The organism is Frigidibacter sp. RF13 (assembly GCF_026626305.1).
Classification (GTDB): Bacteria; Pseudomonadota; Alphaproteobacteria; order Rhodobacterales; family Rhodobacteraceae; genus TMP-24.
Genome location: NZ_JAPNUE010000014.1, coordinates 1 through 56008 on the forward strand (window position 1 = coordinate 1; position 56008 = coordinate 56008).

At 64.8% G+C, this 56008-nt stretch carries 55 protein-coding genes and 3 tRNA genes (1 of these 58 cut by a window edge); 32 read left to right on the forward strand and 26 right to left on the reverse strand.

The features are described 5' to 3' along the window. Positions 1-105: 105 nt before the first annotated feature. Genes cobT through cobS form a run of 3 tightly spaced genes read right to left on the reverse strand, consistent with a single transcriptional unit; the run spans position 106 to position 3651 of the window. A complete protein-coding gene (gene cobT, locus OU426_RS16905) occupies positions 106-1971 on the reverse strand; it encodes a cobaltochelatase subunit CobT (RefSeq protein WP_267635302.1) in 1866 nt (621 codons plus the stop codon). Continuing rightward, positions 1968-2672 carry an aspartate/glutamate racemase family protein gene (locus OU426_RS16910; RefSeq protein ID WP_267635303.1) on the reverse strand — a complete coding sequence of 235 codons (705 nt, stop codon included), beginning with the start codon at positions 2670-2672 and terminating at the stop codon, positions 1968-1970. The genes cobT and OU426_RS16910 overlap by 4 nt, the downstream gene beginning before the upstream one ends. Before the next feature lie 4 nt (positions 2673-2676). Then, entirely contained in the window at positions 2677-3651 is a 975-nt protein-coding gene (gene cobS / locus OU426_RS16915; protein ID WP_267635304.1) for a cobaltochelatase subunit CobS, read from the reverse strand. 228 nt (positions 3652-3879) lie between these two features. Here cobS and msrB point away from each other — a divergent pair, with 228 nt between their 5' ends. The 3 genes from msrB (at position 3880) to OU426_RS16930 (ending at position 6504) form a co-directional block, all read left to right on the forward strand. Next, positions 3880-4347 carry a peptide-methionine (R)-S-oxide reductase MsrB gene (gene msrB / locus OU426_RS16920; RefSeq protein ID WP_267635306.1) on the forward strand — a complete coding sequence of 156 codons (468 nt, stop codon included), beginning with the start codon at positions 3880-3882 and terminating at the stop codon, positions 4345-4347. Between the two features lie 65 nt (positions 4348-4412). Beyond that, positions 4413-4841 (forward strand): thiol-disulfide oxidoreductase DCC family protein, encoded by a 429-nt coding sequence (locus OU426_RS16925; protein ID WP_267635307.1) that lies wholly within the window; start codon positions 4413-4415, stop codon positions 4839-4841. Beyond that, positions 4834-6504, forward strand: a complete 1671-nt coding sequence (locus OU426_RS16930) for a saccharopine dehydrogenase family protein (RefSeq protein ID WP_267635308.1) — start codon at positions 4834-4836, stop codon at positions 6502-6504. The genes OU426_RS16925 and OU426_RS16930 overlap by 8 nt, the downstream gene beginning before the upstream one ends. Here the strand turns inward: OU426_RS16930 and OU426_RS16935 are convergent. Then, positions 6494-7120, reverse strand: coding sequence for a DnaJ domain-containing protein (locus OU426_RS16935; RefSeq protein WP_267635309.1), 627 nt, complete (start codon positions 7118-7120; stop codon positions 6494-6496). The two genes, OU426_RS16930 and OU426_RS16935, sit on opposite strands and share 11 nt — an antisense overlap. A gap of 82 nt (positions 7121-7202) precedes the next feature. On the opposite strand from OU426_RS16935, the gene OU426_RS16940 reads away from it, so the two are divergent. Next, positions 7203-7472, forward strand: a complete 270-nt coding sequence (locus tag OU426_RS16940; protein WP_267635310.1) for a BolA family protein — start codon at positions 7203-7205, stop codon at positions 7470-7472. On the opposite strand, the gene OU426_RS16945 is transcribed toward OU426_RS16940, so the two are convergent. Together OU426_RS16945 and OU426_RS16950 are read right to left on the reverse strand one after the other, a co-directional pair. Beyond that, complete coding sequence (locus OU426_RS16945; protein WP_267635312.1) at positions 7461-7817, reverse strand: hypothetical protein; 357 nt, start codon at positions 7815-7817, stop codon at positions 7461-7463. The two genes, OU426_RS16940 and OU426_RS16945, sit on opposite strands and share 12 nt — an antisense overlap. 249 nt (positions 7818-8066) lie before the next feature. Continuing rightward, the gene (locus OU426_RS16950) at positions 8067-8510 is read right to left on the reverse strand and encodes a DUF4177 domain-containing protein (protein ID WP_267635313.1); all 444 of its coding nucleotides are present in this window, start codon (positions 8508-8510) and stop codon (positions 8067-8069) included. A 242-nt stretch (positions 8511-8752) separates the two neighbouring features. Here OU426_RS16950 and OU426_RS16955 point away from each other — a divergent pair, with 242 nt between their 5' ends. Next, positions 8753-9448, forward strand: a complete 696-nt coding sequence (locus tag OU426_RS16955; RefSeq protein ID WP_267635315.1) for a carbohydrate binding domain-containing protein — start codon at positions 8753-8755, stop codon at positions 9446-9448. Positions 9449-9464: 16 nt separating this feature from the next. Here the strand turns inward: OU426_RS16955 and gatB are convergent, their stop codons facing one another. From gatB to OU426_RS16995, 8 genes are all read right to left on the reverse strand, one after another. Beyond that, positions 9465-10988: an Asp-tRNA(Asn)/Glu-tRNA(Gln) amidotransferase subunit GatB gene (gene gatB, locus OU426_RS16960; RefSeq protein ID WP_267635317.1), complete on the reverse strand. Its 1524-nt coding sequence runs from the start codon at positions 10986-10988 to the stop codon at positions 9465-9467. An 85-nt stretch (positions 10989-11073) separates the two neighbouring features. Next, positions 11074-11604 (reverse strand): hypothetical protein, encoded by a 531-nt coding sequence (locus OU426_RS16965; RefSeq protein ID WP_267635318.1) that lies wholly within the window; start codon positions 11602-11604, stop codon positions 11074-11076. Between the two features lie 59 nt (positions 11605-11663). Next, positions 11664-12110, reverse strand: coding sequence for a hypothetical protein (locus tag OU426_RS16970; RefSeq protein ID WP_267635319.1), 447 nt, complete (start codon positions 12108-12110; stop codon positions 11664-11666). 146 nt (positions 12111-12256) lie between these two features. Further along, positions 12257-14839 carry an aminopeptidase N gene (gene pepN, locus OU426_RS16975; protein ID WP_267635320.1) on the reverse strand — a complete coding sequence of 861 codons (2583 nt, stop codon included), beginning with the start codon at positions 14837-14839 and terminating at the stop codon, positions 12257-12259. Positions 14840-14926: 87 nt separating this feature from the next. Further along, on the reverse strand, positions 14927-15373 hold the full coding sequence (locus OU426_RS16980) for an SRPBCC domain-containing protein (protein ID WP_267635321.1): 447 nt from the start codon (positions 15371-15373) through the stop codon (positions 14927-14929). Then, positions 15370-15852: an SRPBCC family protein gene (locus OU426_RS16985; RefSeq protein WP_267635322.1), complete on the reverse strand. Its 483-nt coding sequence runs from the start codon at positions 15850-15852 to the stop codon at positions 15370-15372. Before OU426_RS16985 ends, OU426_RS16980 begins: the two co-directional genes overlap by 4 nt. 30 nt (positions 15853-15882) lie before the next feature. Beyond that, positions 15883-16353 carry an SRPBCC family protein gene (locus tag OU426_RS16990; RefSeq protein ID WP_267635323.1) on the reverse strand — a complete coding sequence of 157 codons (471 nt, stop codon included), beginning with the start codon at positions 16351-16353 and terminating at the stop codon, positions 15883-15885. Next, positions 16331-16690 (reverse strand): ArsR/SmtB family transcription factor, encoded by a 360-nt coding sequence (locus tag OU426_RS16995; RefSeq protein WP_267635324.1) that lies wholly within the window; start codon positions 16688-16690, stop codon positions 16331-16333. Before OU426_RS16995 ends, OU426_RS16990 begins: the two co-directional genes overlap by 23 nt. Before the next feature lie 209 nt (positions 16691-16899). Between OU426_RS16995 and OU426_RS17000 the strand changes: the two genes are divergently transcribed. Continuing rightward, positions 16900-19047, forward strand: coding sequence for a malate synthase G (locus tag OU426_RS17000; protein ID WP_267635325.1), 2148 nt, complete (start codon positions 16900-16902; stop codon positions 19045-19047). Positions 19048-19198: 151 nt separating this feature from the next. Continuing rightward, positions 19199-21286, forward strand: a complete 2088-nt coding sequence (locus OU426_RS17005) for an oxidoreductase (RefSeq protein ID WP_267635326.1) — start codon at positions 19199-19201, stop codon at positions 21284-21286. Positions 21287-21376: 90 nt separating this feature from the next. Here OU426_RS17005 and mepK read toward each other — a convergent pair whose 3' ends face one another. Beyond that, positions 21377-21940, reverse strand: coding sequence for a peptidoglycan L,D-endopeptidase MepK (mepK, locus tag OU426_RS17010; protein ID WP_267635328.1), 564 nt, complete (start codon positions 21938-21940; stop codon positions 21377-21379). 301 nt (positions 21941-22241) lie between these two features. Here mepK and OU426_RS17015 point away from each other — a divergent pair, with 301 nt between their 5' ends. Genes OU426_RS17015 through OU426_RS17030 form a run of 4 tightly spaced genes read left to right on the forward strand, consistent with a single transcriptional unit; the run spans position 22242 to position 26463 of the window. Then, positions 22242-23876, forward strand: a complete 1635-nt coding sequence (locus tag OU426_RS17015; protein WP_267635329.1) for a L,D-transpeptidase family protein — start codon at positions 22242-22244, stop codon at positions 23874-23876. Between the two features lie 30 nt (positions 23877-23906). Further along, entirely contained in the window at positions 23907-25013 is a 1107-nt protein-coding gene (gene lpxD / locus OU426_RS17020; protein ID WP_267635331.1) for a UDP-3-O-(3-hydroxymyristoyl)glucosamine N-acyltransferase, read from the forward strand. Continuing rightward, positions 25003-25266: an acyl carrier protein gene (locus tag OU426_RS17025; RefSeq protein ID WP_420712614.1), complete on the forward strand. Its 264-nt coding sequence runs from the start codon at positions 25003-25005 to the stop codon at positions 25264-25266. The genes lpxD and OU426_RS17025 overlap by 11 nt, the downstream gene beginning before the upstream one ends. Before the next feature lie 6 nt (positions 25267-25272). Further along, positions 25273-26463, forward strand: a complete 1191-nt coding sequence (locus OU426_RS17030; RefSeq protein ID WP_267635334.1) for a beta-ketoacyl-[acyl-carrier-protein] synthase family protein — start codon at positions 25273-25275, stop codon at positions 26461-26463. A gap of 54 nt (positions 26464-26517) precedes the next feature. Here the strand turns inward: OU426_RS17030 and OU426_RS17035 are convergent, their stop codons facing one another. Beyond that, positions 26518-27147: an invasion associated locus B family protein gene (locus OU426_RS17035; RefSeq protein ID WP_267635336.1), complete on the reverse strand. Its 630-nt coding sequence runs from the start codon at positions 27145-27147 to the stop codon at positions 26518-26520. A 474-nt stretch (positions 27148-27621) separates the two neighbouring features. Between OU426_RS17035 and OU426_RS17040 the strand changes: the two genes are divergently transcribed. From OU426_RS17040 to OU426_RS17050, 3 genes are all read left to right on the forward strand, one after another. Further along, positions 27622-29190, forward strand: a complete 1569-nt coding sequence (locus tag OU426_RS17040; protein WP_267635338.1) for a helicase HerA-like domain-containing protein — start codon at positions 27622-27624, stop codon at positions 29188-29190. A gap of 109 nt (positions 29191-29299) precedes the next feature. Continuing rightward, entirely contained in the window at positions 29300-30700 is a 1401-nt protein-coding gene (locus OU426_RS17045) for an aminotransferase (protein WP_267635339.1), read from the forward strand. A 638-nt stretch (positions 30701-31338) separates the two neighbouring features. After that, positions 31339-32769, forward strand: a complete 1431-nt coding sequence (locus tag OU426_RS17050) for an amidase (protein ID WP_267635340.1) — start codon at positions 31339-31341, stop codon at positions 32767-32769. Between the two features lie 269 nt (positions 32770-33038). On the opposite strand, the gene OU426_RS17055 is transcribed toward OU426_RS17050, so the two are convergent. From OU426_RS17055 to ugpB, 4 genes are read right to left on the reverse strand one after another with little or no spacing between them, the layout of a single operon-like run. Then, on the reverse strand, positions 33039-34112 hold the full coding sequence (locus OU426_RS17055; protein ID WP_267635341.1) for a sn-glycerol-3-phosphate import ATP-binding protein UgpC: 1074 nt from the start codon (positions 34110-34112) through the stop codon (positions 33039-33041). Then, on the reverse strand, positions 34112-34972 hold the full coding sequence (gene ugpE, locus OU426_RS17060) for a sn-glycerol-3-phosphate ABC transporter permease UgpE (RefSeq protein ID WP_267635342.1): 861 nt from the start codon (positions 34970-34972) through the stop codon (positions 34112-34114). Before ugpE ends, OU426_RS17055 begins: the two co-directional genes overlap by 1 nt. Beyond that, the gene (gene ugpA, locus OU426_RS17065; RefSeq protein ID WP_267635343.1) at positions 34965-35846 is read right to left on the reverse strand and encodes a sn-glycerol-3-phosphate ABC transporter permease UgpA; all 882 of its coding nucleotides are present in this window, start codon (positions 35844-35846) and stop codon (positions 34965-34967) included. The genes ugpE and ugpA overlap by 8 nt, the downstream gene beginning before the upstream one ends. A gap of 48 nt (positions 35847-35894) precedes the next feature. Then, positions 35895-37202: a sn-glycerol-3-phosphate ABC transporter substrate-binding protein UgpB gene (gene ugpB, locus OU426_RS17070; RefSeq protein ID WP_267635344.1), complete on the reverse strand. Its 1308-nt coding sequence runs from the start codon at positions 37200-37202 to the stop codon at positions 35895-35897. 419 nt (positions 37203-37621) lie between these two features. Here ugpB and OU426_RS17075 point away from each other — a divergent pair, with 419 nt between their 5' ends. After that, positions 37622-39715: a hypothetical protein gene (locus OU426_RS17075; RefSeq protein WP_267635345.1), complete on the forward strand. Its 2094-nt coding sequence runs from the start codon at positions 37622-37624 to the stop codon at positions 39713-39715. A gap of 453 nt (positions 39716-40168) precedes the next feature. On the opposite strand, the gene OU426_RS17080 is transcribed toward OU426_RS17075, so the two are convergent. Beyond that, positions 40169-40243, reverse strand: a tRNA-Thr gene (locus OU426_RS17080). 90 nt (positions 40244-40333) lie between these two features. On the opposite strand from OU426_RS17080, the gene OU426_RS17085 reads away from it, so the two are divergent. From OU426_RS17085 to OU426_RS17160, 16 genes are all read left to right on the forward strand, one after another. Continuing rightward, positions 40334-40489, forward strand: a complete 156-nt coding sequence (locus tag OU426_RS17085) for a hypothetical protein (RefSeq protein WP_267635346.1) — start codon at positions 40334-40336, stop codon at positions 40487-40489. A 9-nt stretch (positions 40490-40498) separates the two neighbouring features. Then, the gene (gene murA / locus OU426_RS17090) at positions 40499-41767 is read left to right on the forward strand and encodes a UDP-N-acetylglucosamine 1-carboxyvinyltransferase (protein WP_267635347.1); all 1269 of its coding nucleotides are present in this window, start codon (positions 40499-40501) and stop codon (positions 41765-41767) included. Further along, a complete protein-coding gene (locus OU426_RS17095; protein ID WP_267635349.1) occupies positions 41767-42243 on the forward strand; it encodes a DUF2948 family protein in 477 nt (158 codons plus the stop codon). Before murA ends, OU426_RS17095 begins: the two co-directional genes overlap by 1 nt. Positions 42244-42302: 59 nt before the next feature. Beyond that, entirely contained in the window at positions 42303-42773 is a 471-nt protein-coding gene (locus tag OU426_RS17100; protein WP_267635350.1) for a GNAT family N-acetyltransferase, read from the forward strand. Positions 42774-42829: 56 nt separating this feature from the next. Further along, complete coding sequence (gene hisD / locus OU426_RS17105; RefSeq protein WP_267635352.1) at positions 42830-44131, forward strand: histidinol dehydrogenase; 1302 nt, start codon at positions 42830-42832, stop codon at positions 44129-44131. Positions 44132-44209: 78 nt separating this feature from the next. After that, the gene (locus OU426_RS17110; RefSeq protein ID WP_267635376.1) at positions 44210-44686 is read left to right on the forward strand and encodes a UPF0262 family protein; all 477 of its coding nucleotides are present in this window, start codon (positions 44210-44212) and stop codon (positions 44684-44686) included. A 1-nt stretch (position 44687) separates the two neighbouring features. Beyond that, positions 44688-45146, forward strand: a complete 459-nt coding sequence (locus OU426_RS17115; RefSeq protein WP_267635353.1) for an arsenate-mycothiol transferase ArsC — start codon at positions 44688-44690, stop codon at positions 45144-45146. A gap of 99 nt (positions 45147-45245) precedes the next feature. Further along, entirely contained in the window at positions 45246-45911 is a 666-nt protein-coding gene (locus OU426_RS17120) for a hypothetical protein (protein ID WP_267635354.1), read from the forward strand. 165 nt (positions 45912-46076) lie between these two features. Then, on the forward strand, positions 46077-46472 hold the full coding sequence (locus OU426_RS17125; RefSeq protein WP_267635355.1) for a ketosteroid isomerase-related protein: 396 nt from the start codon (positions 46077-46079) through the stop codon (positions 46470-46472). Further along, entirely contained in the window at positions 46469-47056 is a 588-nt protein-coding gene (locus OU426_RS17130) for a GNAT family N-acetyltransferase (protein ID WP_267635356.1), read from the forward strand. The genes OU426_RS17125 and OU426_RS17130 overlap by 4 nt, the downstream gene beginning before the upstream one ends. A 75-nt stretch (positions 47057-47131) precedes the next feature. After that, positions 47132-48037 (forward strand): carbon-nitrogen hydrolase family protein, encoded by a 906-nt coding sequence (locus OU426_RS17135; RefSeq protein WP_267635357.1) that lies wholly within the window; start codon positions 47132-47134, stop codon positions 48035-48037. Positions 48038-48109: 72 nt separating this feature from the next. Continuing rightward, entirely contained in the window at positions 48110-48328 is a 219-nt protein-coding gene (gene infA, locus OU426_RS17140; protein ID WP_267635359.1) for a translation initiation factor IF-1, read from the forward strand. Position 48329: 1 nt separating this feature from the next. Continuing rightward, positions 48330-48914, forward strand: a complete 585-nt coding sequence (locus tag OU426_RS17145) for a Maf family protein (protein ID WP_267635360.1) — start codon at positions 48330-48332, stop codon at positions 48912-48914. Then, positions 48911-49957, forward strand: coding sequence for a ribonuclease E/G (locus OU426_RS17150; protein WP_267635361.1), 1047 nt, complete (start codon positions 48911-48913; stop codon positions 49955-49957). Before OU426_RS17145 ends, OU426_RS17150 begins: the two co-directional genes overlap by 4 nt. Continuing rightward, entirely contained in the window at positions 49954-50130 is a 177-nt protein-coding gene (locus tag OU426_RS17155; protein ID WP_267635362.1) for a DNA gyrase inhibitor YacG, read from the forward strand. Before OU426_RS17150 ends, OU426_RS17155 begins: the two co-directional genes overlap by 4 nt. 81 nt (positions 50131-50211) lie before the next feature. Continuing rightward, positions 50212-50287 (forward strand) — tRNA-Phe (locus OU426_RS17160). Here the strand turns inward: OU426_RS17160 and OU426_RS17165 are convergent. The 3 genes from OU426_RS17165 to OU426_RS17175 form a co-directional block, all read right to left on the reverse strand. Further along, complete coding sequence (locus OU426_RS17165; protein ID WP_267635363.1) at positions 50288-50572, reverse strand: hypothetical protein; 285 nt, start codon at positions 50570-50572, stop codon at positions 50288-50290. A gap of 114 nt (positions 50573-50686) precedes the next feature. Next, positions 50687-50761, reverse strand: a tRNA-Asn gene (locus OU426_RS17170). Positions 50762-50842: 81 nt separating this feature from the next. Further along, complete coding sequence (locus OU426_RS17175) at positions 50843-51757, reverse strand: MBL fold metallo-hydrolase (RefSeq protein WP_420712615.1); 915 nt, start codon at positions 51755-51757, stop codon at positions 50843-50845. Positions 51758-51803: 46 nt separating this feature from the next. On the opposite strand from OU426_RS17175, the gene OU426_RS17180 reads away from it, so the two are divergent. After that, the gene (locus OU426_RS17180; RefSeq protein WP_267635365.1) at positions 51804-53120 is read left to right on the forward strand and encodes an ATP-binding protein; all 1317 of its coding nucleotides are present in this window, start codon (positions 51804-51806) and stop codon (positions 53118-53120) included. A 113-nt stretch (positions 53121-53233) separates the two neighbouring features. Here OU426_RS17180 and katG read toward each other — a convergent pair whose 3' ends face one another. Next, a complete protein-coding gene (katG, locus tag OU426_RS17185) occupies positions 53234-55456 on the reverse strand; it encodes a catalase/peroxidase HPI (protein ID WP_267635367.1) in 2223 nt (740 codons plus the stop codon). A 178-nt stretch (positions 55457-55634) separates the two neighbouring features. After that, a protein-coding gene (locus OU426_RS17190) for an aquaporin (protein WP_267635368.1) crosses the window boundary here: on the reverse strand, positions 55635-56008 show its 3' portion. 310 nt of this gene lie beyond the right edge of the window; only the last 374 of its 684 coding nucleotides appear in the window; its start codon lies off the right edge, out of view; its stop codon occupies positions 55635-55637.

Genomic DNA, 56008 nt, shown 5'->3' on the forward strand with positions numbered 1-56008 from the left:
CCCCCCCCCCCCCCCCCCCCCCCCCCCCCCCCCCCCCCCCCCCCCCCCCCCCCCCCCCCCCCCCCCCCCCCCCCCGGATCGGCTCGCGCTATGCGCGAGCCGATATCACGCCACCTTCCGCATCCCCAGAATCCGCGCCCGCATGCGCGGGTCGGCGTCGAAAAGGCTGGCAAGCTGTTCGGTCATCGCGCCCGCCAGCTGCTCGACATCGGTGATTGTGACCGCGCGCTGGTAATAGCGGGTCACGTCATGGCCGATGCCGATGGCGATCAGCTCCACGGCCTTGCGCCGCTCGACCATGGCGATCACGTCGCGCAGGTGCTTTTCCAGATAGTTCGCCGGGTTGACCGACAGGGTGGAATCATCAACCGGCGCGCCGTCCGAGATCACCATCAGGATCTTCCGCTGCTCGGGCCGGTGCACCATCCGGCGATGCGCCCATTCCAGGGCCTCGCCGTCGATGTTTTCCTTGAGCAAGCCCTCTTTCATCATCAGCCCTAGGTTCGAGCGGACCCGGCGCCATGGGGCATCGGCGCTCTTGTAGATGATATGGCGCAGGTCGTTCAGGCGGCCCGGGTGGGCGGCACGTCCTGCCGCCAGCCATTTCTCGCGGGCCTGCCCGCCCTTCCAGGCGCGGGTGGTGAAGCCCAGAATCTCGACCTTCACCTGACAACGCTCGAGCGTGCGCGCGAGCACATCCGCGCAGATTGCCGCGATCGAGATGGGCCTCCCGCGCATGGAGCCGGAATTGTCCAGAAGCAACGTCACGCAGGTATCGCGGAACTCGGTATCCTTCTCGACCTTGAAGCTGAGGGGCGTCGTCGGGTTCGCCACCACGCGGGCAAGGCGCCCGGCATCCAGAATGCCTTCCTCGAGGTCGAACTCCCAAGTGCGGTTCTGCTGGGCCTGAAGCCGGCGCTGCAGCTTATTGGCCAGCCGCGACACCGCACCTTTCAGGGGTTCAAGCTGCTGGTCGAGATAGGCGCGCAGACGTTCGAGTTCCGCAGGTTCGGCCAGATCCTCGGCCTTGATCTCTTCGTCGAACTCGGTCGAATAGACTGAATAATTCGGATCGGCGTCGGAATGGGGCGGGGGCGGCGGCGGCTCCAGCGGCGCGTCCGAGTCCGGCAGCTCGGCTTCCTCGCCCTGCTCCATGTCGGCCATATCGTCCATGGAGACCTTGCTTTCGGCCGCGTCCTGCTGATCTTCCTGGGATTGCTCGGGCGAGGCGTCCTCCTCCTCGCTTTCGCTTTGCTCCTCCCCTTCGGAGTCGGGCTGATCCTCGGGCTCGGCCTCGTCGCCCTGATCCTCCTCGCCCTCGTCCGGGTCATCGCCCAGCTGGTCGCCATAGCCCAGATCCCTGATGATCTGGCGCGCAAGGCGGGCAAAGGCGGCCTGATCGGCGAGCGCCTCTTCCAGCGTTTCCAGGCTGCCACCGGCCTGCTGTTCGATGAAGGGCCGCCAAAGCTCCATCACATGGCCCGCGCCGCCGGGCATCGGGCGCCCGGTCGCCAGATGGCGGACAAGGTAACCGGCCGCCTGCGCAAGCGGCGCTTCCTGCGCCGTCCTGATCTGGGCATAGCCACGCCGTTCGGCCTCGTTCGCGATCTTCGCGTCGATATTGCCGAGCGTGCCGGGCATGTCGCGTGCGCCCACCGCCTCGCACCGTGCGGTTTCCATCGCATCGTAGAGGTCGCGCGCCATCTGGCCCTGCGGCATGTATTTCTGCGCGACCTTCGCATCATGATGCCGGTGGCGCAGCGCGAATGCATCCGCCGTGCCGCGCGCGATCAGAACCTCGTCCCGCGTCAGCCGCCGCGACACCTGCGGCAGGCGCATCGTATCGCCGGTCATGCCGGGGGGATCGACCGAATAGGTGACGGTCAGTTCCGGCTCGTCGGCCAAGGTCTTCGTCGCCTCGGCAAGGGCCTTCTTGAACGGATCGGCGGGGTTGTCGGAGCGTTGGGTCATGGGAAATCCGCCACTTCTTCAAGCTCGCGTCGACCTGTCGCCAGATCGGCAAGCACATTCACATGAACATCGAGCGCATCGATGACCGGATAGCCGGGGGTCTGGCCGTCGAACGCCAGATTGAGATCGGTTCCCGCCAACACAATGGCCTCGGCACCCTGTTCTTTGATCATTCGGCGTCCCGCTTCAACAAAGAGGTCGCGGGCGCCGGGGCTACACGATCCGGCGACCGCCATCTCCTGATAGGCCTGGCCGATATCTTCGATCTCGTCGTCTAGCGCCACGGCTTCGGTCTTCTGCAACTGGCTGTAAAGCCGCGACCGCATCACGATACGGGTGCCGAGAAGGCCGATCCGGCGGATGCCCTGTTGATGGAAGAAATCATCGAGCGGTGTGACCGCAGAGACGAGCGGCAGCGAGGACCGCGCCAGCGTCTCGGCATAGCAGAAATGACCGCCGAGCGAGGTGATCGCCACGCAGTTCGCCCCAGCCGCCTTCAGCCGGTCGATCTGGGGCGCATATTCGGCTGCCTGTTCCGCCCGCCGGTCGGCGAGGTTGTTGCGGATCAGGACCTGGATGTCGGGCGTATGGGCAATGATCAGATCGACCGTCCCGCCCCGCCGCGCGACCTCGGCCGTCAGGCGTTGGTAATAGACAACCGTCGCCGCAACCCCGATGCCGCCGATGAGGCCGATGTGCATCTGCCTACCGGATCGACTGCGAGGCCGCGCTTTCCGGCAGTTCCTCGTCGAAGCAGCGCTGGTAGAATTCGGCGACCGTCTGCCGTTCCAGCTCATCGCATTTGTTCAGGAAGGTCAGACGGAAAGCATAACCCAGATTGCGGAAAATCTCGGCGTTCTGGGCCCAGTTGATCACGGTCCGGGGCGACATGACGGTCGAGAGATCGCCGTTCATGAAGGCCGTGCGCGTCAGGTCGGCGACCGTCACCATCTGGCTGATCTGCTTGCGGCCCTTTTCCGTATTGTAATGCGGGTTCTTGGCCAGAACGATCGCCGCCTCGGCGTCGTGGGAAAGGTAGTTCAGCGTCGAGACAAGACTCCAGCGGTCCATCTGCGCCTGGTTGATCTGCTGGACGCCGTGATAAAGGCCCGTCGTGTCGCCCAGGCCCACGGTGTTCGAGGTGGCAAACAGGCGGAAGGACGGGTGCGGCGTGATGATCTCGTTCTGATCAAGCAGCGTCAGCTTGCCGTCATGTTCCAAGACGCGCTGGATCACGAACATCACGTCGGCGCGGCCGGCATCGTATTCGTCGAAGACGATGGCAACGGGATTGCGCAGCGCCCAGGGCAGGATGCCCTCGTGGAATTCCGTCACCTGCTTGCCGTCGCGCAGCTTGATCGCATCCTTGCCGATCAGATCGATCCGGCTGATGTGGCTGTCGAGGTTCACCCGCACGCACGGCCAATTCAGCCGCGCGGCCACCTGTTCGATATGGGTCGATTTGCCGGTGCCGTGATAGCCCTGGATCATGACGCGGCGGTTGTAGGCAAAGCCCGCGAGGATGGCCAAGGTCGTGTCGGGATCGAACTTGTAGGTATGGTCGACCTCGGGCACGCGGTCGGTACGGTCGGCAAAGCCCTTGACCTTCATTTCGGTGTCGATGCCGAAGACATCGTGAACCGAGATTTCTTCCGTGGGTTTTGCCTGATGATCCAACATACCGTCCGCCGTTCTGAAGGGCCGGCAGGGCCGGCCGGAGCCTGACGATTGATGGACGATTATCGGGGGGGGTGCAAGGTCGGGGGGCGGCATTTGGCGGGCATTTCCGCCCTTTGCGCGCGGCAGAATTGTACCCCTGACAAATTGATGGCAGCCCACGCAACTTTTACCGCATGTGATCCGTAACTCTGGCATCAAGGGAAGAAGGAGAGAAAGGAAACCGCGATGATGACCCGCCGAACCCTTCTGAGCCTCGGGAGCGCGCTTGCGGCGCTCGGGGCCGCGCGGCCCGCATTGGCCGAGGAAACTTTCGAGGTGACGAAGAGCGAGGCCGAGTGGCGCAAGCTCTTGACGCCCGCGCAATATGCCGTCCTGCGCGAGGAGGATACCGAGCGTGCCGGATCGAGCCCCTTGAACGACGAACATCGCAAGGGCACGTTCTTCTGCGCGGGCTGCGATCTGCCGCTTTATTCGTCGGAGGCGAAATACGACAGCGGCACCGGCTGGCCGTCGTTCTATGAGCCCCTGCCGAACGCGGTTGGGACCAAGGCCGACTGGGGCCTCCTCGGCAAGCGGACCGAGGTGCACTGCCGCCGCTGCGGCGGCCATCTGGGCCATGTGTTTGGCGACGGGCCTGCGCCCACCGGCAAGCGCTATTGCATGAACGGCCTGGCGCTGGTCTTCCGGGCGGCCTGAGAGAAAGGCCCCTGGGCGACGCCGGCCGCATGGACAGGGGCTGCGATTTCGGCAAGGCTCGGGCCATGACGCGCGCGACTTCTTCGGACATGCCCGATGCCGACGGGACCGATCTGATCCTCTTCGACGGCACCTGTGTCTTTTGCTCGGGCTTTGCCCGCCTTGTCGCGCGCCATGACCGAGCCGGCCGCTTCCGCTTCGTCACGGCCCATTCGCCGACTGGTCAGGCGCTTTACCGCCGCTACGGGCTCGACCCCGAAGCGATGGAAACCAATATCGTCCTGACTGGCGGGCGGGCCCACCTGCGGATGCGGGCCTTCACTGCCGCCATGCGCCGCCTTGGCTGGCCATGGAAGGCGGCGGCGGTGCTCGACCTTCTGCCACTGGGGCTCGCCGACCGGATCTACGGCGTGATCGCGCGGAACCGCTATGTCTTCGGGCGCCGGGACTGCCCTTTGCCCTCTGCCGACCTCAGGGCGCGCCTGATTGAGTGAGCGGGTTCTCGTCCTTGGCGGTTACGGGGTATTTGGCGGGCTTCTCTGCCGGGCACTGGCGCGGGTGGCGGGGCTCGACCTGATCGTCGCCGGGCGCAGCCTTGAACGGGCCCGGGCCTTCTGCGCTACGCATGGCGGACGGCCGGCCGCGCTTGACCGCGACGCCGATGGGTTTGCGGATGCACTGGCGGCCCTGAAGCCGAAGGTGGTGATCGATGCCGCCGGGCCGTTCCAGTCCTACGGCACGGACCCTTACGGGCTGGTGCGGCTTTGCCTGAAGACCGGCGCGCATTACCTCGACCTGTCCGACGATGGCGCCTTCACCGCCGGGATCGGGCGGTTCGATGCAGAGGCCAGGGCGGCGGGTCTGGTGTTTCTGTCGGGGGTTTCCAGCGTTCCGGCGCTTTCGTCGGCTGCGGTCGAGAGCCTGCGTGCGGGCCTGAGCGAAATCCATCTGATCGAGACGGCGATCTTGCCGGGCAACCGGGCGCCACGGGGGCGGTCAGTCGTCGCGGCGATCCTCGCGCAGGCGGGCCGCCCGGTCGCGGACTGGCGCGGCGGGCGGGCTCTGACCGTGCCGGGCTGGGGCTGGCCCCGGCGGTTACGCCCGTTCGCGAATGAGGCGCCGCGTTGGGCGAGCGCCATCGGCGCGCCGGATATCTTGCTGTTTCACAAGCATTTCGGCGCGCGCTCTGTCAGGTTCCGGGCGGGGCTGGAACTGAAGCTTCTGCATGGCGGACTGTGGGGCCTTGGCTGGCTCGTGCGCCTGCGCCTGATCCGCGACCTGACCCGCTGGACCGGCGCGCTGACCCGCATCGCCGGGTGGTTTGAGCGCTTCGGCAGCGACCGGGGCGCGATGGAAGTGACGGTCATCGGGGCCACCGCAGGCGGTGTTCTGTCCCGTCGGTGTTGGCGCTTGATGGCAGAGGCGGGCGATGGGACCTACGTGCCGACCCTGCCCGCGCGGGCGGTCCTGAAGCGGCTCAGGGCGGGGCGCATCGCACCGGGCGCGCGAGCCTGCCTGGCGGCCTTCGACCTCGATGAGATTCGGGACGAGATAGAGGCATCGGGCCTCACTATCCTGTTCGAGCGGCAAGAGGAGACGTTCGAGACCGTCTTTCAGCAGGCGCTCGGCCCGCACCATGCCGACTTGCCGCCCGCTCTGGCGGACCTGCACCGGGTCGTCGATCTCCGTCGTTGGTCAGGGCGCGGCAGTGTGGCGCGGGGGCGCCATCCGATTGCGAGGTTCCTTGCCCTCTGTCTGGGCTTTCCGCCAGCGAGCCCCGATGTGGCCGTCATGGTCGAGATGGAGCGGCGGGGTAAGCTCGAACACTGGCTGCGGCGGTTCGGCGACCGACGCTTTCGGTCGGTACTGTCGGTGAAGGGCCGGGGCGGGGCCGGGGCGCGGGAGCGCTTTGGCCCGATGAGCTTCGATATTGCCCTCGCCGTTGCGGGGGAGCTACTGTCCTATCCGGTCACGGCGGGCCGGTTCCTCGGGCTGCCGCTTCCGCGTTTCCTGCTACCGGTCAGCGAGACCTCGGAAGGGGTAGACGAGAGGGGCAGGGCGACCTTCGATGTGAAGATATCGCATCCGGTCTCAGGCCTGATCGTCCATTATCGCGGCTGGCTCTCGCCTGACGATACAGCCGCCGTCAGTCCTTGAAATTCCGGCTGTCCTTGATCTGGTCCCAGGCCCAGACAACCTCTTGCAGACGCTCTTCGTCGGACCGGTCGCCGCCGTTCATGTCTGGGTGAAGATCCTTCACGAGGCCTTTGTATTGCTTGCGGATCTCGGCCTTGGTCCAGCTGTCCTTTGCCTCGAGTATGTCCAGCGCGCGGCGCTCGGTCGGTGGCAGCTTGCGGCCCGCGACGCGGCCGGGGTTCAGCGTGGCATTGGCACCCAGCAGCTCCATCGGATCGTCGATGCCGAGCCGCTGCCAGGCGCGGTCCTCGTCGCCCTTCTTGCCGAAAGGCTTCGTCTCGCGGCCCCAGACCCGGTCCTTGTCGATGAACTTCTCGAACTCTTCCTCGGTCGTGCCCTGAAAGAAGTTCCACTTGAGGTTATATTCGCGCACATGGTCGCGGCAGAACCAGAAATAATCGTCGAGCGTGTCGGGCGATTTCGGCGCGCGGTACTGGCCCGCCTGCGTGCAGCCCTTGTGATCGCAGGCGCGGCTCGATGTCTCGAACGCGCCGGACATGCCGCGTTTGCCCTTGGTGCGGCGCTTCTTGTCGGACGCGGCCGAAATGTCGAAACCGAACGGGTCGTTTCTGGTCATGGAAATCCTCGGGCACCTTTCCGACTCGGGCGCATGAGTTTAGGGCTTTTGCCGGGGCTTTGAAGAGGGCACGGGCGAAAAAATGGGTCTTGCGGCAGAAATGGAAGAAAAGCTGCGGGCGGCCTTCGCGCCGGAGCTTCTGGAAATCGAGGATGAAAGCGAACGGCACCGGGGCCATGCGGGCTATCGCGAGGGCGGCGAGAGCCATTTTCGCGTGCGGATGCGGGCGGCGGCGCTGGCAGACCTCGGGCGCGTGGAGCGACACCGCGCGATCCACCAGGCGCTTGGCCCGGCACTCATCGGGCGGCTGCATGCGCTGGCGCTGGATGTAGATGGTCCCTCAGTGGGCTGACGGCGGCTCGGCGCTGCGGATGAATGGGGTGACATTGGCCGGAAGGGCGGCCGCGCGACTGATACGACGGGGGCGAACCTTCGGCGGTGCGGCAGGCTTTGCGTCCAGGCCGGTCACCGGGCGGCGGAAGACGAGGAAATCTTCCTCTACCTTGCGACGCAGGATCAGCCAGGCACGCTTTTCTACCGGCATCGCTTCGCGCCCGACGAATTCCCAGCCCGCCGAGGTGACGAGATTGATCTGCCGTTGCACCGTGGGCGCGAACGACGCGCCGTCATCGGCAAGCAGGCCCTCACCGGCGAGCTGCCGGGGCGTTGGAATCAGCTTGTATTCGAAAGTGGTCATTGGCCGTCCCCCAACCGTGGTTGTCAGGGTGAAGGGCGGGGCAGGTCGCTGCAAGTGAAATGCGGCCAGATTATGGCAATTTGGCGTCAGCCATGCGGCGAAGATGCTAAGATAGTCCGGTAATTTGTTGATATCAAAGAGATACTACCATGAGTTGTTGAAATGCACGCCATGGCAGCATTTGCAGAGGTTTCCGCTCCAAAAAGAGGCGGCTCGCATCTTTGGCGCCAAATGGGAACCGGCGCGGGCTCAGGACGGTGTTTCGCTCACCTTTTTGGCGGCGGTGCCCTCCTCGGGCGGTTCCGCCGGGCCGAGCTTCGGCGCCGCGCCGCCGTCGCGCTCCAGCAGAAGCTTCGGGGCGACGGCGGGCGCAGCGGATTCGGCGCGGCCGGTCAGACGCCCGAGGCGGAAGAAGGATTTCGGCGCAGCCTCCGTCGCGGTCGCCTCGGTTGCGGCTGCCTCTACCGGGCGGCGGAAAACCAGTAGGCTGACATAGACCTGCCGGCGCTTGGAAAGGCCGGTGCGCTCGGTCGTCTGAAGCATGTCGGAACGGACATATTCCCAGCCCTCGCGCGCCTCGGCGTTGATCGTCGAGGCGAGTGCGACGGCCATGCGCGCCTCGGTCGTCTTGGCGCCGCGCGCCCTTTCGCCCTCGGCAGGCGCGGGAACAACCTTGTACTCGTAGTGCTGCATGATGGCCGTTGCCCTCGTTTTCCCAGTCGTCTGCCCAGATACGCGCACCTTAGCCCAAGGCGCGGCGCCTCTCCACCTATGCCCGTGCTATGTGGGGTTTCAGAGGGGAATTTTCCGCCGAAAAGCCCGTGACGCCACGGCATTTCGGCCCGGATGCCACAGAATTGCCAAAGACGGATGGTCTATCTGCGGATGAGAAGCCGAACCGGATATCCGGTGACAGCGATCAGGATGTGAGACCGATGGGACTTCGCAGGGCGTTGCAAGCGATGCTGCTGGCCGGACTGGCCGGTTTCGGCCTGCCTGCGGCAGCCGCGACGATTCCGATCGCGAATTTCAGTTTCGAGACCGGGCCGAACGGCAACCAGCCGGGCCGGACGAACGGCATCCGCTTCAACAACCTCGGCAGCACTGCGCCCGGTTGGGATACCTATTCCAGTCTTTCGGGCTGGACGATGGGCGGCGGCGGCGGCCGGGTGGAAATACAGAACAACCTCAGCACGACGCTTGATGCGCGCGACGGGTCGAACTTCATCTCGCTCGACGGCGGGCCAGGGCGCAACAGCTCGATCAGCCAGTCACTGACCCTGGGCGTGGGAACCTATGCGCTGTCGTTCTGGTACAGCCCGGAAAACTGGAATGCCGCGACCAACACGATCAGCTACAACCTCGGCAATGTGGTGAACGGCCGGGTGACGGTCGGCACCAACGGTGCGGCGGTTGGGGTCTGGACGCAGGTCTATACCCGTTTCTCGATCCTGACGCCGGGAAGCTATACGCTTTCGTTTGCTGCGCTCGGCGCGGCCGATGGCGTCGGCGGCTTCATCGACGACGTGTCGCTCATCACCACCGTTCCCGCGCCAGCCGCAGGCTTTGCTGCCCTGACCGGTCTCGCCGCGCTTTGGGGGGTCAAGCGGCGCAAGCGCCGCGCCGCCTGATCGGTCGCCCGGGCGCTCAACCGAGCCCGAGTTTCTTCGCCACCATCTGATTGACGACCGCCGGATTGGCCTTGCCGCCGGTGGCCTTCAGCACCTGACCGGTGAACCAGCCGGCGAGCTTGGCATTCACCTTGGCCTTTTCCACCTGATCGGGGTTTGCCGCGATCAGATCGTCAAGCGCCTTCTCGATGGCGCCGGTGTCGGTGACCTGTTTCATCCCGTGCTTCTGCGCGACTTCGGCCGGGTTTCCGCCCTTCTCGGTCGTCCACAGCAGTTCGAACAGGTCCTTGGCCATCTTCGTGGTGATCTCGCCCGAGGCGATTAGGTCGAGCATCCCGCCCAGTTGCGCCGCCGAAACCGGCGTCGTGTCGACCGTCAGGCCTTCCTTGTTCAGGCGCCCGAAGAGTTCGTTGATCACCCAGTTCGCGGCCTGCTTGCCGTCGCGGCCCTTCGCGACTTCCTCGAAGAAGGCCGCATTCTCGGCCTCGGCAGTCAGCACGTCGGCGTCATATTCAGTGACGCCGAAGCCCTCGACGAAGCGTGCCTTCTTCTCGTCGGGCAGTTCCGGCATGGTCGCGGCGATGTCATCGACCCATTCCTGCTCGATCTCCAAGGGCAAGAGGTCGGGGCAGGGGAAGTAGCGGTAATCATGCGCCTCTTCCTTCGACCGCATCGACCGCGTCTCTCCCTTGTCGGGATCGTAGAGCCGGGTTTCCTGCACGACCTTGCCGCCATCCTCGACGATTGCGATCTGGCGGCGGGCTTCATACTCGATCGCGGCCTGGATGAACCTGAGCGAGTTCATGTTCTTGATCTCGCAGCGCGTGCCCAGGACCGAATGATCGCCGGTCGCCTGGTATTTCTCGTAATCCCCCGGACGGCAGACCGAGACATTGACGTCGGCCCGCAGGTTGCCGTTCTGCATGTTGCCGTCGCAGGTGCCGAGGTAGCGCATGATCTGGCGCAGCTTTGCGACATAGGCCGCCGCTTCCTCGGGACCCCGGATGTCGGGACGCGAGACGATCTCCATCAGCGCGACCCCGGTGCGGTTCAGGTCGACGAAGGACATGGTGGGATCAAGATCGTGGATCGACTTGCCCGCGTCCTGTTCCAGATGGATGCGTTCGATCCTTACGCGACGCGCTATGCCCGGGCCCATGTCGACGATCACTTCACCCTCGCCGACGATCGGGTGGTAGAGCTGGCTGATCTGATAGCCCTGCGGCAGGTCGGGGTAGAAGTAGTTCTTGCGGTCGAAGGCCGAGGTCAGGTTGATCGCGGCCTTCAGCCCCAACCCGGTGCGCACCGCCTGCGCCACGCAGAACTCGTTGATCACAGGCAGCATGCCCGGCATGGCCGCATCGACGAAGGCCACGTTGGAATTCGGCTCCGACCCGAACTCGGTCGAGGCGCCGGAGAAGAGCTTGGCCTTCGACGCGACCTGCGCATGGACCTCAAGCCCGATCACAAGTTCCCAATCCTCCTTCGCGCCATGGATCACCTTGGGCGTCGGGGTCTTGTAGGAAAGATGGTCTAGCATGGGTCCGGTCCTTGATCTTCACCGGGCTTTCTAGGCGAGAGCGCGGCGCGGGGCAAGGTTTCGGGAGTGCGGACGCGTGATAGGGTCAGGAGAGTTTGAAGATCCGCGCGATCTCGTCGAGCGCCTCCTTCTGCCGGATCGACAGATCGCCGCCAGCGGCCGCGCCGATATCTTTCAGGATCGCCATCAGCGGCATCAGCGCCGGTGGACCGGACAGCCGGTACAATCGCTTGGCAAGGCGCGGGATCGACTGGGCCGGGCCGTTCGATTCGTTCATCAGCCAGCGGCCAAGGATCGCCAGTTCACGCGCCGTCTCGACATCGCAGCCGAGATGTCGACCGAGCGCCGCGACGGCGGCATTCTGGGTTTCGACCGAGGGCAGGCCACCGAGTTCGAGGAAGGCGATGGCGAGCGCGCCGTCCATGACCCTGGGATCGTCGGTGCTGTCGACAGGATGGACATTCGCCCGGCGACGGAAGCCGAAGCGGCGGGCGGCACCCATCACATCGCTGGCCATATCCGCAAGCTCATGGGCCATGTCGCCCGCGGCGCGTGCGCGCTGCGCCCAGAAATAGGCGGCGAAAACGATCCCGATCAGGCCGATGATAAAGGGCATCCAACGTTCCTCTCTCCCGCAATGGGCGAGCGTTACGCTGGCTTTTCGGCTAATTCATGTCAACCGTAGGCGACCGCGTTCTCCAGATGATGGTCGCGCCAGACCGGGAGGGAGCGCAGCCGAAACTCCTCGGCCAGCCGCTCAGGCGCGAAAGGCGCGGTTGCGGGTACTTCGACCGTGCGGCCGCTGCGGAGGTTCAGATGGCAGACGGTCCCGGATGCGGGCATATGGCTGATTGTCACCGAGACGATGTCGCGCAGGGCAAAACGGCTTTCCAACTCGTCGCGGAAGAGGATGATGGCATCCGGCCCGATGCGGAACCCTTCCGCATCGTTCTCGATGATGCGCGCCAGCGTGTAGCCGAGCGCGGGCCCGGAGAAGAGCGCGGTGATCACCCCGAGCCCCTGCGTCCAGCCTGCATACATGACCGCGGTCCAGACCGCGAGCGACAGGTAGGACCAGGGCCCGCGCGCCTGGCGACGGTATTCGAAGATCTCCGTGACCATGTCAAAACATCCAACAGTTCCCCGCCACGACTATCGCCGCGACCTGTCGAAACCGTTAGTGCCGAGACCGTTTCTCGCGATTTTCTGCAGACGCCGGAAACATTCGGGCGCGGCTGCAAAAATTGTCGGCTGTTCTGGCCTTCGCCCTACTCTTGCCCCGCCGTCAGCATCCGCGCAAGCATCTCGGTCGAATCGCGGCTGAGGCCCGGCGTGGCGAGAATGCGCTCCATCGCCGCCCCGGCCTTCGCCCGGCGCCCGGCGTCGTAACGCGCCCAGGTCTCGAAGGCCGTCGACATGCGCGCCGTGGTCTGGGGGTTCAGCGCGTCAAGCCGGATGAGCCAGTCGGCATAGAAATCATAGGCCGCGCCCGATGCCTGATGGAACCCGGCGTGGTTGGCCGACAGCCCGCCCAGAAGCGCGCGGAAGCGGTTGGGGTTCTTCCAGTCGAAATCCGGGTCGGCGGCAAGGCGGGCGGCGATGCCCGGCGCGTCGGCTGGCGGGGCATGCATCACTTGCGAGGCGAACCATTTGTCCATCACCAGCCGGTTCGATCCGAACCTTGCCCGGAAATCGGCAAGGGCCGCCTCTGACGTGCCGGTCTCGATCAGGCAAATGAGGGCGCCCTGCCGCTCGGTCATGTTGGACGCGCCCGCATAGAGCGCCTGCGCCCGCGCGCCGCCGTCGATCCGGTTGAGATAGGAGAGGGCGGCAAGCCGCAAGGCGCGCGCGCCGGACTGCGCCGCATCGGGTACGAAGGCGCCGCGCACTTCCATGGCGGCGAACAGCCGGTCGAAGGTCGGTTCAAGCCGCGTCGCAATCGCCTTTGCGAGCCGCATCTGTTCGGCGTGAATGCGGTCGGGGTCAGGTACATGGCCGGCATCGGCAAGGCTTTGCGCCAGATCGTCGGCGGACGGCAGGTGGAGGCACAGCGCCCGGAAGGCCGGGTCGAGGCTGTCATCACTCGCCATCGCCTCGAGCGCCGAGATCAGCTGGCCCGAGGGGTCGTCACCGTCAAGGATCATCCGCGTCAGCGCATCGCGGGCAAGCGAGCGGCCCGCTTCCCATTTGTTGAACGGGTCGGTGTCATGGGCCAGCAGGAAGGCGCGCTCGCTCTGGCTGACCGTGCGGTCGAGGACCACGGGCGCCGAGAAGCCGCGCAGGATCGAGGGTATGGGCCGGGTCGCCAGCCCTTCGAAGCGGAAGCTTTGCGTGGTTTCCGTCATCTCAAGGACCGTGGTCGGCAGGATCTCGTCGCCGTTGGGGTTGAGAAGCCCGACCGCGATCGGGATCACCCGGGCCGGTTTGTCCGCCTGCCCCGGTGTGGGGGCCGTGTGCTGGGTGAAGGTCAGCGTGTAGGTGCCGTCGCTCCAGGCCTCGCTGACCGAAAGGCGCGGTGTGCCCGCATCGGTGTACCAGCGCTTGAACTGTGTCAGGTCGCGGCCCGTCGCATCCTCGAAAACCTTCAGCCAATCCTCGATCGTGGCCGCCTCGCCGTCATGGCGGTCGAAATAGAGGTCGAGCGCGTTGCGGTATCCGTCGTTGCCCACGAGATGCTTCAGCATGCCGATCACCTCGGCGCCCTTTTCATAGACGGTCGCGGTGTAGAAATTGTTGATCTCTACGAAATGGTCGGGCCGGGGTGGGTGGGCGAGCGGCCCCATATCCTCGCGGAACTGGCGGGCGCGCAAGGTCAGCACATCGGCGATGCGTTTTACCGGGGCCGAGCGCATGTCGGAGGTGAATTCCTGATCGCGGAAGACGGTCAGACCCTCTTTCAGGCACAGCTGGAACCAGTCGCGGCAGGTGATGCGGTTGCCGGTCCAGTTGTGGAAGTATTCATGCGCGATCACGCCTTCGATCCGTTCGAAATCGAGGTCGGTCGCGGTCTCGGGCGAGGCGAGAACGAGCTTGGAGTTGAAAATGTTTAAGCCCTTGTTCTCCATCGCGCCCATATTGAAGTCATCGACGGCGACGATGTTGAAAATGTCCAAGTCATATTCGCGGCCATAGACCTCCTCATCCCAGGTCATTGACCGTTTCAGACTGTCCATCGCGTAGGCGCAGCGGTCCAGATCGCCCTTCCGGACCCAGATATTCAGCTCGACCTGGCGGCCCGAGCGTGTGGTGAACCGGTCAGGCAGGTTCACCAGGTCGCCCGCGACGAGGGCGAAGAGATAGGCGGGCTTCGGCCATGGGTCGTCCCACTCGGCCCAGCCCCTGCCCTTGCCCTCGGGATTGCCGTTCGACAGAAGCACGGGCATCTCGCTTTCGATCCTGACGCGGAAGGGCGCCATCACGTCTGGTCGGTCGGGATACCAGGTGATCTTGCGGAAGCCTTCGGCCTCGCACTGGGTGCAATAGATGCCGCCCGACATGTAGAGACCTTCGAGCGCGGTATTGCCTTCGGGGTCAATCTCGACCTCGGCTTCCCAGGTGAAGGGGCCTTGGGGCAGATGGGCGGCGGCGACGGTCAGGCCCTCGGCGGTGATCGCCAGCGCGCTGTCGGGCAAAGGCTTGCCGTCGATGGCGGCGGAGATCAGCTTCAGCTTCTCGCCATGCAGGAACAGGTCATGCTGCCCGGGGCGGGCCGGATTGGGTGTGAAGGCGATGCGCGACAGGACGCGGGTGGCGCGCGGCTTCAGCCGGAAGGTCAGATCGACCTGGGTGATGTGGAAGGGAAAGGCTTGATAGTCTTTGAGATAGATCGTCTCGGCTGCTGCGTCGCTCATCTGGGCCCTCCCGGTCATCTGGGCCGGACGTTAGGCCGTCCGTCCCGGCGCCGCAATCGGGCCCGCCCAATCTGCCGAACCGATCGGTCAGTCTGCGCCGATGAAGGCCGCGAGCTTGCCGAGAGTCTGAAGGCCAAGCTCGACCGCGCCGAAGCCTTTGGCGGTCTGATATTCCTCCGCCGTGATGAAGACCATCGACAAGGTGACCTTCGTCCGCCCGCCAAGATCGGCGAACCGCGCGGTGGCATCGGCATGTTTCGGCCCGTTCTCGCCCCACAGAAGCGTATAGTCGATGCCGCCCTCGGGGTCGAACCGGTGGTAGAGATGGTGGTTGGGGTAGACCGTCCCGTCAGGGCCGATCATATCAAAGACCCATTCGCCGCCCGCCCGCAGGTCTATGCGGCTCGTCCGGCAGGAAAAGCCGTCAGGCCCCCACCATTGCGGCAAGGCCTTGGGGTCGGACCACGCGGCCCAGACCGCCGCGACAGGGGCGGCGATCTCGCGTTCGATGATCATGGTGCGGTTTTCGGTCATAGCGTGGCTGCCAGTTCTTCCAGTTGATCTGTGACGATGGCCCAGCCTTCCATAAAACCCATCTCCCGGTTTGCGGCGGCATCTGCCGCGCTGCGGTGGCGTGCCACGGCCCGGTGCCGGGTGCCTGAGCCTTCGGGCGCGAAGGTGAGGACGGCGGTGAAGTTCGGCCCGAACCCCGTGTCAGGCGCCTCGATCGGTGCGAAATCCTCGCCGAAAAGGTCGGTGAAGACGAGCTTCCGTTCCGGCACGACTTCCAGGAACGATCCTTCATTGGCGATCCTTTGTCCGTCTTCGCCGCTTGTCGCCATGAAGAACCGCCCCCCGGCGCGCAGGTCCATCACCGCCTCGCTCACCCGCCAGGGCTTGGGCAGATACCACTGGCAGAACAGTTCCGGCTCGGTCCAGCAGCGCCAGACGAGACGGGGCGGCGCCTTCAGAAGCCGGTCGATCACGATGTCACGGTCAGGGTCGATCTTCATGGCATGTCCTCTGCAAGGCCGAGTCCGGCATCACGCCATCAGCCCGCGCGCATAGTCTTCAAGCTGCGTGACAACCGTCCCCCAGCCGTCGTAAAACCCCATGTCCCGGTGCGCCGTGGCCTTTTCCGCGGAACGATGACGGGCGATGGCCGTATAGGTCGTGCCGCCGCCGTCCGCGTCTCCAAGGATCAGGATCGCGGTCATGAACGGGTCCGGCGCGGGCTTCCACCCTTCCGTATAACCGTCTGTGAAGACGAGCTTTTCATTTTCGACCACCTCCAGCCAGACGCCGTGGTTCTCCATCAGGTTGCCCTCGACCTCGAATGTCGTGTTGAAGCGGCCGCCGACCCGCAGGTCGATGTCGCAGGCCGTCACCTTGTGGGGGCGGGGCACGAAGAAATGCGGGATGTGCTTCGGCTGGGTCCAGCATTCCCAGATCAGGCTGCGGGGGACGGCGAGCGTCCGGGTGAAGCTCAGGTCAGTCTTGGGATCCAGATCCATCGCCGCGTTCCTTCATCAGGCGGGTTACGTAATCGTCCAGCCGGTCGAGCCGCCCCTCCCAGATCGCGCGCTGCTCGTCGAGCCAGCTTCTGACCGGCGTAAAGGCGCCGGGCACGAGCGTTACCGTGCGCACCCGGCCGGCCTTGTCGCTGGTCACGAGGCCAGCCTCCTCCAGCCGGCGCACATGACCCATGAACGAGGGCAGCGCCATGTCGAAGGGTGCGGCCAGTTCGCTGACCGCCGCCGGGCCGCGCGCCAGCCGTTCAAGGATCGCGCGGCGGGTGGGATCGCCGAGCGCCTGGAACAGATGGTCGAGTTGGCCGGGGGAGAGGTTCATCGGTCCGTCATCAGTTATGTCATCGCCTAACTATTCCTGCCGGTCGAGTCGCGCAAGCAAAAAGTTAGGTAGAATGCTTACTATTATTCCCGAAAGGTGATTTCGGCTTTTCCGGCAAACGGAGCGGACGGGAAAGTTGCCGGGCCGGGCGGCATCCGGTAGGTCTTCGGGTGACGGCATACTGTCGTATGCGGCTAGGGAGGCGAACCATGCGGGTCGAGCGGAGCGGGCTTTCGGTGGCGGCGGAACTGGCCGCCTTTCTGGAAGAGCGGGCGCTGCCGGGCACCGGCATCGCGCCGTCACGGTTCTGGGACGGTTTCGCCAAGCTTCTCGATGATCTGGCGCCGAAGAACCGCGCCCTTCTTGCCAAGCGCGAAGTTATTCAGGGCCGGATCGACGCATGGCACATCGAACGTCACGGCCAGCCGCATGATCACAAGGCCTATAAGGCCTTCCTCATGGATATCGGCTATCTTCTGCCTGAGGGTGGGCCCTTCCAGATCGACACGGAGAATGTGGACCCCGAGATCGCGACGGTCCCCGGCCCGCAGCTTGTCGTGCCGATCACAAACGCCCGCTATGCGCTGAATGCCGCGAATGCCCGCTGGGGCTCGCTCTACGATTGCCTCTATGGCACCGATGCGATGGGCTCGGCCCCGCCGCCCGGCGGGTATGAGCGGGGCAGGGGCGCGCGCGTTGTCACGCGCGTGCGGGTGTTCCTGGACGAGGCTTTCCCGATCGAGGGCGCAAGCCACGGTGACGTTCGCCGCTATCATGTGAAGGACAGTCAGCTTCTGATCGATGACCTGCCACTGGTCGATCCTGCGAAATTCGTGGGCTATCGCGGCAATCCCCGCGCGCCGGACGCGGTGCTTCTGAAGAACAACGGCCTGCATGTCGAACTGATCTTCGACCGCGCCCATTTCATCGGATCGCGCGACCAAGCCTGCCTTGCCGATGTGGTGATCGAAAGTGCGATGTCGGCGATCATGGATTGCGAGGATTCCGTCGCCTGCGTAGATGCCGAGGACAAGGTGCAGGCCTATGACAACTGGCTCGGCCTGATGAAGGGCGATCTGACCGAGACGTTCGAGAAGGGCGGGCGCAGCCTGACCCGGCGCCTGAACCCCGACCGGACCTACACTGCGCCGGACGGAACGGACCTGACGATCAAGGGCCGGGCTCTGCTCTGGGTCAGGAACGTCGGCCATCTTATGACCAATCCGGCGATCCTTCTGCCCGACGGCACGGAAGTGCCAGAAGGACTGATGGATGCGATGATCACCGTCACGATCGCGCTTCACGATCTGCAGAAGACCCAAGGTGCGCGCAACTCCGCCTGCGGTTCGGTCTATGTGGTCAAGCCGAAGATGCACGGGCCGGAGGAAGTGGCCTTCGCCGACGAGATTTTCGCGCGCGTCGAGGATATCCTCGGCCTGCCGCGCCATACGGTGAAACTGGGCGTGATGGATGAAGAGCGGCGCACGTCGGTCAACCTCAAGGAATGTATCCGCGCCGCGCGCCACAGGATCGCCTTCATCAACACCGGTTTCCTCGACCGCACCGGCGACGAGATCCACACGTCGATGGAAGCAGGCCCCTTCAGCCGCAAGGATTTCATCAAGCGAAAGGGCTGGATCGGGGCCTACGAGAACCAGAATGTCGATATCGGGCTCGAATGTGGCCTCTCAGGCCGCGCCCAGATCGGCAAGGGCATGTGGGCCATGCCCGATCTGATGGCAGCGATGCTGGAACAGAAGATTGACCATCCAAAGGCGGGTGCCAATTGCGCCTGGGTCCCCAGTCCGACGGCCGCGACGCTCCATGCGCTTCATTATCACAAGGTCGATGTGATGGCGGTGCAGGGGCGGCTGAAGAAGGGCGGCAGGCGGGCCTATGTCGATGCGCTCCTCGATATTCCGCTGGCCACTTACCGCAAATGGACACCCGAACAGGTCGCGCGCGAGGTCGAGAACAACGTCCAGGGCATCCTTGGCTATGTGGTGCGCTGGGTCGATCAGGGCGTGGGCTGTTCCAAGGTGCCCGACATCAATGATGTGGGCCTGATGGAAGACCGCGCGACCTGCCGCATCTCGGCCCAGCATGTGGCCAACTGGCTGCATCACGGCGTGGTGGATGCCCAGACGGTGATGGCAGCGCTCCGCAAGATGGCGGAAGTGGTGGACCGCCAGAATGCGGGCGACCCTGCCTATCATCAAATGGCTCCCGGCTTTGACGGCATCGCCTTCCAGGCGGCTTGCGATCTGGTCTTCAAGGGCCGCACCCAGCCGTCCGGCTATACTGAACCAGTGCTGCATGCGCGGCGGCTTGAGGTGAAGCAGGCGCTGAAAGGCTGATCCTTCCGGGGTGGGCGGGGCTGAGGCCGCGGTCAAGACGGACGTAGAGCGTGCCTAACGAAAGCTTGGGTAAAGCTTAGTTTACTTGCATGCGGGCAGGCGCCTCTCTGAAGGTCCAGAAGCGGCGGGTGCCGCGTTGTCGAGGTAGAGCATGGCGCGCGATCCCCGCTACGATATCCTGTTCGAGCCGCAGAAGATCGGCCCGAAGACCGCGCCCAATCGTTTCTATCAGGTGCCTCATTGCAATGGCGGCGGCTATCGTGACCCCTCCGCCGTGGCGGCGATGAGAGGCGTGAAGGCCGAGGGCGGCTGGGGCGTGATCTTCACCGAACAGACCGAGATGCACCCGACCTCGGAAATCACGCCCTTCATCGAACTGCGGCTGTGGGAGGATCAGGACATTCCGATGATCGCCCGCATGGCCGAGAAGATGAAGGCGCACGGGGCGCTTGCGGGGATCCAGCTGGCCTATTCTGGTATCAACGGGCCGAATTTCTACACCAAGGAAGTGCCTCTGGCGCCTTCCGCCCTGCCGATCCGCACCTTCACCAACGATCCGGTCCAGGCCCGCGCCATGGACAAGTCCGACATTCGCAACCTGCGCCGCTGGTTCGTGAATGCCGCCCGGCGCTGCGAGCGGGCGGGGTTCGATCTCATCTGCCTTTACGGTGCCCACGGGTTCGGCATCTTCCAGCATTTCCTCAGCCGCGCCACCAACCAGCGGTCTGACGAATATGGCGGGAGCTTGGAAAACCGCTCGCGCTTCGTGCGCGAGGTGATCGCCGACATGCGCGAAGCGGTGGGCGACCGGATGGCGCTGACGCTTCGCGTGTCGCTGGACGAAACGATCGGCGATCTTGGCTTTTCCAATGCCGAGGTCCGCGATTTCATCGCCATGAATGCCGATCTGCCGGACCTGTGGGATCTGGCCCATGGCACATGGGAGGATTGCTCTGGCCCCTCGCGCTTCAAGGAAGAGGCGGCGCAGGAGGCCTTGGTGAAGGGCATTCGTGACCTGTCCCAACGACCCGTCGTCGGTGTTGGCCGCTTCACCTCGCCCGATGTGATGGTGCGTATGCTGCGGCAGGGCGTGCTGGACTTCATCGGCTGCGCCCGACCCTCGATCGCCGACCCGTTCCTGCCGCTTAAAGTGGCTGAGGGACGGATCGAGGACATCCGCGAATGCATCGGCTGCAACATGTGCATAACCGGCGACATGACCGGTGGCATGGGACGCTGTACCCAGAACCCGACCTGGATGGAGGAATGGCGGCGCGGCTGGCACCCGGAAAGGATCGCGCCGAAGGGCGACAGTCGCTCGGTCCTGATCATCGGTTCCGGCCCTGCTGGGCTGGAGGCGGCGCGCGCCGCCGCGATGCGGGGCTATGAGGTGGCGGTGGCCGAGGCGCGGGAGGAGTTGGGCGGACGGGTGGCGCGGGAGCGGGTTCTGCCGGGGCTCAGCGCCTGGGGCAGGGTGGTCGATTACCGGCTCTATCAGTTGCGCCAGCGCGGCAATGTCTCGCTTTACCCCGGATCGCCCCTGACGGCGGACGATGTGATGGCGTTCGGGTTTGAGAATGTCTGCGTCGCGACCGGCAGCCGCTGGCGGGCCGACGGCGTCGCGCGCCAGCATGTGATGCCGATCCCGCATTCAGGCGCTTTGCCCATCTTTACGCCCGACGATCTGATGGAAGGGCGGATGCCCACGGGCCGCGTCGTCCTCTTCGATGACGATCATTTCTACATGGGTGGGGTGCTGGCCGAACTGTTGGCGTCGCAGGGCTGCGAGGTGACATTGATCACGCCCGCGGCCTTCGTTTCGGACTGGACGCGCAATACGCTGGAACAGGCGACGATCCACCGGCGGCTTGCCGACAGGGGTATTACGATCCGCCTGAATACTGGGCTCGCGTCCATCAAGAGTGACGGGGTGGAAACGACCTGCAGCTACACCGATCGCCGCGAATTCCTGGGGTGCGATGCGCTGGTGATGGTTGCCTCCCGCCAGTCGGAGGACGGGCTCTATCACGACCTCCTCTCCCGCCAGCCGGACTGGCAGGCGGCCGGCATCCGCAGCGTGCGACTGATCGGCGATGCGGCGGCGCCGGGGCCAATCGCCTGGGCGACCTTTGCGGGCCATCGCTACGGGCGCGAACTGGATCAGGGGCTCTGGGGTGAGGATTGGGGTGACGCACCCGCTTTTCGGCGCGAGGTGGCAGAACTGTCGCGCGATCCCTGAGGGGCGCGATAACGGATTTCTTCAAGGCATCCGGACCAATATCTTTTCAAGATATCGTCGCGCGCGTGTGAAACTGTAGGAGTTTATGCCTCAGCGGCCCCAGCTGCGGACCGGGCCGCAATCCATATGGACGAAATTGGAGCGGGAATATTTCCCGACGCCGCCTGCCTCGCAGGCCGACGCTGCGCGGTAGATCTGTCCGACCGAGCGCGAGCGCAGGCGCAGGTCGGCGGCCTTGGCCTCGATATGAAGCGAATTCTTCGCCACACCGCGCGAGCCTTCGCGCAGCATGGCATTGGTCTTCTTGGTGCGGTAACCCGACAGAAGCATGTAGGGCTCGTCCACCTCAAGCAGACGATGAGAGGCGGCGGCTATATCGATGGTGCGCGGGTCGATCGACTTCACTTCGTCCGAGCGCCAGTCGCGCATGAAATAGCTGATCTCGTTCAGGGCTTCGGCGATATATTCGCCCTCGATCCAGTAGATCGTGTCGAGGCTTTCGCCGGTCCGGCCGGAATACATGCGGATGCGGCGCACGTCGCCCGCGCCCTTGAGGAAACTGAAGGCGTTCGAGCAGGTCGGCGCAGCGGTAATCAAGGTGGCTGCAAAAACACCCAACAGCCCGCGGCGGCTGACCCCGTTCTTGCCTGACATATTCATCCGTCCTGTCCCGTTCCGCTTAAGTCGCGGATTTTCGTGCAACTTATCCCCAAGTGCCCGCATTTTATGCCACGGGAAGATTCGGCTGCCAACCATGGAATTGTCCACGCATCGGAAAATAAGGACTTTCGGCAGAATCTTGCTCAGATCACGGTCGCGTGAACGGATCGCCGGATTAGTGGCCCAAAATCCGCAATCCGCGAGATTTTGTGGGCTCCTGCCCGAATCGGTCTTGGAGAGCTTTCCCAAACGTTTCAAGCCTGTATTCTGACGACGCATAGTTCTTGAGGTTTCGATGATCCCCGCGGGAGCCATTTCCCATGTCTGTCGCCGCCTGTCCTGCGGCGCTTCTGGCGTTCTTGCCCTGCCGCTCGCCGCGTTTCTGTCCCTGACTGCGCCGAGCGTGGCCCATGCGCAGACCGCGACCTTCCAAGCGGTCCTGTCCGAGGCGGCGGCGGAGGATGCGGCGATCGCCGGTTTCTACCGCGACCATGCCTATCTGACGCTCTGGACCGGTCCAAGCGACGCCCAGCGGCGCGAGGCGTTGTTCCGGGCACTGGCCGAGGCGGCAAACCACGGTCTGCCTGCCGGTAAATACGATGCCAACGCCCTGATGCAGCGCTTTTTTGCGGTTCAGTCCGAGGCGCAGCGCGCGCGGCTTGAGGTGGATGTCACGCGCACGTTCCTTGCCTATGCGCGCGATGTGCAGAGCGGCTTTCTGACGCCTGCCGCCATTGACCCGACCATCGTCCGCGAGGTGCCGCGCAAGGATGCGCGCGCCCAGCTTGACGGGTTTGCCGCGGCCGATCCCGTGGCCTTCTTCGCCGCGCTGCCGCCTGCGGCGCCGGAATATTCCGCGCTGCAGAAGGCGCGCCTTGATCTGGTTGCCGCGATCAATGCGGGCGGCTGGGGGCCGAAAGTGCCGGCGGGCAAGCTGACGCCGGGCGACGAGGGCGCGGGGGTGATCGCACTCCGCGACCGGCTGATCGCGCTTGGCTATCTCGCGCCCAATTCGAACGCGACATTCGACGGCGAGCTGAGCCGCGCCCTGCAGCGATTCCAGATCGACAACGGGCTGACGCCTGACGGGGTCGCAGGCGATGGCACGATCGCCGAGATCAACCGCACCCCGGAGGAGCGGCTGGAGTCGGTTCTCGTCGCCATGGAACGCCTGCGCTGGATGAACGGCCTGCCGCTCGGCTCCCGCCATATCTGGGTCAACCTGCCGGACTTTACCGCGAAGGTCGTCGACGAGGGCCGCGTGACCTTCGAAACCGTCACCGTCGTCGGCCAGAACCGCAAGGATACCCGCAGCCCGGAATTTTCGGACCAGATGGAGTTCATGGTCATCAACCCGACCTGGAACGTGCCGCGCTCGATCACGGTCAAGGAATATCTGCCGATGCTGCAGAAGAACCCCAATGCGGCGGGGCATCTGAAGATCGTTGACAGGTCGGGGCGGCAGGTCGACCGCGCCGCGGTCGATTTCACCCAGTTCACCGAACGGAACTTCCCTTTCTCGATGAGTCAGGCCCCGTCCGACGGCAATGCGCTGGGTCTTGTCAAATTCATGTTCCCCAACCAGTGGAACATCTATCTGCACGACACGCCGCAAAAGCCGCTCTTCCAGAAAGAGGTCCGCGCCTTCAGCCATGGCTGCATCCGTCTCGGCCGTCCGTTCGATCTGGCCTATGTGCTTCTGGCGCGCCAGACCGACGATCCCAAGGGGCTGTTCCACAGCCACCTCAACACCCGCAAGGAAACCGTGGTGACGCTTGATCAGCCGGTGCCGGTGCATCTGGTCTATTACACCGCCTGGCCGAACGCCGAGGGACATATCGAATATCGCCGCGACGTCTACGGGCGCGACGGGGCGATCTTCGAGGCGATGCGCGCGGCCGGGGTGGCCTTGCCGACGGTTCAGGGGTAAATCTCGGGCCTAAGAGGCGCGGGAGTCCCCATGCGAGTGACCGGTCATACTATCGAAGAGATTGCGCGCGCCATCGGCGGTACCGTCGCTGGCGACACGTCCATGCGCGTGACGGGAGCGAGCGAACCGGCGCAGGCCGGGCCCGATCATCTGGCACTGGCGATGGACCCGAAATATGCGCCCGGACTTGCCCAGGGTCAGGCGCGGGCCGCGCTTCTCTGGGCCGACGCCGACTGGCAGGCGCTGGGGCTCAAGGCCGCGATCCTGATCGGGCGACCACGGCTGGCGATGTCAGGTCTCACGCAGCTCTTCGACCCGGGACCCGAGATCGCGCCGGGCATCCATCCAAGCGCCGTTATCGACCCGACCGCCAGCATCGGCCCCGGCGCCGCCATCGGCGCCTTCGTGGTCATCGGGCGTGACGCCCGGATCGGTGCGAATGTCCGGATTGCCAGCCATGTCACCATCGCCGAAGGGGTTGAGATCGGCGCGGACGCTCTGATCCACACCGGCGCCCGGATCGGCGCACGGGTCAGGGTCGGCGACAGGTTCATCTGTCAGCCGGGAGCGGTGATCGGATCGGACGGCTTTTCCTTCGTGACAGAGAAGAAATCCGGCGTCGAACAGATCCGCGAGACATTGGGCGAGCGAGGCGAGGTGACCGACCAGAACTGGCTGCGCATCCATTCGCTGGGGACCGTCGAGATCGGCGATGATGTCGAGGTGGGTGCCAATTGCGCCATCGACCGGGGCACGATCCGCGCCACGCGGATCGGGTCGGGAACCAAGCTCGATAACCTCGTCCATATCGCCCATAATGTGACGGTTGGGCGCGACTGCCTTCTGTGCGGTCAGGTCGGCATCGCCGGATCGACCCGGATCGGCGACCGGGTGGTGATGGGCGGCCAGTGCGGGGTTGGCGACAATCTTTTCGTGGGCGACGATGTAATTGCGGGGGGTGCGACCAAGATCATGTCGAACGCGCCTGCGGGCCGGGTGCTCTTGGGCTATCCCGCGATCAAGATGGAAAGCCATATCGACGCCTGGAAGAACATCCGCCGCCTGCCGCGGCTTTTCGCGCAGGTGGCCGAGCTTCGGGCGCGGTCGGGGGCGAAGGATGACGGCAGTGACGGCTGACATCGCCGCCGAGGTGACCGCGATCCTGGCGCGCGAGGCACTTCTCGACCCGCGCGAGTTGCGCGCCGATCTGCCTGCGGCGGATCTCGGGCTCGACAGTCTGGGCCTCGTCGAAGCGATCTTCGCCATCGAGGAGCGGTTCGGGATCACTGTCCCGTTCAATGCCAATACGCCTGAGGCGAGCGCCTTCGGCACGGCAACGGTGGGCGAGATCATCGCCGAGGTCGAGGCGCTCGTGCGCGCCCGGGGCTGAGGCCCGATGCGGCGGGTGGTCATTACCGGCGCTGGGACGGTCAATCCGCTCGGCCATACGGTGTCCGAGACGATCACCGGTTTGCTCTCTGGGCGCTCCGCCATCGGCAGGCTCGACATTCCTGATGCGGGACGGCTGTCGGTGCGGATCGGCGCACCGGTCGCGGGCTTCGATGCGGCCAGACACTTCCAGCCGCGCGATCTGACGCTTCTCGACCGGGCGACGCAGTTCGCCCTGGTATCGGCGCGGCAGGCGGTGGCCGCTTCGGGCCTGACCACTGTGCTGCCCGGAACCGGCGTGATCATCGGCACGGCGGGCGGCGGGCATGAAACAGCCGAGGCCGCCTATCGCGCTGTCTTCGCCGAGGGGCGCGACAGGGTTCATCCTTTCACCGTGCCGCGCCTGATGATGAACGCGCCCGCCAGCCGGATCGGGATCGAGTTCGGCTGCAAGGGGCCAACCTTCGCCGTCTCTTCCGCCTGTGCGTCTGCAAACCATGCGATCGGTTTGGCTTTTCAGTTGATCCGCTTCGGCGCCGCACCTGCGATGCTGGCTGGCGGCACGGATGCCATGCTGACGTTCGGCGGGCTGAAGGCCTGGGAAGGCTTGCGGGTCCTGTCGCCTGATGGTTGCCGCCCCTTCGACCGGGCGCGGAACGGGCTGGTGATGGGCGAGGGGGCGGCGGTCTTTTTCATGGAGGAGCGCGAGGCGGCGCTTGCCCGTGGCGCGACCGTTCTGGCAGAGATGGCCGGGTTTTCCATGGGCGCAGATGCCGCCGATATGGTCCTGCCATCGGTGGCCGGCGCCGAGGCAGCGATGCGGCGCGCGCTGGCCGATGCGGGTCTGTCGCCCGGCGAGATCGGCTATGTGAAAGCCCACGGCACCGGCACCCGCGCCAATGACCGGGCCGAGGCCGAGGCGATCCGCGCGGTCTTCCCGGGCGGTGTTGCCGTCTCTTCGACCAAGGGCGCGCATGGCCATCTGATGGGTGCGGCGGGCGCCGTGGAACTGCTTGCCTGCCTCGCGGTGCTTCGGGGCGACGGCATTGCGCCCACTGCCGGTTGCGATGATCCCGATCCGGACTGCGACATTGATCTGGTGCAGGGCGCCCCGCGCGCGGTTGAGATATCGGCTTGCCTGGCGAATGCCTTCGCCTTCGGCGGGCTCAACGCGGTGCTGGCGCTCCGCCGGGGGTGATACGAAAACGCCGCCCGATGGGGCGGCGTCGTTGGGGGCTCGTCAGCATCCGCCTCAGGGCTTCGGCATTTCGGCCTTCACCGCAGTCAGCGCGTCGGTGAAGCCCTTGAGCGAGATATCGACCGAGACGATCTTGTCGGGCGCCGCGATCGGCACGACCGAAATCGTGGCCTTGTTGCCCTTCTTCATCTTCTCCACTTCCTCGCCGGTGAAGCCGATCCTCGAGAAACAGCCGACCACGGCGCAGAAGGTATAGGGATAGCTCTTCGGCGTGGCGCCATCAATCGAGAGGCGCAGTTCCTGCGGCAGGAGCGTTTCCAGCGGCACGATGACAGTCGCGCCGGCCATGGCCTGACCGCCATCGGGCAGGGCGACTATGGTGATCTCGGCTACCGAATTGCCGTTGGCATCCTTCAGGAGCTGATAGATCTCGCAAGGGTCGGATCCGTCCTGGGTGCGGATGCAACGCAACTGCCAGTCGCCATGGGTCGATTTGACATAGGGCTCGGCGACATCGGCCACGTCCGTGCCCATGTTCAGTTCCGCCCCGGTGACCGGCTGGTCGGTCGCGGGCGCCTCGGTGATGTTCGGGTTTTCGGTCGTGGTCTCCTGCGCAAAGGCCGTCTGGCCAAGCGAGAGGCAGAGCGCGAGCGGTAGGAGGAGCGAGCGGGCGGCAACGGTCATGGATGAGGTCCGTCGAAGGTTTCTGTTGGTCCTGTGCCTTATCACGGGGTTCCGCGAGTGTCAGGGGCAAAAGCGGCGGCCGGGAGGTTCGCGGCAGCGGAAAACCGCCAAGATAGATGCGGTGCCATCAAAAGCAGAACGGGACCCGATGAAGGGTCCCGGTCCATTTCTCGCTCCCTGTCGGACGGGCCGACTATCTCATTGGTCGCGACGCTAGAAGGCTTTCCTTCGTTCGTCAACATGAAAAATCGCCGCGCTTGTAAACCGATAGTTGACGGAAAAATCACGAAAAAAGCCGCGCCAAAGGCGGCGCGGCCAGTCTGACAGGGAGGAAGTCATGTCCTTTCCGCGCAGTCGCGCGTCCGGGATGAAGGCCACTATGGCAATGCAAGGTTAAGAATGTATTGTAACGCCGTATCGCGGTGGCCGGGCCCCGTCCTGACCGCTGACAATCGTGATTTGGAGGATGTGCGCGTGCCGACCGAACTGACCGAAAACGGCCTTTTTGCCGGGGGCGGGGGAGAGGCTTATGCCGTCCCGCAGGAACTGCTGCTGAAGTACGGCAACCGCCACGGGCTGATTGCCGGGGCGACCGGCACCGGCAAGACAGTGACGCTGCAGATCCTTGCCGAGGGCTTTTCTGCGGCGGGCGTTCCGGTCTTCATGGCAGATGTGAAGGGCGATCTGGCCGGCCTCGCGCGGGCGGGATCGGAAAGCAACAAGCTGCACGAAGCCTTCCTCAAACGCGCCGCGACCATCGGGTTCGAGCTTTCCTACCGCGCCTTCCCGACCGTCTTTTGGGACATATTCGGCGAACAGGGCCATCCGGTTCGCACCACGATATCCGAGATGGGGCCGCTATTGCTGGCGCGGCTGATGGACCTTTCCGATGCGCAAGAAGGGGTGCTGAACATCGCCTTTCGCATTGCCGATGAGGAGGGGCTGGCGCTCCTGGACCTCAAGGATTTGCAGGCGATGCTCGTGTGGATCGGCCAGAACGCTGCCGAGATCGGCCTGCGCTACGGCAATGTCGCGCCCGCGACCATCGGCGCTATCCAGCGGCAGTTGCTGGTTCTGGAAAACCAAGGGGGGCTGAAGCTTTTCGGCGAACCGGCGCTCGATCTTTTCGACATGATGCGTCTGGCGCCCGACGGGCGTGGGCAGATCAATATCCTTGCGGCCGACAAGCTGATGGGCTCGCCCCGGCTTTATGCGACGTTCCTTCTCTGGCTTCTGTCGGAACTCTTCGAGACCCTGCCCGAGGTCGGCGACCCGGACCGGCCGAGGTTCGTCTTCTTCTTCGACGAGGCGCATCTTCTCTTCGACGACGCGCCGAAGGCGCTTGTCGACAAGGTCGAGCAGGTGGCGCGGCTTATCCGGTCTAAGGGGGTAGGGGTCTATTTCGTCACCCAGAATCCGGCCGACATTCCCGACGATGTGCTCGGCCAGCTTGGCAACCGCGTGCAGCATGCCTTACGCGCCTTTACCGCGAAGGATCAGCAGGATCTGCGCCGCGCGGCGGAAAACTATCGGCCGAACCCGCGCTTCGACACGGAAACCGCGATCAAGGAAGTGGGCACGGGCGAGGCCGTGACCTCGTTCCTCGAGGCCAAGGGCGCGCCGGGGATGGTGGAACGTACGCTGATCCGCCCGCCGGAAAGCCGCCTAGGCGTGATCAGCCCCGAGGAGCGGGCCCAGACCATGGCCGAGGGCGGGCTCTCTGGCAAATACGAACGCGAGATCGACCGGGAATCGGCGTTCGAGCTTCTGAAGGCGCGCGCTGACGCGGCAGCGAAAGAGGCGGCCGAAGCCGAGGAGAAGGCTGCGCGCGAAAAGGAAGCGGAGCGGGAATATAAGCAAGGCCGCCGCTATGACGATGCGAGCCCTTGGGGGCGGACAGAGAAGCCGCGCCGGACCACATCCTCGTCGCGCTCCGACAGTATCGCGGCGACCTTTGGCAAGAGCCTTGCCCGCCAGGTCGGTTCCAGCGCCGGACGCGCGCTGATCCGTGGAGTCTTGGGAAGTCTTTTCAAGTCGCGCTGAGGCCGGATCGACGCCGCCGCGTTGCGTGGTTTTATTTGATCAAAAAATCCGGTTGCCTCCGGGGCGATTTTGACTATGCTGTCAAAATCATTCTGACTGGAGATTCAAAATGACTCACGCCGTGCACTCGAAATCGAACGAGGCGCTGTGGGAGACGGACCGCGCCCACGCCCTTCACCCCTGGACGAATTTCGGCCCCTTCGAAGAGAAGGGCGCCCTGGTGATCAGCCGGGGCGAGGGCTGTTATCTTTGGGACGCCGAGGGGCGGAAATATTTCGACGCGGTGGGCGGGCTCTGGTGCACCAATATCGGGCTCGGTCGCCGCGAGATGGCCGATGCGATCGCCGATCAGGCGATGAAGCTTGGCTTTTCCAATACGTTTGTCGACATGACGAACGATCCGTCCGCGCGTCTGGCTGGCAAGATCGCCGAGATCGCGCCGGGCGATCTGAACCGGGTGATGTTCACCACCGGCGGCTCGACTGCGATCGATACGGCGGTGCGGATGGTGGCCTATTACCAGCATGCGCGCGGTTACCCGCAGAAGACCGACGTGGTGGCGCGCGACTACAGCTATCACGGCTCCACCTATCTGGCGCAGTCGGTCGGCAAGCGCCCCGGCGACCGGGTCGAGGAGTTCCGCTACAAGACCGAAGGCATCCATCATCTGTCCTGTCCCAATCCCTACCGCAGGCCCGCGCATCTGAGCGAGGCCGAGTTCTGCGACGATCTGATCGCCGAGTTCGAGGCTTTGATTGCCCGTGTCGGCGCCGACCGGATCGGCGGTTTCATCGCCGAACCGATCCAGGCCTCCGGCGGGATCATCATACCGCCCGAAGGTTACCTGAAACGGATGTGGGAGATCTGCCAGCGTCACGAGATCCTGTTCATCGCCGACGAGGTGGTGACGGGCTTTGGCCGCCTCGGCCACTGGTTCGCCGCGCTGGATGAGTTTGGCGTGCAGCCTGACGTGATCTGTTCGGCCAAGGGCCTGACTTCGGGCTATCAGCCGCTCGGCGCGATGATCCTGTCGGACCGGGTCTGGGATGTGATGGCAGAAGGCGGAAACCGCTGGTTCACCGCCGGTTTCACCTATTCCGGCCATCCGGTTGCCTGCGCGGCGGCCCTGAAGAACATCGAGATCATGGAGCGCGAGGATCTTCTGGCCCATGTCCGCGAGATCGGCCCCTATTTCCAGCGCCGTCTGGGCGAGCTGGAGGCGCTGCCGCTTGTCGGCAATGTCCGGGGACGGGGGCTGATGCTCTGCGTCGAGAATGTCGCCGACAAGACCACGAAGGCGGTTCTGCCGGATGAGGCAAACGAGTCCAAGCGCATCTCGGACCTGGCCGAGGAGATGGGGCTGATGGTCCGCCCGATGGGCCATCTGAACGTGATGTCGCCGCCCCTGATCGTGACCAAGGACGAGATCGATTTCGTCGCCGAAACGCTGGAAAAGGCGATCCGGAAGGTGATCGACGGCCTGGTGCGCGAAGGCTACCGGATCGGCTGACAAGTCCTTGCGAACGCTGGGTTAATTTTTCACGACCGCGGCGTTTCAAACGTATGTCTGAACGTATGCCTGAGCGTATGTCTGGACGTGCTCCAAACCCGCCTGTCGAACCTACGGGCGGGCGGTGTTAACCATGACCGCGCACCGGATTCATGAAGGAGAAGGGTCGGCGTGCCTGCACCAGCGGTCTGCGAGAGAAACTCTGGCCAGGCACGCGTTTGTTTGAAGACACTCTCGGGTTGGCCTTCGACAGGGAGCGTGCCTATCCGGTGATCATGCCGGTGCTGGCAGTGGGGCCATTCCTTGGCGGGGGAGTGAACACGGTGACCGGTCTCCTTCGTCGTCGTGCTGAAGGGGGAAGTCGTGGAAACCGGCGCCTGTGCCGCGCTTTTCGCCGCGCCGGAACGCGACCATGCGCGAGCGCTGATCACGGCCTTGCGTCATCGGTTGCCTTTGCATTCTGAAATCGAGCCATCGCTGGTTCATCACGGAGGCAGAGCTCAAATACCCGCGGTCCCTCCGGGGACCGGAGTTGATTTTGCCCGCGACATCGCATCCTGTGATGGGCTGGAGACCGCGGTCTCGCTTCCCGACGGCACAACCGGCCGTGCCCGGCACTGAACAACACGGAAACGACAATGACCAAAGCTGATCTCGACCTTTGCTATCTTCCCGCCACCGAGGTTCTGGCCCGGTTTCGCGATCGCACCCTGTCACCTGTGGAATATCTCGACACGCTGATCGCCCGGGCGGCGGAAACCGAACCGAAGGTCAACGCCTTCGCCGCGACCCATTTCGACAAGGCGCGGGACCATGCCCGCGCGGCAGAGGCGCGATATGCCAACAGTGCGGGCGATCTGCGTCCGCTGGAGGGCCTGCCCATCGCGATCAAGGACGAGATGGACCTAGAAGGCGAGGTCGTCACCGTCGGATCGCTCTATCTCAAGGACAATGTCTCAACCGAAACGCATTTCACGGCACAGCGGCTTTTCGATGCGGGTGCTTACTACCATGCCCAGACCACGACGCCCGAGTTCTGCTGCGCCGGAACCACGGAAACGCGCATTCACGGCGTGACGCGCACGCCCTGGGATCTGCGCTATACCTGCGGCGGGTCATCGGGCGGATCGGGGGCGTCGCTGGCGGTTGGATCGTCGCCCCTTGCGACCGGATCGGATATCGGCGGCTCGATCCGCATTCCCGCGGCATGTTGCGGGGTGGTCGGATACAAGCCGCCCTATGGCCGTAACCCCGAAAACTCGGCCTTTGCCTATGACCATTATGCGGTGGTCGGACCGATGGGCCGCACGGTCGCGGATGTCGCCCTGATGCAGAATGTCATGTGCGGGCCGCACCCGCTGGACAATGCCACGATCCGCCCGAAATACGAATTGCCGCTGACCCATGAAGGCATCAGGGGGCTGAAGATCGCCTGGTCGATGGACCTTGGCTTTTTCGAGATCGACAGCCATGTGCGGGCCAACACGCTTCGGACGCTGGACGTTTTGAAAGCGCTCGGGGCCGACATCGTCGAGGTGGACGTCACATGGACGGCGCGGGCCGAACAGGCGACCAAGACCTATCTCGATCACCTTTTCGGTGGCTACATCGCTTCGGTCGTCGACACCGACCCGTCGCGTGCCTCTTCTTGGGCAGCCTACTGCGCGGACCAGAACAAGACGACAACCAGTGCCGAATTCTACGAGGCCTATGAGGCGCAGGCGGACATGGGCCGGGTCTTCGGCGCCATGCTGGAGGAGAGCTATGCCTTCATCTGCCCGACGCTGGGGTACCATGAGATCCTTGCCGATCAGCAGCCCGAGGATGCGATCTTGATCAACGGCAAGGTGGTCGATCCGATGTATGGCTGGACGCTCTGCCATCCGTTCAACATGCTCGGCCGCTGCCCTGTTCTGTCGGTCCCCTCCGGCATCGGCGGCAACGGGTTGCCGACCGGTATCCAGATCGTCGCGCGCCATCTGGACGACGAACGCGTATTCCGCGTTGGGCAAGCGTTGCAGACTGCCGATCCATGGCTGAGCAAGCCAAGCAACCGTCCTCTGATCTGATCATCAGATCCTGGTGATCAAGGAAGGCGTTCGCGGTTCTGGCGCGGGAGGGCGACCTACATGCAAATCAGATCAAGGAGCGGCGCGGCCAGCGGCTTGGCGATGCGGCGAAGCCCTGAGGGCCGGCCCCGAACCGACCACCGACCCGGAGGCCCCGCGTGCGAGGCGCTGAGAAGCTGCCATCGGTCGCACATCTGAGTGGACCATTTCGATGACGACAAGACGCGTGGCGACGGAGGCGCAGACAGACTGCGGCGGCGCTCAGCCGCTTACATGCCGGATATCCGGCGCTGGGTCGCGGCATCGAAGATGTGTACCTTGTCCTGATCGACCGCGAGCGAGACCACGGTGCCTTCGGCCGGGCGATCGTGGCCGGGAACGCGGAACACGATGTCTTCGGAGCCGCTTTCGCCCAGCCTGGCATGCACGAAGGCATCTGCGCCGAGGGTTTCGACGGCAAGCACCCGTACAGTCAGCGTGCCGGGCCCGGCGGACCGGCTCCGCGTCAGATGTTCCGGCCGGACACCGAGAATGACGCCGCCGTCCTGCAGGCCGGCGGGGCGGGGCATCCGGCTGCCGTCGGAGATCAAGAGATCACTGCCCGTCACCGTCGCTGGAAGGAAGTTCATCGCGGGCGATCCGATAAAGCCGGCCACGAACATGTTCGCCGGCGCATCGTAGATTTCCATCGGCGTCGCGATCTGTTCGGCGACGCCCTTGTTCATGACGATCAGCCGGTCGGCCAATGTCATCGCCTCGACCTGATCGTGGGTGACGTAGAGCGAGGTCGTGGCGACCCGGCGCTGCAAATCCTTGATCTGCAGCCGCATCGATACGCGCAACTTGGCGTCGAGGTTGGAGAGCGGCTCGTCGAAGAGGAAAGCGGCAGGATCGCGCACCAGCGCCCGGCCCATGGCGACCCGCTGCCGCTGGCCGCCGGAGAGCTGGCGCGGCTTGCGGTCGAGGAGGGTCGAGAGGTCCAGCATCTCGGCCGCCTTGGCGACGCGGGCCTTGAGGTCATCGCCCCGGACCCCCGCGATGCGAAGCCCGTAGGCCATATTGTCGAACACCGACATGTGCGGATAGAGCGCATAGTTCTGAAACACCATCGCGATATCCCGCGCCCGTGGCTCGAGCGTGTTGACCACCCGTCCGCCGATCTCGATGGTGCCGCTCGTGATTTCCTCGAGCCCCGCAACCATCCTCAGAAGCGTGGATTTTCCGCAACCCGAGGGACCGACGATTACCACGAATTCGCCGTCGGCGATGTCGATCGAGACGCCGTGGATCACGTCGGTCTTGCCGTAGGTCTTGCGGACGTCTTTGAGGCTAAGCGTGGCCATTACTTCTCGGTCTCCACTAGTCCCTTCACGAACCAGCGCTGCATGAGAACGACGACCAGCACCGGCGGCAGGATCGCCAGAACGGAGGTTACCATAACAAGGTTCCAGGGGGTGTCTGCATCGGCGAAGGAAATCATCTTCCTCAGCGCGATGACGATGGTGTTCATCGAATTCGAGTTCGTGACCAGAAGCGGCCAGAGATATTGCGTCCAGCCGTAGATGAAGAGGATCACGAACAGCGCGGCGATGTTGGTGGCCGAGAGCGGCAGCAGGATGTCCTTGAAGAACCGCCACGGTCCGGCGCCATCGACGCGCGCGGCTTCGAGAAGCTCGTTCGGAATCGTCATGAAGAACTGGCGGAAGAGCAAAGTTGCCGTCGCAGAGGCGATAAGCGGCAGGATCAGGCCGGCATAGGTGTCGATCAGGCCGAGGTCCACCATCACCTTGTAGGTCGGCATGATCCGCACTTCCACCGGCAGCATCAGGGTGATGAAGATCAGCCAGAAGCAGGCCATCCGCAGGGGAAAGCGGAAGAAGACGATCGCAAAGGCCGAGGCCATCGAAATGATGATCTTTCCAACCGCGATGCCCAGCGCCATGACCGTCGAATTCAGCAACAGCCGCTCGACCGAGACGCCGCCAATCCGCGTGATCGAGCCGCTGAACGCCTCGCCATAGTTCTGCGCCGCCTCCGCCCCGGGCAGCATCGGCAAGGGCGGATTGAGAATCGTCTGGATCGAATGGGTCGATGCGACGGTGACATACCAGATCGGGAAGGCCACGATCACGCAGCCCAGGATCAGCAGGAAATGCCCGAGCGCGATGCTGCGCTTTGAGGTGCCGACCATGCCCTCAGCCATAATGCACCTTCCTTTCGACATAGCGGAACTGGAAGGCGGTCAGCGCGATCACGATGACCATCAGGATGACCGATTGCGCCGCGGAGGACCCGATCAGCAGGTTCACGAACCCGTCGTTGTAGACCTTGTAGACCAGCGTCTCGGTCGACTTGCCGGGGCCGCCCGAGGTTACCGCATGGATGATGCCGAACGTGTCGAAAAGCGCATAGACGGTGTTCACGACAAGAAGGAAGAAAGACGTTGGCGCGAGCAGCGGGAAAACGATCGTCCAGAACCGCCTGACCGGCCCGGCGCCGTCGATCGCCGAGGCTTCGAGCAGGGACTTGGGGATCGCCTGCAGCCCGGCCACGAAGAACAGGAAATTGTAGGATATCTGCTTCCAGCTTGCCGCTGCTACGACCAGCCCCATTGCCTGCGTGCCATTCAGGAGCGGATCCCAGTGGATGCCGAGCGCCCGCGGGATCGCGGCAAGTGTCCCGAAAGAGGGGTTGAACATGAAGAGCCAGAGCATGCCGGCGATGGCGGGAGCGACGGCATAGGGCCAGATCATCAGGGTACGATAGAAGCCGCGGCCGCGAACGATCTTTTCGGCCTGAACCGCAAGCAGGAGCGCGATGGCCATCGAGAAGAAGGCTGTCAGGATCGAGAATACGGCGGTGACCTGGATCGAGTTTATGTATGCGGGCTCTGCCAGAACCTTCTGGAAGTTCTGCAGACCCACGAACCTGGATTTCAGGCCGAACGGATCCTCGCGCAGCATCGACTGCCACAGCGCCTGGACCGCCGGCCAATAGAAAAAGACCAGGCTGATCGCGAGTTGCGGCGCGATCAGCAGCCAGGGCAACAGCCTATGGGGAAAGGTCGATCTGTTCATCAACGGAGTTGCGGCCGTCCCGCGAGTGCGGGGCGGCCGCGCCTGGCGTCAGCCGCCATAGGCCTCGGTGATCGCCGCATTGCCGCGTTCGACGATGGCGTCCATCGTCGCCTGCGCGTCCTGCTCTCCGGCGAGCATCTTCTCGAACTCCTCGTTGGCGATATCGCGGACCTGCGGCAGATTCGGCAGGCGCACGCCCTTGGAGTTCTCGGTCGGCGCCTTGCCCATCATCTGGGTGATCGGCGTTTCGCGACCCGGGTTCTGACCGTAGAAGCCTGAGGTCTTGGTCGCGTCATAGGCCGCCAAGGTCACGGGCAGGTAGCCCGACTTCTGATGCAGATACTCCTGAACTTCGGTCTTCGAGATATAGTCAAAGAAGGCCGCGACGCCCTTGTACTGCTCCTCCGATTTGCCGCCGAACACCCAGAGCGACGCGCCGCCGGGGATCGTGTTCTGCGGCCCGCCGGCATCGGTGTCATAGGGGAGTTGTCCTATGCCATAGTTCATGCCGGATTTGACGATGTCGCCCAGGCCGCCCGACGATTCGGTGAAGATGCCGCATTCACCGGCAAGGAAGATCTGCTTGGCCTCGGAGGTCCGGCCGCCGTACTTGAACGTGCCATCCTTGGCGAGGTCGGCAAGCGCCTGGAAGTGGTTGACGAAGACCGGCGCATTGAGCTTCAGCTCAGGCACGCCTCCCGGTTCGAGGCCATTCCCGTAGGTCGCGTAAGGCACGTCATTCCAGGCGGCGAAGTTCTCGAGATGGATCCAGGTGAGCCAGGTCGAGGTGTAGCCGCACGGGGCAGCGCCGGATTGCTTGATCTTCTTCGCCATGTCCCAGACCTCGTTCCAGGTCTTGGGCGGCTGTTCGGGGTCGAGGCCCGCCTTGGTGAAAATATCCTTGTTGATATAAGTGATCGGCGAGGACGAGTTGTAGGGGAATGACAGCATCGTGCCGTCGGGCTTGGAGTAGTAGGCCACGATTCCCGGCAGGTACTGGGACTTGTCGAAGGTCATGCCGGCGTTGGTCAGCACATCCGCGACCGGCATCACCGCGCCCTCGGCACCCATCATCACGCCGGTGCCGACGTCGAAGACCTGCATGATCTCGGGCGCCTGTCCGGCGCGGAATGCGGCAATGCCCGCGTTCAGCGTTTCGGGGTAGGTGCCCTTGAAGGTCGGCACAATCTTGTAGTCGGACTGGGTGGCATTGAAGTCGCCGGCAATCTTTTCGACCACCTCGGCGTTGGCGCCGGTCATCGCGTGCCACCAGCTGATTTCGGTCTGAGCAACCGCGGGAAGCGCCGGCAGCGCGAAACATGCGGCCGCGACGGCAATCAGGTTTCTTCTTTGCATATCATCCTCCACTTTTTTCAAGGCTCATGCGGTGCACTCTGCAAGAGGCTTCTAAAATTATCATGACTGATCACCGGCATCCGTCGGTTCGGCACGGTTTGGGCAAGGCAAGAAAACACCGTCTGTGCATCCTGCGACCTGAGGAAGCTCGGTTCAAGCAGAAACCTGTTTTCGAGGAAATGTCCGGTGCGCCCATGTTGAAGGTGGGGCCGCTATCCTTTGCGGATCATCGCAGATCCACGCGGGCACATTGATGCCGTCGGGGGGCGGACATGTCTTCGAAACCCTGCGGACGCCGTCTTCGGGATTCCATCATTTTTCATCCATACCGTCTGTGGCAACGCAAGAACCGATGGTGATGAGACGCTTCATGCCACCAACGGCATTTGCGTTCTCGACCAGATTTCCGGGAGTTAACGATGCTGCTACTTGGTTTGAGCCTTGGCCTGACCGCGAGAGGCGGCGGTGGCGGCGGCGTCGCCCCCGCGGCGTTTTCGATCAATGCCGACGGCTGGTCGGCGACCTATGCCTCGCCACCGGCGTTTGACCCCGTCGGCTCGCCGGAGACTTTCACGGTCGCGCGCGCGGGATTCAATGCCGCCGGATCGCCCGTGAGCGTCAATGATACCGTGACGTTCATGAAGCGTCTGCGTGAGCCCTATCCGAACCAGGCGACGCTGACCGCCGATCAGGTGGCGCTGTCCGACTATGTCTATGCCAGCGACACGATCAGCGGGGTTGCCAACAATTCGACGCGACCGGCACCGAAGCCGATCGCGATGTGGGTGACGCGCGACCTTCAGCATGTGAAGTCAAACAGCCTTGCGGCCAGGCTTGCCGTCGTTCATGCGCATGGCCGGAACGGCAGGCCGGTGGCGGCGGTGAAGTTCATCGCCACCGACGGCATCAACAGCGTCGAGCAGACCGTCAGCGCGATGTCGTCCCGGCAGTGGGCAGCATCCGGCCTTTATGGCGCCTATTTCGAATGCGCTCTCGATATCTCGACCCTGACGCAGGGCGCGCTCTGCACGCTCGACGCCATGATCTACCCCTGGGTGGGCGCGGCGTTCCAGCTGAGCGTGGATGCAGATGCCTATCCATCGGCAAACCTCACGACACAGCGCTTCCTCTGCGACCGGACCGGGGCCTATGGCACGGCCTATGCCTATGTCGATGGCGTGGGCGCCGGGACGCCGCAGGTCTCGACGACAGCCGCGACGGCAGAGGCCAACCCATATGCGACCGTCGCGGCGGCGGCGGCGGCGATCCAGACCTTTAATAACGCGAACTTTGGCCGCAACTCTGCCTCTGGCGGCATCATCCGGCTGAAGCCCGGCACCCACAATCGCACGACCTTCTCGTCGGTGGTGGTCACCGAGGTTCCGCTGGTGATCGAGGCCGACACGATCGCCAACAAGGCGAGCGTCATCTACAGCGACAATGCGACGAGCGTGACGAACGGCCTGCCGGACAAGACGGTCTGGCGGAACATGACCTTCCGCCGCGCGGGTGGCGCCAACATCATCTTCTTTGATGCAAATGCAACGCTTGCGAACCTCGACTATCTCTGCGCGCTGGAAAACGTCCATATCGACCAGAACGGCCAGTCGGCCTATGACGCCTGGTTCTATCGGCTGGGGCGGCTGTGGCTTGAGGATGTCACCGGCGGCTGGGCGAATATCTTCAACCATTTCTCGACCACGACGAAACATATCCATTTCGTCGGCTCCTCCGGCGCGTGGAATGCGACCGGAGCCTATGCGGTCTTTGCAGCGCGCATCACCAACGCCAAGATGCAGTCCTGGGCGGCGCAGACCAACGGGCAGGCGACGGTCGGTTTCCACATGGGGTTTTCCTTCCTTTCGAGTGCGGTCAATGGCAATGCGCTTCTGTCGCTCGACGGATCGGGCGACAGGGGCCTTGGCCTTGCCATGACGGTCTTTGAACAAAGGTCCGGCCTGTCGGCCCCCGCGCTGAGGATCAGCGCGGACAACAACCTGACCCCGACCGAGAACGCGGTTCGGGTCGGACTTACCGTCGTCGGGGCGAGAACAAACGAGCTTTATCAGGACACGGGTTCGACCACGGTCGCGAAATCGGGCTACGAGGTCGGCTGCGTCTATCGGGGACGCAATATTAAGTCGGACCTTTTCGGTACGCCGAACGGGGCGCGGGTCGGCAACTGGCCCGCCGTCTTTCAGGCGGGCTGCCGCCGCAACGCCATCATCCGGGGCGGTCAGGACAACGTGACCCCGGGCACCGCGGGGGCGTGGGTCGGCGAGGTGATAGCCCTTGGCGGGCAGTATGGCACCGACGCCTCTCCCTTGTCCGTTGCATGGACCGCAGACGCATCGTTCGACGGGACCGGCGCCGGAAACGGGGACTATCGCCCCGGCGCGGGGTCAGTGCTGGGCGCGCTGCCGGCACTCGACGTACACTATCCGATCGACATGCAGGGCCAGCCTCTGGCCACCGACGGCACGGCCGTGGTCGGGGCCTTGCAGGTCACCTGAGCGCACGGCGCCGACGTCGGCATGACTATGGAAAACACTGCCTTCGGGCGGACCACGGCTGACGAGCGGATCCCACAAGCGGGGCTATTCCGGAACCAGAAGCTGTCAAGAAGGCTGCAGCTGCGACCGTCCGCTTTCCGCCACTACGGTCCGGCGAAGCAGATGGACGCTTGGTGGTGAAATCAGCGAACTTGCGGGGTTGGGTCCGCGCTCGCTGACCTGAACGGAGTTGCCGCAGGTTGCAGCCCTGTGGCCCGAGGATGCCATTCAGTTTCACCGGTATCGGAACATGGCGGACATTTGTGGGCCGTATGGTGCCGAGCCTTCGGCGAAGGGCGCTTGCCAACACCTTGGCAGACCTTCAGGCACCTGCACGCAGGTGGCGGCAAGGGTGCAGGTAGCCATGCGTCCATCAGCTGTGGAGCTGAAAGAAAGAAATATTATTGAGATCAATGGTGCTGCAAGAGAGGATTGAACTCTCGACCTCTCCCTTACCAAGGGAGTGCTCTACCACTGAGCTACTGCAGCGCCGTTTGGTGGGGCGCGGTTTAGTGGCAAATCCGGGCGTGCGCAAGGGCAATCTGGACCCTTTTTCCGATCCGCTGTAGGAAGGCGGGCATGGATGAAAAACCGGGAAAGGCCGAACGCGAACCGACGCGGGAGGAGCGCCGCAAGGCCGCTCTCAGGGCGAACCTGCAGCGCCGCAAGGCGCAGGCGCGGGCGCGCAGCGACGGGCAGGCTGACGGGACCGGGACCGAAAAAGAAGAAAGCTGAGGCAGGCAGATGGATTCTATTCTGGTGAAGGGCAACGGGCCGCTGCGGGGCACGATACCGATTGCGGGGGCGAAAAATGCCTGCCTCGCGCTCATGCCCGCGACACTCCTAAGCGACGAGCCGCTGACGCTGACCAATGCGCCCCGGCTGTCCGACATCAAGACCATGACGCAGCTTCTGCAATCGCTGGGCGCCGAGGTGACCTCGATGCAGGGCGGGCAGGTGCTGGCCTTGTCCTCGCACGACCTCATGAACCTGACGGCGGACTATGACATCGTGCGCAAGATGCGCGCCTCGAACCTCGTCCTTGGCCCTTTGCTGGCCCGGGCGGGGCGGGCGGTCGTGTCGCTGCCGGGGGGCTGTGCGATTGGCGCCCGGCCGATGGACCTGCATATCGCGGGGCTCGAGGCGCTCGGCGCCGAGATCGAGCTGAAGGACGGCTATCTGCATGCGGTGGCGCCGAAGGGGCTGAAGGGCGCAGTGATCGAGCAGCGCTTTGCAAGCGTGGGCGCGACCGAGAATATCGTGATGGCGGCGACCCTGGCCAAGGGCATGACGGTCCTGAAGAATGCCGCGCGGGAGCCCGAGATCGTCGATCTGGTGGCCTGCCTGCGCGCGATGGGCGCCCAGATCGAGGGCGAGGGGACGGGGACGATAACCATCGAGGGCGTGGACCGGTTGCATGGCGCGACGCACCGGGTGGTGTCGGACCGGATCGAACTTGGCACCTACATGATCGCGCCCGCGATCGCCGGGGGCGAGATCGAGCTGCTGGGCGGGCGGCGCGCGCTGCTGGGGTCGTTCTGCGACAAGCTGGAAGAGGCGGGCGTTCATATCGAGGAAACCAAGGCGGGCCTGAAGGTTGCCCATGCCACGGGACGGGTGAAGGCAGTCAATGTGAAGACCGAGGTCTTCCCGGGTTTCCCCACAGACCTGCAGGCGCAGATGATGGCGCTTCTTTGCACCGCGCATGGCACGTCGGTTCTGGAAGAGACGATCTTCGAAAACCGCTTCATGCATGCGCCCGAACTGATGCGGATGGGCGCGCAGATCGATGTGCATGGAGGCCATGCCACCGTGACCGGGGTCGGGAAGTTGAAAGGCGCGCCGGTGATGGCGACGGACCTGCGCGCCTCGGTCTCTCTGATCCTCGCGGGTCTCGCCGCCGAGGGTGAGACGCTGGTGCGCCGGGTCTATCACCTTGATCGCGGCTACGAGCGGCTGGAAGAGAAGCTCGCGGGCGTGGGTGCGCTGGTCGAGCGGATCAAGGAGGAGTGATGGCGGACGCGCGGTTCGAGGACGGCAAGGAGGCGGCGCTGAGCCTGAAGGCGGAGACGGCCGACGATCTGCAGGTCATTTCGGCGCTGGTGCAGGATGCGGTTCTGTCGGCGACCGACATGGCGTGGGACCGTCGCGGGCGGACCTTCTCGCTTTTCCTCAACCGCTTCCGCTGGGAGGATCGTGCCCAGGCAGAACGCGAAGGGCGGCCGTTCGAGCGCGCGCGGGCACTTCTGGTGATCGGTGGAGTGCTGAAACTGGCGAGCCAGGGCTTTGACCGGAAGGACGGCGATGTCATCCTGTCGGTCCTGTCATTGGCTTGGGAGCCATCGGCCGACGGCGCTGGGCGGCTTCTCCTGACGCTTGCGGGAGACGGGGCGATTGCCGCGGAGGTCGAATGCCTTGACCTGACCTTGCGCGACGTGACCCGGCCCTATGCGGCGCCATCGGGGCACGCGCCGGCGCACCCGGAATAAAGTCGGAGTCGAGCGGCGGCCGGCTGCCGCCGGATGTGGGGCTGTGAAGGAGAGACCGGATGGATCTGCGCCGCCTTGGCCCCGCTGACAGCGACCTGTGGCGCGATATCCGCCTAGAGGCGCTGAAACGCGCGCCGGAGCAGTTTTCCTCTTCCTTCGCGGATTGGGCGGAACGGCCTTTGGCGGATTTCGCCGGGCGGCTGGAAAGTGCGTCGGTCTGGGCCGTGATCGAGGCAGGCCGGGCAGTGGCGGTCGCGGCGCTGACGCCGGATGACGAGGCGCGGGCGCTGGGCTGGGTTGAATCGGTCTATGTCCGGCCCGAGGCGCGGGGCAGGGGTCTTGCGCAGGCGGTTGTGGCCCGGATCGAGCGCGCCGGACGTGAGCGCGGGTATCAGGAATTGCGGCTGGAAGTGCGCGCGGCGAACCCGGCGGCGCGGGGGCTTTATGCACGGATGGGGTTTCATGATGTGGCCGGGGCGGGCGCCAGTTGCGCCGGCAAGTGCGAGATCATGATGGCCAAGGCGCTCTGACCGGGGCTTGAGCCTTGGTTTTGGCTTCCGTAAAGGGAGCGGGAAGGAGAAAGCCCATGCCGCAGTTCCTGAATTCCGCCGACCCCGGCTTTGATGCGGCCTTCGCGGCCTTTCTGACCACCAAGCGCGAGGATGCGCCGGATGTGGATCAGGCGGTGGCGGCGATCATCGAGGATGTGCGGGCGCGGGGTGACCGGGCGCTGATCGAGCTGACGGCGCGCTTTGACCGGCTTGAGCTGACGCCCGGTACGCTGGCTTTCTCGGACAGCGAAATCGAGGCAGAATGTGCGAAAGTGTCGTCCGAGGACCGGGCGGCGCTGGAACTCGCGGCCGAGCGCATCCGCGCCTATCACGTCCGGCAGATGCCGCAAGATCAGCGCTGGACCGACCCCGAGGGGGTGGAGCTTGGCTGGCGCTGGGGGCCGGTTTCGGCGGCGGGGCTTTATGTGCCGGGGGGACTTGCCTCCTATCCCTCGTCGGTCCTGATGAATGCGATCCCGGCGAAGGTGGCGGGCGTGGGGCGGCTGGTCGTGGCCTGTCCGACGCCGGGGGGGGTGGTCAATCCGCTGGTCCTGATGGCGGCGCGGCTGGCAGGCGTGGACAGGGTCTACCGGATCGGTGGAGCGCAGGCGATTGCGGCCTTGGCCTACGGGACGGAGACGGTGCAGCCGGTCGACAAGATAACCGGGCCGGGCAATGCCTATGTGGCCGCCGCCAAGCGCCGCGTCTTCGGGCGCGTGGGGATCGACATGATCGCCGGGCCGTCGGAAATTCTCATTATCGCGGATCGGGACAATGATCCGGACTGGCTGGCGCTCGATCTGTTGAGCCAGGCCGAGCATGATGAAAGCGCGCAGGCGATCCTTGTGACCGATGATGCGGAGTTCGGGCAGAGGGTCGCGGCGGCTGTCGACAAGCGGCTGGAAAGCCTGCCGCGCCGGGCGATTGCCGGGGCCTCGTGGCGCGACTATGGCGCGGTGATCACGGTGCGTGACATGGCCGAGGCGGCGGAGCTTTCGAACCGGGTGGCGCCGGAGCATCTGGAGCTGTGCGTCGCCGACCCCGAGGCGCTGGCGGCAAAGATCACCCACGCGGGCGCGATCTTCCTTGGCGCCTGGACGCCCGAAGCGATCGGCGATTATGTCGGCGGGCCGAACCATGTGCTGCCGACGGCGCGCTCGGCGCGGTTTTCGTCCGGCCTTTCGGTCATGGATTTCCTCAAGCGCACCACCATCGCCCGCATGTCGCCCGAGGCGCTGCGCGCGATCGGCCCGGCCGCCGTGCGGCTTGCAACGTCAGAGAGCCTTTCGGCGCATGGTCTGTCGGTTCAGGCCCGTCTGGACCGTCTGAACGCTTGACGGGGGCGATATTCCCGGTTTTGAAGGGCCAAGCGAATGTCCCGGGTCCTTGCCGGCCGGGAGGATGAGAGGCTGGCCATGACCCGCATCTGCCATATCGAGATCGACGACCGCGGCCTCGCGCCGCCGACGCCGGAGATCGAGCAGGAAAGAAAGGTCGCGATCTTCGACCTTCTGGAGGATAATTCTTTCGCCCTTCCCGGAAAGAACGGCCTGGATTTCCCCGGCCCCTTTCGGCTGGGGTTGGCGATCCGCGAGGGCCGGCTCGTCTTCGATCTGGCCTCCGAAGCGGGCGAGAAGGTGGCGGAATTCCACCTGTCGCTTGGCCCCTTCCGGCAGGTGGTGAAGGATTACTTCCAGATCTGCGCTTCCTATTTCGATGCGGTGAAACGCCTGCCGCCCGCCCAGATCGAGGCGATCGACATGGCGCGGCGCGGCATTCACAATGAAGGCGCGCGCACCCTGCAGGAACGGCTGGAGGGCAAGGCCGACCTCGACATCGACACGGCGCGGCGGCTGTTCACGCTGATCTGCGTCCTGCATTTCGGGGGATGAGTTGACGGGGAAGTTCCCGAGTTCGGTGCTCTTCTGCTGCGACCATAATGCCGTCCGCTCGCCCATGGCCGAGGGGATGATGAAGAAATTCTACGGTCATGCCGCCTATGTGCAGTCGGCGGGTGTGCATAACGATATGGAAATCGACGGTTTCTCGGTCGCGGTCTGTCAGGAACTGGGGATCGAACTGTCGCGCCACCGCTCGCGGTCCTTCGAGGAGATGCGCGACTGGGGCGACGATCTGTCGGGCTTCGACCTCGTGGTGGCTCTGTCGCCCGCGAGCCAAAGGCAGGCGCTGGAATTCACCCGCTTCTTCCATCTCGACGTCGAATATTGGCCGATCCTCGATCCGACCGGCATCGGCGAGACCCGGGAGGCCAAGCTCGCCGCCTACCGGCAGGCGCGCGACCAGATCAAGGCGCGGATGCTGGAACGTTTCGGCCCGCCGACCGAAAGCTGACCCACGAACTTATTGTTTCGGTGCGCGTGACACTTCCTTGGCCGCCGCGCGCGCGCGTGCTAGCCTGCCGCCCGGGTAGCTGTATCAGTGGGGCATCAGATGCGATTCAATCCCGGACTTTTCATCCTGATTTCCGTGGCCGTGGGGCCTGCGGCACTGGCCAATGGCCAGACGCCGACCGAGGTCGCGCTTTGCGATCCGTTCCTCGCGCCGGGCGACAATAATGACGACAGCGGCAATGAGGAAGACCAGCAGACCGAGCGCCGCGTGCGCTATGATCTGGAAAAAAGCGAGCCCTTGACCAGCGAGGACGCCGTCATGGAGGCGATCTACGAGGAAAAATGGGACCTGGCCTCGCTTGCGCCGGTGGCGCGGCCCGCGATTTGCGAGGGTCAGGACAGCTATGTCGTGAACTGGGCCGAGGTCATGGGCAAGGACGATCGGGGCGAGGATGCGGTGATCGCGCGCGGCTTCTTCCGGATCGAGAAGGACGGGACCTTCCAGTTCGACTATGCCAAGCGGCCCTACACCGGCACATGGCAGTTCAAGGACGGCCAGATGGTGCTGGACGCGGGCTGGCTGAACCATGGTGAGCCGCTCGCCGCGACGGTCGAGAAGGTTCAGACGCCGGTCGAGCTGATCGGGTCGGATGGCGCGACCGACAGCTATCTGGAGGAGATCTACCGGGTGGGGCCGTTCCGGCTCTTGCCGCTGGATACGACGGCGCGTGGGGTGGTGCAGGACTGCGCCTGCCCTGTGAACTGATCGGGAGAACTGACCGGGCGAACGGTCCCGCCAGCGGCGCGGCTGGCTGTCGCAAATCTCGGCCAAGGGGTCTTGCCCGGTCTTGCCCGGGCCGGGATAGCCGCGCTAGGCATGCCTGACAGCTTCGGCGCCGCAGCGCCGGGGCAAGCATGCCGGGGAGGGACCATGAGCCAGACGACGATCGCGCGCTATTACGAGGCGTTCAACCAAGGCGACATCGACGCGATGCTCGCCACGCTGCACGCGGACTTCACCCATCACGTGAACGAGGGCGCGGCGCGGCTGGGCAAGGCGGCCTTCGCAGACTTCTGCCGCCATATGAGCGAGACTTACCGCGAGACCCTGACCGACATGGTGATCTTCGCGAGCGAGGACGGCACACGCGGGGCGGCCGAATTCACCGTGAACGGCACCTACCTGAAGACCGATCCGGGCCTGCCGGAGGCGCGGGGCCAGAGTTACATCCTGCCCGCGGGCGGGTTCTTCACGCTGAAGGACGGGCTGATTACCCGGGTGACGACCTATTACAACCTCGCCGACTGGATCCGGCAGGTGTCATGAGCACTGAAGTCCATGTCCTGACCAGGGAGGCTTTCGCGGCCGCGCTTGACGAAGTGGCGCGATTGAGGATCGCCGTCTTCCGCGACTGGCCCTACCTCTATGACGGCGATCTGGAATATGAGCGGAGATATCTTTCCGCCTATCTCGACAGTCGCGACAGCCTGGTCGTGGGCGCCTTTGACGGGACGCGGCTGGTCGGAGTGTCCACCGCCGCGCCGATGGAGGATCATGCCGAGGAACTGGGCGCGCCGCTTCTGGCGCTCGGCTATGCGCTGGAGGAGGTCTATTACTGCGCGGAATCCGTATTGCTGCCAGAATACCGGGGCCGGGGGATCGGGCATGCCTTCTTCGATGCGCGCGAGGCGAAGGCCCGCGCGTTGGGGCGGAAATACATGGCCTTCTGTTCGGTGAAACGGCCGGAGGATCATCCGCTTAGGCCCGTGAGCTTCCGTACCAATGACGCTTTCTGGCAGGGCCGGGGCTATGCGCCGTTGGAAGGGGTCTTTGCGGAATATGGCTGGCGGGATATCGGGGCCACGGAAGAGACGCGCAAACAGTTGCAGGTCTGGTTCCGCGCCTTGTGAGGGAGATGGGCGAGGGGGCTGTCTGCCCCCTCGCGCTCCCCCGAGGATATTTGCGAACGAAAGAGGGAAAGCGGAATGAAGATTGCGGCGGCGGCCTATCCCCTGTCCTGGTTCGACCGGTTCGCGGAGTACGAGGCGAAGCTTTCCCGATGGGTCGCGGAGGCGGCGGGCGCGGGGGCGGAACTGCTGGTCTTTCCCGAATATGGCGCGATGGAGCTGGCCTCGCTGGGCGGGGCTGCGGTTGCGGCCGATCAGGAGGAGGCGTTGCATGAGGCGTCGCGCCACCGGGCGGCCGCGGATGTGGTGCATGTCCGTCTGGCGGCGGAGCACGGGGTTCATATTCTGGGCGGGTCGGGTCCGGTGTTCGATGCGGCCCTGCACCCGTCACGGCCGGTGAACCGCGCGACCTTCTACGGGCCGGAGGGCATTCTCGGCCATCAGGACAAGGTGATGATGACGCGCTGGGAACGTGATCCCTGGCGGATGGTGGCGGGAGAAGTGCAACGGCTTTTCGAGACGCCAATCGCGCGGATCGGGATTTCGATCTGCTATGATAGCGAATTTCCCCTGCCGGCGCGCGCGCTGGCCGAGGCCGGGTGTGAAATCCTGCTGGTGCCGTCGGCGACAGAGACGCTTGCGGGCTTCACCCGGGTCAGGGTGGGCGCGATGGCGCGGGCGCTGGAGGGGCAGATGATCTGCGTCCACGCGCCGGTGGTGGGCGCGGCCGACTGGTGCGCGGGGATGGAGTTGAACACCGGTCGCGCCTCGGTCTACGGGCCGCCGGATCGCGGCTTTCCGCCCGAGGGCATTCTGGCCGAGGGTGGTTTGGGCGAAGCTGGCTGGGTCTATGCCGATGTCTCGCTGGAGGCGATTGCGGCGGTTCGGGCTGACGGCGGCGTTTTGAACCTTTCGCATTGGCCCGAGCAGCTCGCGCCCGCGAAAAATCTGGAAATCCGGGGCCCCGGGGCGAAACGCGCTTGAAAAACCGGGGGAAGGGGCGCATTTAGGGCGCGCCCGCGGGAATTGCCGCGGGTAATTCATTATGGAGTGACCATGGCCAAGGATGACGAGCTCGAATTCCCCGGTGTCGTGCGTGAACTCCTGCCCAACGCGACATTCAAGGTCGAGCTTGAGAACGGCCATGAGATCATCGCCACGATGGCAGGAAAGATGCGCAAGAACCGGATCCGCGTTCTGGCGGGCGACAAGGTTCAGGTGACGATGACGCCCTATGACCTGACCAAGGGGCGGATCAACTATCGCTTCAAGTAAGATGGTCAAGCTCGTCCTCGGCTCGGCCAGCCCGCGCCGGAGGGAGCTTCTGGCGCAGCTTGGGCTGACGCCCGACGCGGTGCGCGCGCCCGATATCGACGAGACACCCCGGAAGGGCGAATTGCCCCGCGCCTATGTCGCGCGGATGGCGCGTGAGAAGGCTTTGGCTTTGGAAGCTGCGCCGGACGAGGCGGTGCTGTGCGCCGATACCACGGTTGCCGTTGGTCGCCGTATTCTGGGCAAGCCTGAGAGCGCGGGCGAGGCGGCGGAGTTCCTGTGGGCGCTGTCGGGGCGGCGGCATCATGTGCTGACCGCCGTCGCGGTGCGGCGGGGCGCGCGGATCTGGGAACGGCTCGTGGATACGGAAGTGAAGGTCAAGGCTTTGTCGGACGCCGAGGTGAACGCCTATCTGGCGTCGGGCGAATGGCAGGGCAAGGCAGGGGCCTATGCGATCCAGGGCCGGTTCGGGGCGATGATCCCCTGGCTGAAGGGGTCTTTCACCGGCGTCGTCGGCCTGCCGGTCGCCGAGACCGCGCATCTTCTGGCGGCGGCGGGCGTCGATCTGCATGGGGGATGGCGGGCATGAAGGGCCGGGTCGTCGTGCTGGGCGAATGGCGGGGCCGGGAGGCCGCTGCCCTTATGGTCGACGGGCGGCTGGAAGATTTGCTGATCGCGCCCGAGGACGAGATGTTTGCGCCGGGGGCGGTCCTGCGTGGGACGGTGGACCGGCAAATGAAGGGGCAGGGCGGGGTCTTTCTGCGTCTGCCGGACGGCCAGAGAGGCTTCCTGCGCGAAACCGGTGGACTCGCGCCCGGGCAATCGGTGCTGGTGCAAGTGACGGGTCGGGCCGAGGCGGGCAAGGCCCTGCCGGTCACGACACGCATCCTCTTCAAATCGCGGCATGTGATCGTGACGCCAATGGCGCCGGGCCTCAATATCTCGCGCCGGGTGAAGGACGAGGAGGAGCGTGCCCGGCTGGCGGCGCTGGCCGAGGCGGGCATGGACGGGTCGGGATTTGGTCTGATCGTCCGGTCGGCGGCGGAAGGCGCCGATGACGAGGAGATTGCGGCCGATATCGCTGCGACGCGGGAACTGGCCGAGGCGGTGATGGCGGATACCTCGGGCGCGCCGGAACTGCTGGTCGATGCGCCGGGCCCGCATGAGGAGGCCTGGCGCGACTGGGCCGATCCGGAGCCGGACGAGGTGGCGGACGGGCCGGGGGCTTTCGCCGCCCACGGGATCGAGGAGGCGATCGACGCGCTTCTGACCTCTGTCGTCGCGCTGCCGGGTGGCGGCCATATGGCGGTCGAGCCGACCCGGGCCTTCGTCGCCGTCGATGTGAACACCGGTGCCGATACCTCGCCCGCCGCGAGCCTCAAGGCCAATATCGCGGCGGCCCGCGACCTGCCGCGCCAGCTGCGGCTGAGGGGCCTCGGCGGTCAGGTGATCGTCGATTTCGCACCGATGCCGAAAAAGGACCGCGCGGCGCTGGATCAGCAGCTGAAGACTGCCTTTCGCGGCGAGGCGGCGGAGACGGTTCTGGCGGGCTGGACACCTCTGGGGAATTACGAGATCCAGCGCAAGCGTGACCGGATCGCGCTGGCCGATCTGGCAAGGGGCACGGCATGAGCTGCCCGGTCTGCCAGAAGGACGGGGACCCGAAATACCGGCCCTTCTGTTCCAAGCGCTGCGCCGACATCGACCTCGGCCGCTGGCTGAGCGGATCCTATGTCATTCCCGGCGAGGCGGTCGAGGATGAGGCGCTTCCGCAAGACACCGACACGACCCCGCCGAAACACTGAAATTTTCGCCAAACCCTCTGGACAGCCCCCGCCCGCCCGGCTAAGACCGCGCCACCCCGGACGGCAAGACCCGGACCCGGTGCCCAGATAGCTCAGTTGGTAGAGCAGCGGATTGAAAATCCGCGTGTCGCTGGTTCGATTCCGGCTCTGGGCACCATCACTTCCCCAAGAAAGCAAGCAGTCGAGGATGTCGACAGATCGGGCGCTGGCCGGCGAGCGCCTGTCGAAATGAGGTGTAATCCGGCGTTGTGGGTGGCGGAGGGACAAGTGCTGCAAATGGATCGATGGCCGCGTCCTCTGCTGCCTGATAGATATGCGCGGCGTAGGCGTCTACAGCTGCGACGGCGTTAAATGCACGATGAATCTTGTCGTATTCTTTGTCGTACTCATCAAGATTCGGCGCGACGACTTGGCGGCGAAATTCCTTGGGGGACATTGCCATGGCCATCTCCAGTGAGTGTTCGCAGGTGCGCTTGCGAATTGCCGACGAGAGCATGGCAAAGGCGTGAAACTTATCGCAAACTTAGTGCGAAATTCTTTCTATATCGCGGGTTTTTGGCTCCGGCGGTAGGGATCGAACCTACGACCAATTGATTAACAGTCAACTGCTCTACCGCTGAGCTACGCCGGAACACCGGGGGCGATATAGCAAGTGGCCCGGGGGGCGTCCAGTGGGTATTCCAAGTTTTTTGGCCGGTTTGGTGGTCGGTGGTCAGGTGAGGTGAAAGCGGGCCGAGAAGCGAAGATCGCCTTCGGCAGAAATCTCATTTTTCTCTGACAATTCAATCAGATGTGCGAATGTGTTCAGGGCCGCGGCGCCGAGGAGCGTGGTTGGCGTGTCAGTATAGATCAGCCGGGCGAGATCAAGCGGTGTCGCCGGGCCGGCGCGCAGGGCGTCTGTGATGGCGCGGGCACGGGCCTGACGATGGAGGGTCAGTTCCGCAATCCGGTCGAGGGGGGACAGGACCGGATCACCGTGACCGGGCCAGAGGCGCGTGGGGCAGGCCGCGGCGAGCCGGTCGAGCGAGCGCATATAGGCGCCCATGTCGCCGTCGGGGGGCGCGACGATCGAGGTCGACCAGCCCATCACGTGATCGCCGGAGAAGACTTCGCCCTGCCAGCTGAAGCACAGGTGATTGCCGAAATGGCCCGGGGTGTGGAGCACAGTGAGCGACCAGTCGCCCTGGCTAATGAGGTCGCCGTCAGAGAGGAGGCTGTCCGGCCGGAAATTGCGGTCGGCGCCTTCGCCGCCGGTTGGCGGCTCGCGGCGGGCGAGATCCTCCATCAGCGGCGAGCGGCCCGCGGTGGCATCTCCGAAGGCGAGGACCGGCGCGCCGGTGGCGGCAGATAGGCGGGGGGCGAGGGCGGAATGGTCTCGGTGGGCATGGGTGACGAAGATATGGCTGATCCGTTCGCCGGGTTCGAGTGCGGCAATGAGGGCGGCGAGATGGCGGTCGTCATCGGGGCCGGGGTCGATCAGGGCGACGCTGCCGGTGCCGATGATGTAGGAGTTGGTGCCGCGGCCGGTCATGGGCGAGGGATTGGGCGCCAGAACGCGCCTCAGGCCGCCGTTCTGCGCGGGGCGCAGCCATTCGGCAACGCCGGGCGGGGCAGGGGGCGCATCGATGGGCATGAGGCTTTCCTCCCTCCGCGCCTGCCGCTAGGCTTGGATCATGTTCGACTGGCTCAAGCAATTTCTGCCCAAGGGTCTTTACGGCCGGGCGGCGCTTATCCTGATCCTGCCGATCCTGACCATCCAACTGGTGGTCTCGGTGCTGTTTGTCCAGCGCTATTTCACCGATGTCACCCAGCAGATGTCGCGCAACATCATGCCCGAACTGCGGATGATCGAGACGGAGCTGCGGGGCGCGGCCTCGGCCGAGGCGGGCTTTGCGGCGGCCGCGAGCCGGGCGAGCGGTCTGGGGCTCGTCCTGACGCGTCAGGACGAGGTTCAGACCGAGGACGGCCGCGTTTTCTACGATTTTTCCGGGCGGGTGGTGATCCGCACGTTGCGCGAGGCGTTCGAGAGCCTGAAGGGCGTCGATCTGTCCGATCTGCGAACGGTGCGGCTGTCGTTCGACAGCCCGCACGGGCCCTATCAGTTGCAGTTCAGCCGCAATCGGGTGACGGCGCGCAACCCTCACCAGCTTCTGGTCTATATGCTGGCGACCGGGGCGCTGATGACGCTGGTCGCCTTCGTCTTCTTGCGCAACCAGCTCAGGCCGATCCGGCGGCTGGCGGTCGCGGCTGAGGCGTTCGGCAAGGGGCGGACCGTGCCCTACCGGATCGCGGGGGCATCAGAGGTCCGGGCGGCGGGGGCGGCGTTTCTGGACATGCGGGCGCGGATCGAGCGGCAGATGGAGCAACGTACACAGATGCTTTCGGGTGTCAGTCATGATCTGCGCACGCCGCTCACCCGGCTGAAGCTTGGTCTGGCGATGCTGGGGGACGGCGAAGAGGTGCAGGCGCTTGAGCGCGATGTCGAGGACATGCGTCGGATGCTGGACGGATTTCTGGCCTTCGCCCGCACCGATGCGCTTGAGGGCGATGCCGAGGAGGTCGATCCAGCGGAGCTTGCGCGCCGCGCGGTCGACGATGCACATCGGATGGGGCGGCATGTGATCTTCCAGGGCGCTGTCGGTGAGGGCGTGGCGCTGTGGCGGGCGGGCGCGGTCCGGCGCGCGCTCGACAATCTCATCTCGAACGCGGTGACCTATGGTGGGATGGCCGAAGTGTCGGTGGCGATCCTGGAAAAATCCGTACGTTTCACGATCGAGGATGACGGGCCGGGGATTCCCGAGGACAAGCGCGAGGAAGCGTTGAAGCCTTTCGTGCGGCTGGTTCCCGGACGCAATCAGGATCAGGGCTCGGGCGTCGGGCTGGGGCTTGCCATCACCGCCGATATTGCACGGAGTCATGGCGGGAGCCTCAGGCTGGGCGAGAGCGAACGGCTCGGTGGTTTGAAGGCGGAACTGATCCTCGCCCGATAGGCCGGGCCTCCCCGGTCACGTCGTGCCGCGTCTGGGCGCGGCACGAGTCGTGCATGACATGCCCGACGGGGCCCGCCGGAGGGAAAGGCCCGCACATGGCAGGCCCTTCGGGGTCATCTGAGGTCGAAACGGTCGAGTTCCATCACCTTGGACCAGGCGCTGGCGAAATCGCGGACGAATTTCGCGGCATTGTCGCCTTGTGCATAGACCTCGGCCAGCGCGCGCAGCTGCGAGTTCGAACCGAACACCAGATCGACGCGGCTTGCCTGCCATTTCTGCGCGCCGGTCGCCCGGTCGCGGCCCTCGAACGCCTCGGCACTGTCTGAGGTCGGGGTCCAGCTGGTGGCAATGTCCAGAACCTCGGTGAAGAAGTCCTGGGTCAGGGCGCCCGACCGCTTGGTGAAAGCCCCTTGGGCATTGCCGCCGTGATTGGCGCCAAGCACCCTGAGGCCGCCGACCAGCACCGTCATTTCCGGGGCGGAGAGTGTCAGGAGCTGCGCCTTGTCGACCAGCATTTCCTCGGCGGTGGTGCGGTAGGCGTGGCGCTGCCAGTTGCGGAAACCGTCGGCTTCGGGTTCCAGCGCGGCAAAGCTTTCGGCATCGGTCTGTGCGTCGGTCGCATCCATGCGGCCGGGGGTGAAGCGCACCTCGACCGGATGGCCCGCAGCAATCGCTGCCTGTTCGACCGCGGCCGAGCCCGCGAGCACGATGAGGTCGGCGAGCGACACCGCCTTGCCGCCGGTGGCCTTGGCGTTGAAATCGGCCTGAACCTTCTTCAGCGCCGCGATTACCGGGCCGGTGCGGGCGGGCTCGTTCACCTCCCAGTCCTTCTGGGGCGCGAGTGCGATGCGGGCGCCGTTCGCGCCACCGCGCTTGTCCGACCCGCGGAAGGTCGAGGCCGAGGCCCAGGCGGTAAAGATGAGGTCGGAGGCCTTGGGCCCCGAGCTGAGAATTGCTTTCTTCAGCGCAGCAATGTCGGTCGCGTCGATGAGCGCATGGGTGCGCGCGGGGACCGGGTCTTGCCAGATCAAATCTTCGGCCGGGACTTCCGGACCGAGATAAAGGCTCTTCGGCCCCATGTCGCGGTGCGTAAGCTTGAACCAGGCGCGGGCGAAAGCATCGGCGAACTGGCCGGGGTTCATGTGGAACCGGCGCGAGATCGGCCCGTAGATCGGATCGAAGCGCAGCGAAAGGTCCGCCGTCGTCATCATCGGGCGATGCTTGATCGAAGGGTCATGCGCGTCGGGGATCATGTCTTGCGGCTCGACATCCTTGGCAAGCCAGACGATGGCGCCCGCCGGGGTTGTGGCCTGTTCCCATTCATATTTGAACAGCATGTTGAAATAGCCCATGTCCCAGGTGGTGGGATTGGGTTTCCAAGCGCCTTCGAAGCCGGAGGTGGTGGTGTGGATGCCCTTGCCGGTGCCGAACTTGTTGGCCCAGCCAAAACCCATCGCTTCAAGCGGCGAGGCTTCCGGGTCGCCTCCGACAAGCGCGGCATCGCCCGCGCCATGCGCCTTGCCGAACGTGTGACCGCCCGCGACCAGCGCCACGGTTTCCTCGTCGTTCATCGCCATGCGTGCGAAAGTCTCGCGCACGTCGCGGCCCGAGGCGACCGGGTCGGGCACACCGTCCGGTCCCTGCGGGTTCACGTAGATCAGGCCCATCTGCACCGCGGCGAGGGGGTTTTCCAGTGTGCGCTCTCCAGAATAGCGGCTGTTTTCCTTGTCCGAGGTCGCAAGCCATTCGGTTTCGGCGCCCCAGTAGATGTCCTCTTCCGGTGCCCAGACATCGGCGCGCCCGCCGCCGAAGCCGAAGGTCTTGAACCCCATGGATTCAAGCGCAACGTTGCCCGCAAGGATCATCAGATCGGCCCAGGAAATCGTATTGCCGTACTTCTGCTTGATCGGCCACAGCAGCCTGCGCGCCTTGTCGAGGTTGCCGTTGTCTGGCCAGGAATTGAGCGGCGCAAAGCGCTGCGTGCCTGTCGAAGCGCCACCGCGGCCGTCCGCGGTGCGGTAGGTGCCGGCCGAATGCCAGGCCATGCGGATCATCAGGCCACCGTAATGGCCCCAGTCGGCGGGCCACCAGTCCTGGCTGTCCGTCATCAGTTTCGCGAGGTCGGCTTTCAGCGCCTTGTAATCAAGCCTGCCGAAGGCTTCTCGGTAGTCGAACTCCGCGCCCATCGGGTTCGACACCGGCTGATGCTGATGCAGGATCGCGAGGTTCAGCTGGTTCGGCCACCAATGCCGGTTGCCCCGGCCGCTGAAGCGCGTGGCGGGCCGTGCGGCGCCATGCATGACCGGGCATTTGCCCTGACTATCGTTGCCGTCCATCGGACTCCTCCTGGTCTCTTTGATCCTTGCGGGAGGAGCTCGCCCACCCGTTGCGCGCCATCATGGCGATCTAGAATGATTCTAAAAGACCGGAGCGCCGAGGTCACGAAAAAACTTTCCCGTGATCGGCAGGGAACGGCCAGCCCGGGGGGACGGGCTGGCACGCATGTTGGGGACGTCAGGCCGCGCGGGTCATCCCGGCCTTGTAGAGCGCCCCGGCGACGAGGCCGCCTACGAGCGGGGCTGCGATGAAGACCCAAAGCTGCGCAAGCGCCGCGCCGCCTGCGAAGATCGCAGGTCCGATCGAGCGGGCCGGATTCACCGAAACGCCGGTGACATTGATGCCGACAAGGTGGATCGCCGCGAGCGTCAGGCCGATCGCCAGCCCGGCAAAGCCCGGCGCCGCGCCTGTGCCGGTGGCGCCAAGGATGACGGTGACGAAGAGGAAGGTCATCACCGCCTCGAAGATGAGCGCCGCACCAAGCGTATATTCCCCCAGATAGCCGGGGCCATAGCCGTTCGACCCAAGGCCCCATTCGCCAAGCGCAAAGC

Coding starts and splice junctions, on each gene's coding strand:
- OU426_RS17110 (WP_267635376.1), top strand. CDS start 44,210: ATGACCCGCATCTGCCATATCGAGATCGACGACCGCGGCCTCGCGCCG.
- OU426_RS17050 (WP_267635340.1), top strand. CDS start 31,339: ATGACCAAAGCTGATCTCGACCTTTGCTATCTTCCCGCCACCGAGGTT.
- msrB (WP_267635306.1), top strand. CDS start 3,880: ATGACCCGCCGAACCCTTCTGAGCCTCGGGAGCGCGCTTGCGGCGCTC.
- OU426_RS17095 (WP_267635349.1), top strand. CDS start 41,767: ATGGCGGACGCGCGGTTCGAGGACGGCAAGGAGGCGGCGCTGAGCCTG.
- ugpA (WP_267635343.1), bottom strand. CDS start 35,846: ATGAACAGATCGACCTTTCCCCATAGGCTGTTGCCCTGGCTGCTGATC.
- ugpE (WP_267635342.1), bottom strand. CDS start 34,972: ATGGCTGAGGGCATGGTCGGCACCTCAAAGCGCAGCATCGCGCTCGGG.
- OU426_RS17145 (WP_267635360.1), top strand. CDS start 48,330: ATGGTCAAGCTCGTCCTCGGCTCGGCCAGCCCGCGCCGGAGGGAGCTT.
- OU426_RS17030 (WP_267635334.1), top strand. CDS start 25,273: ATGCGGCGGGTGGTCATTACCGGCGCTGGGACGGTCAATCCGCTCGGC.
- infA (WP_267635359.1), top strand. CDS start 48,110: ATGGCCAAGGATGACGAGCTCGAATTCCCCGGTGTCGTGCGTGAACTC.
- OU426_RS17045 (WP_267635339.1), top strand. CDS start 29,300: ATGACTCACGCCGTGCACTCGAAATCGAACGAGGCGCTGTGGGAGACG.
- OU426_RS17035 (WP_267635336.1), bottom strand. CDS start 27,147: ATGACCGTTGCCGCCCGCTCGCTCCTCCTACCGCTCGCGCTCTGCCTC.
- cobT (WP_267635302.1), bottom strand. CDS start 1,971: ATGACCCAACGCTCCGACAACCCCGCCGATCCGTTCAAGAAGGCCCTT.
- OU426_RS16910 (WP_267635303.1), bottom strand. CDS start 2,672: ATGCACATCGGCCTCATCGGCGGCATCGGGGTTGCGGCGACGGTTGTC.
- murA (WP_267635347.1), top strand. CDS start 40,499: ATGGATTCTATTCTGGTGAAGGGCAACGGGCCGCTGCGGGGCACGATA.
- OU426_RS17015 (WP_267635329.1), top strand. CDS start 22,242: ATGATCCCCGCGGGAGCCATTTCCCATGTCTGTCGCCGCCTGTCCTGC.
- ugpB (WP_267635344.1), bottom strand. CDS start 37,202: ATGCAAAGAAGAAACCTGATTGCCGTCGCGGCCGCATGTTTCGCGCTG.
- OU426_RS17180 (WP_267635365.1), top strand. CDS start 51,804: ATGTTCGACTGGCTCAAGCAATTTCTGCCCAAGGGTCTTTACGGCCGG.
- OU426_RS17000 (WP_267635325.1), top strand. CDS start 16,900: ATGCGGGTCGAGCGGAGCGGGCTTTCGGTGGCGGCGGAACTGGCCGCC.
- OU426_RS17135 (WP_267635357.1), top strand. CDS start 47,132: ATGAAGATTGCGGCGGCGGCCTATCCCCTGTCCTGGTTCGACCGGTTC.
- OU426_RS17075 (WP_267635345.1), top strand. CDS start 37,622: ATGCTGCTACTTGGTTTGAGCCTTGGCCTGACCGCGAGAGGCGGCGGT.
- OU426_RS16965 (WP_267635318.1), bottom strand. CDS start 11,604: ATGCCCTTTATCATCGGCCTGATCGGGATCGTTTTCGCCGCCTATTTC.
- hisD (WP_267635352.1), top strand. CDS start 42,830: ATGCCGCAGTTCCTGAATTCCGCCGACCCCGGCTTTGATGCGGCCTTC.
- OU426_RS16985 (WP_267635322.1), bottom strand. CDS start 15,852: ATGAAGATCGACCCTGACCGTGACATCGTGATCGACCGGCTTCTGAAG.
- OU426_RS17165 (WP_267635363.1), bottom strand. CDS start 50,572: ATGGCAATGTCCCCCAAGGAATTTCGCCGCCAAGTCGTCGCGCCGAAT.
- OU426_RS16935 (WP_267635309.1), bottom strand. CDS start 7,120: ATGACCAGAAACGACCCGTTCGGTTTCGACATTTCGGCCGCGTCCGAC.
- OU426_RS17100 (WP_267635350.1), top strand. CDS start 42,303: ATGGATCTGCGCCGCCTTGGCCCCGCTGACAGCGACCTGTGGCGCGAT.
- OU426_RS17125 (WP_267635355.1), top strand. CDS start 46,077: ATGAGCCAGACGACGATCGCGCGCTATTACGAGGCGTTCAACCAAGGC.
- OU426_RS17130 (WP_267635356.1), top strand. CDS start 46,469: ATGAGCACTGAAGTCCATGTCCTGACCAGGGAGGCTTTCGCGGCCGCG.
- OU426_RS16995 (WP_267635324.1), bottom strand. CDS start 16,690: ATGAACCTCTCCCCCGGCCAACTCGACCATCTGTTCCAGGCGCTCGGC.
- gatB (WP_267635317.1), bottom strand. CDS start 10,988: ATGCTAGACCATCTTTCCTACAAGACCCCGACGCCCAAGGTGATCCAT.
- OU426_RS16955 (WP_267635315.1), top strand. CDS start 8,753: ATGGGACTTCGCAGGGCGTTGCAAGCGATGCTGCTGGCCGGACTGGCC.
- OU426_RS17085 (WP_267635346.1), top strand. CDS start 40,334: ATGGATGAAAAACCGGGAAAGGCCGAACGCGAACCGACGCGGGAGGAG.
- OU426_RS17150 (WP_267635361.1), top strand. CDS start 48,911: ATGAAGGGCCGGGTCGTCGTGCTGGGCGAATGGCGGGGCCGGGAGGCC.
- katG (WP_267635367.1), bottom strand. CDS start 55,456: ATGGACGGCAACGATAGTCAGGGCAAATGCCCGGTCATGCATGGCGCC.
- OU426_RS17005 (WP_267635326.1), top strand. CDS start 19,199: ATGGCGCGCGATCCCCGCTACGATATCCTGTTCGAGCCGCAGAAGATC.
- OU426_RS16925 (WP_267635307.1), top strand. CDS start 4,413: ATGACGCGCGCGACTTCTTCGGACATGCCCGATGCCGACGGGACCGAT.
- mepK (WP_267635328.1), bottom strand. CDS start 21,940: ATGTCAGGCAAGAACGGGGTCAGCCGCCGCGGGCTGTTGGGTGTTTTT.
- OU426_RS16980 (WP_267635321.1), bottom strand. CDS start 15,373: ATGACCGAAAACCGCACCATGATCATCGAACGCGAGATCGCCGCCCCT.
- pepN (WP_267635320.1), bottom strand. CDS start 14,839: ATGAGCGACGCAGCAGCCGAGACGATCTATCTCAAAGACTATCAAGCC.
- OU426_RS16970 (WP_267635319.1), bottom strand. CDS start 12,110: ATGGTCACGGAGATCTTCGAATACCGTCGCCAGGCGCGCGGGCCCTGG.
- OU426_RS16990 (WP_267635323.1), bottom strand. CDS start 16,353: ATGGATCTGGATCCCAAGACTGACCTGAGCTTCACCCGGACGCTCGCC.
- OU426_RS16950 (WP_267635313.1), bottom strand. CDS start 8,510: ATGCAGCACTACGAGTACAAGGTTGTTCCCGCGCCTGCCGAGGGCGAA.
- cobS (WP_267635304.1), bottom strand. CDS start 3,651: ATGTTGGATCATCAGGCAAAACCCACGGAAGAAATCTCGGTTCACGAT.
- OU426_RS16940 (WP_267635310.1), top strand. CDS start 7,203: ATGGGTCTTGCGGCAGAAATGGAAGAAAAGCTGCGGGCGGCCTTCGCG.
- OU426_RS17120 (WP_267635354.1), top strand. CDS start 45,246: ATGCGATTCAATCCCGGACTTTTCATCCTGATTTCCGTGGCCGTGGGG.
- OU426_RS17055 (WP_267635341.1), bottom strand. CDS start 34,112: ATGGCCACGCTTAGCCTCAAAGACGTCCGCAAGACCTACGGCAAGACC.
- lpxD (WP_267635331.1), top strand. CDS start 23,907: ATGCGAGTGACCGGTCATACTATCGAAGAGATTGCGCGCGCCATCGGC.
- OU426_RS16945 (WP_267635312.1), bottom strand. CDS start 7,817: ATGACCACTTTCGAATACAAGCTGATTCCAACGCCCCGGCAGCTCGCC.
- OU426_RS17155 (WP_267635362.1), top strand. CDS start 49,954: ATGAGCTGCCCGGTCTGCCAGAAGGACGGGGACCCGAAATACCGGCCC.